The 57,158-nt window shown below is 69.7% G+C and carries 52 protein-coding genes and 2 tRNA genes (1 of these 54 running past the window's edge); 38 read left to right on the top strand and 16 right to left on the bottom strand.

The features are described 5' to 3' along the window. Positions 1-175: 175 nt before the first annotated feature. Positions 176-682 carry a DsbA family protein gene (locus ABZS64_RS29960; protein WP_355836422.1) on the bottom strand — a complete coding sequence of 169 codons (507 nt, stop codon included), beginning with the start codon at positions 680-682 and terminating at the stop codon, positions 176-178. Between the two features lie 166 nt (positions 683-848). Between ABZS64_RS29960 and ABZS64_RS29965 the strand changes: the two genes are divergently transcribed. After that, on the top strand, positions 849-1,295 hold the full coding sequence (locus ABZS64_RS29965; protein ID WP_355836425.1) for a hypothetical protein: 447 nt from the start codon (positions 849-851) through the stop codon (positions 1,293-1,295). Positions 1,296-1,400: 105 nt separating this feature from the next. Beyond that, a complete protein-coding gene (locus ABZS64_RS29970) occupies positions 1,401-1,553 on the top strand; it encodes a hypothetical protein (protein WP_355836428.1) in 153 nt (50 codons plus the stop codon). A gap of 3 nt (positions 1,554-1,556) precedes the next feature. On the opposite strand, the gene ABZS64_RS29975 is transcribed toward ABZS64_RS29970, so the two are convergent. Together ABZS64_RS29975 and ABZS64_RS29980 are read right to left on the bottom strand one after the other, a co-directional pair. Next, positions 1,557-2,114 carry a CGNR zinc finger domain-containing protein gene (locus ABZS64_RS29975; protein WP_355836431.1) on the bottom strand — a complete coding sequence of 186 codons (558 nt, stop codon included), beginning with the start codon at positions 2,112-2,114 and terminating at the stop codon, positions 1,557-1,559. Between the two features lie 190 nt (positions 2,115-2,304). Beyond that, on the bottom strand, positions 2,305-2,718 hold the full coding sequence (locus ABZS64_RS29980; protein ID WP_003959770.1) for an SsgA family sporulation/cell division regulator: 414 nt from the start codon (positions 2,716-2,718) through the stop codon (positions 2,305-2,307). Between the two features lie 190 nt (positions 2,719-2,908). Here ABZS64_RS29980 and ABZS64_RS29985 point away from each other — a divergent pair, with 190 nt between their 5' ends. Continuing rightward, a complete protein-coding gene (locus ABZS64_RS29985) occupies positions 2,909-3,367 on the top strand; it encodes a TIGR02611 family protein (RefSeq protein ID WP_355836434.1) in 459 nt (152 codons plus the stop codon). A gap of 56 nt (positions 3,368-3,423) precedes the next feature. Next, positions 3,424-3,495, top strand: a tRNA-Val gene (locus tag ABZS64_RS29990). A gap of 80 nt (positions 3,496-3,575) precedes the next feature. Here the strand turns inward: ABZS64_RS29990 and ABZS64_RS29995 are convergent. Then, positions 3,576-6,197, bottom strand: a complete 2,622-nt coding sequence (locus ABZS64_RS29995) for a hypothetical protein (protein WP_355836436.1) — start codon at positions 6,195-6,197, stop codon at positions 3,576-3,578. A gap of 104 nt (positions 6,198-6,301) precedes the next feature. On the opposite strand from ABZS64_RS29995, the gene ABZS64_RS30000 reads away from it, so the two are divergent. Continuing rightward, the gene (locus ABZS64_RS30000; protein ID WP_355836439.1) at positions 6,302-6,748 is read left to right on the top strand and encodes an SRPBCC family protein; all 447 of its coding nucleotides are present in this window, start codon (positions 6,302-6,304) and stop codon (positions 6,746-6,748) included. Positions 6,749-6,787: 39 nt separating this feature from the next. Further along, positions 6,788-6,859: transfer RNA gene (locus tag ABZS64_RS30005), tRNA-Val, on the top strand. A 52-nt stretch (positions 6,860-6,911) separates the two neighbouring features. Here ABZS64_RS30005 and ABZS64_RS30010 read toward each other — a convergent pair. Then, entirely contained in the window at positions 6,912-9,218 is a 2,307-nt protein-coding gene (locus ABZS64_RS30010) for a glycosyl hydrolase family 18 protein (protein WP_355836442.1), read from the bottom strand. A 349-nt stretch (positions 9,219-9,567) separates the two neighbouring features. Here ABZS64_RS30010 and ABZS64_RS30015 point away from each other — a divergent pair, with 349 nt between their 5' ends. Then, complete coding sequence (locus tag ABZS64_RS30015; protein WP_355836445.1) at positions 9,568-11,238, top strand: carbohydrate binding domain-containing protein; 1,671 nt, start codon at positions 9,568-9,570, stop codon at positions 11,236-11,238. Positions 11,239-11,283: 45 nt separating this feature from the next. Here ABZS64_RS30015 and ABZS64_RS30020 read toward each other — a convergent pair whose 3' ends face one another. After that, positions 11,284-12,009: a 3'-5' exonuclease gene (locus tag ABZS64_RS30020; RefSeq protein WP_355836448.1), complete on the bottom strand. Its 726-nt coding sequence runs from the start codon at positions 12,007-12,009 to the stop codon at positions 11,284-11,286. A 172-nt stretch (positions 12,010-12,181) separates the two neighbouring features. Between ABZS64_RS30020 and ABZS64_RS30025 the strand changes: the two genes are divergently transcribed. From ABZS64_RS30025 to ABZS64_RS30040, 4 genes are all read left to right on the top strand, one after another. Beyond that, a complete protein-coding gene (locus ABZS64_RS30025) occupies positions 12,182-12,748 on the top strand; it encodes a DUF4365 domain-containing protein (RefSeq protein ID WP_355836451.1) in 567 nt (188 codons plus the stop codon). Then, a complete protein-coding gene (locus ABZS64_RS30030) occupies positions 12,748-13,968 on the top strand; it encodes a hypothetical protein (RefSeq protein WP_355836454.1) in 1,221 nt (406 codons plus the stop codon). The genes ABZS64_RS30025 and ABZS64_RS30030 overlap by 1 nt, the downstream gene beginning before the upstream one ends. Before the next feature lie 163 nt (positions 13,969-14,131). Further along, positions 14,132-16,108: a threonine--tRNA ligase gene (gene thrS, locus ABZS64_RS30035; RefSeq protein WP_355836457.1), complete on the top strand. Its 1,977-nt coding sequence runs from the start codon at positions 14,132-14,134 to the stop codon at positions 16,106-16,108. 116 nt (positions 16,109-16,224) lie between these two features. After that, complete coding sequence (locus ABZS64_RS30040; RefSeq protein ID WP_355836459.1) at positions 16,225-16,785, top strand: HIT domain-containing protein; 561 nt, start codon at positions 16,225-16,227, stop codon at positions 16,783-16,785. A 20-nt stretch (positions 16,786-16,805) separates the two neighbouring features. On the opposite strand, the gene ABZS64_RS30045 is transcribed toward ABZS64_RS30040, so the two are convergent. Continuing rightward, the gene (locus tag ABZS64_RS30045; protein WP_355836462.1) at positions 16,806-18,461 is read right to left on the bottom strand and encodes a hypothetical protein; all 1,656 of its coding nucleotides are present in this window, start codon (positions 18,459-18,461) and stop codon (positions 16,806-16,808) included. A gap of 164 nt (positions 18,462-18,625) precedes the next feature. Continuing rightward, on the bottom strand, positions 18,626-20,833 hold the full coding sequence (locus ABZS64_RS30050; protein ID WP_355836465.1) for an elongation factor G-like protein EF-G2: 2,208 nt from the start codon (positions 20,831-20,833) through the stop codon (positions 18,626-18,628). A 266-nt stretch (positions 20,834-21,099) separates the two neighbouring features. On the opposite strand from ABZS64_RS30050, the gene pgsA reads away from it, so the two are divergent. The 15 genes from pgsA to ABZS64_RS30125 all read left to right on the top strand — a co-directional run bounded on the left by pgsA (position 21,100) and on the right by ABZS64_RS30125 (position 36,215). Further along, positions 21,100-21,762 (top strand): phosphatidylinositol phosphate synthase, encoded by a 663-nt coding sequence (gene pgsA, locus ABZS64_RS30055; protein WP_355836575.1) that lies wholly within the window; start codon positions 21,100-21,102, stop codon positions 21,760-21,762. Further along, a complete protein-coding gene (locus tag ABZS64_RS30060; RefSeq protein WP_355836468.1) occupies positions 21,762-22,658 on the top strand; it encodes a phosphatidylinositol mannoside acyltransferase in 897 nt (298 codons plus the stop codon). Before pgsA ends, ABZS64_RS30060 begins: the two co-directional genes overlap by 1 nt. Next, positions 22,655-23,815: a glycosyltransferase family 4 protein gene (locus ABZS64_RS30065; protein WP_355836471.1), complete on the top strand. Its 1,161-nt coding sequence runs from the start codon at positions 22,655-22,657 to the stop codon at positions 23,813-23,815. Before ABZS64_RS30060 ends, ABZS64_RS30065 begins: the two co-directional genes overlap by 4 nt. Before the next feature lie 97 nt (positions 23,816-23,912). After that, entirely contained in the window at positions 23,913-24,458 is a 546-nt protein-coding gene (locus ABZS64_RS30070) for a hypothetical protein (RefSeq protein ID WP_355836474.1), read from the top strand. A gap of 130 nt (positions 24,459-24,588) precedes the next feature. Continuing rightward, positions 24,589-25,503 carry a pyridoxal 5'-phosphate synthase lyase subunit PdxS gene (gene pdxS / locus ABZS64_RS30075; protein ID WP_355836477.1) on the top strand — a complete coding sequence of 305 codons (915 nt, stop codon included), beginning with the start codon at positions 24,589-24,591 and terminating at the stop codon, positions 25,501-25,503. Next, a complete protein-coding gene (gene pdxT, locus ABZS64_RS30080; RefSeq protein ID WP_355836480.1) occupies positions 25,503-26,102 on the top strand; it encodes a pyridoxal 5'-phosphate synthase glutaminase subunit PdxT in 600 nt (199 codons plus the stop codon). Before pdxS ends, pdxT begins: the two co-directional genes overlap by 1 nt. Before the next feature lie 63 nt (positions 26,103-26,165). Continuing rightward, entirely contained in the window at positions 26,166-26,918 is a 753-nt protein-coding gene (locus ABZS64_RS30085; protein WP_355836482.1) for a YebC/PmpR family DNA-binding transcriptional regulator, read from the top strand. A gap of 104 nt (positions 26,919-27,022) precedes the next feature. Further along, positions 27,023-27,553 (top strand): crossover junction endodeoxyribonuclease RuvC, encoded by a 531-nt coding sequence (ruvC, locus tag ABZS64_RS30090; RefSeq protein WP_355836485.1) that lies wholly within the window; start codon positions 27,023-27,025, stop codon positions 27,551-27,553. Next, the gene (ruvA, locus tag ABZS64_RS30095; protein ID WP_355836488.1) at positions 27,550-28,167 is read left to right on the top strand and encodes a Holliday junction branch migration protein RuvA; all 618 of its coding nucleotides are present in this window, start codon (positions 27,550-27,552) and stop codon (positions 28,165-28,167) included. The genes ruvC and ruvA overlap by 4 nt, the downstream gene beginning before the upstream one ends. 32 nt (positions 28,168-28,199) lie before the next feature. Beyond that, a complete protein-coding gene (gene ruvB, locus ABZS64_RS30100) occupies positions 28,200-29,279 on the top strand; it encodes a Holliday junction branch migration DNA helicase RuvB (RefSeq protein WP_355836491.1) in 1,080 nt (359 codons plus the stop codon). A gap of 165 nt (positions 29,280-29,444) precedes the next feature. Further along, positions 29,445-29,987 carry a preprotein translocase subunit YajC gene (gene yajC, locus ABZS64_RS30105; RefSeq protein WP_355836494.1) on the top strand — a complete coding sequence of 181 codons (543 nt, stop codon included), beginning with the start codon at positions 29,445-29,447 and terminating at the stop codon, positions 29,985-29,987. A 146-nt stretch (positions 29,988-30,133) separates the two neighbouring features. After that, positions 30,134-31,888: a protein translocase subunit SecD gene (secD, locus tag ABZS64_RS30110; RefSeq protein ID WP_355836497.1), complete on the top strand. Its 1,755-nt coding sequence runs from the start codon at positions 30,134-30,136 to the stop codon at positions 31,886-31,888. A gap of 1 nt (position 31,889) precedes the next feature. After that, positions 31,890-32,984, top strand: a complete 1,095-nt coding sequence (secF, locus tag ABZS64_RS30115) for a protein translocase subunit SecF (protein ID WP_355836500.1) — start codon at positions 31,890-31,892, stop codon at positions 32,982-32,984. Then, positions 32,981-33,523 carry an adenine phosphoribosyltransferase gene (locus ABZS64_RS30120; protein WP_355836503.1) on the top strand — a complete coding sequence of 181 codons (543 nt, stop codon included), beginning with the start codon at positions 32,981-32,983 and terminating at the stop codon, positions 33,521-33,523. The genes secF and ABZS64_RS30120 overlap by 4 nt, the downstream gene beginning before the upstream one ends. Before the next feature lie 190 nt (positions 33,524-33,713). Beyond that, positions 33,714-36,215 carry a bifunctional (p)ppGpp synthetase/guanosine-3',5'-bis(diphosphate) 3'-pyrophosphohydrolase gene (locus ABZS64_RS30125; protein WP_355836505.1) on the top strand — a complete coding sequence of 834 codons (2,502 nt, stop codon included), beginning with the start codon at positions 33,714-33,716 and terminating at the stop codon, positions 36,213-36,215. A 71-nt stretch (positions 36,216-36,286) separates the two neighbouring features. Here the strand turns inward: ABZS64_RS30125 and ABZS64_RS30130 are convergent, their stop codons facing one another. Continuing rightward, positions 36,287-37,516, bottom strand: a complete 1,230-nt coding sequence (locus tag ABZS64_RS30130; RefSeq protein WP_355836508.1) for a DUF349 domain-containing protein — start codon at positions 37,514-37,516, stop codon at positions 36,287-36,289. A 175-nt stretch (positions 37,517-37,691) separates the two neighbouring features. Continuing rightward, positions 37,692-38,486, bottom strand: a complete 795-nt coding sequence (locus ABZS64_RS30135) for a peptidylprolyl isomerase (RefSeq protein ID WP_355836510.1) — start codon at positions 38,484-38,486, stop codon at positions 37,692-37,694. A gap of 130 nt (positions 38,487-38,616) precedes the next feature. Between ABZS64_RS30135 and ABZS64_RS30140 the strand changes: the two genes are divergently transcribed. Together ABZS64_RS30140 and hisS are read left to right on the top strand one after the other, a co-directional pair. Then, complete coding sequence (locus ABZS64_RS30140) at positions 38,617-39,324, top strand: MBL fold metallo-hydrolase (protein WP_355836512.1); 708 nt, start codon at positions 38,617-38,619, stop codon at positions 39,322-39,324. Positions 39,325-39,335: 11 nt separating this feature from the next. After that, the gene (gene hisS / locus ABZS64_RS30145; RefSeq protein ID WP_355836515.1) at positions 39,336-40,598 is read left to right on the top strand and encodes a histidine--tRNA ligase; all 1,263 of its coding nucleotides are present in this window, start codon (positions 39,336-39,338) and stop codon (positions 40,596-40,598) included. 73 nt (positions 40,599-40,671) lie between these two features. Here hisS and ABZS64_RS30150 read toward each other — a convergent pair whose 3' ends face one another. From ABZS64_RS30150 to ABZS64_RS30165, 4 genes are read right to left on the bottom strand one after another with little or no spacing between them, the layout of a single operon-like run. Continuing rightward, entirely contained in the window at positions 40,672-41,292 is a 621-nt protein-coding gene (locus tag ABZS64_RS30150; protein WP_355836518.1) for a response regulator transcription factor, read from the bottom strand. Next, positions 41,289-42,530, bottom strand: a complete 1,242-nt coding sequence (locus tag ABZS64_RS30155; RefSeq protein WP_355836520.1) for a sensor histidine kinase — start codon at positions 42,528-42,530, stop codon at positions 41,289-41,291. Before ABZS64_RS30155 ends, ABZS64_RS30150 begins: the two co-directional genes overlap by 4 nt. Further along, on the bottom strand, positions 42,488-43,336 hold the full coding sequence (locus ABZS64_RS30160; RefSeq protein WP_355836523.1) for an ABC transporter permease: 849 nt from the start codon (positions 43,334-43,336) through the stop codon (positions 42,488-42,490). Before ABZS64_RS30160 ends, ABZS64_RS30155 begins: the two co-directional genes overlap by 43 nt. After that, positions 43,333-44,187, bottom strand: a complete 855-nt coding sequence (locus tag ABZS64_RS30165) for an ABC transporter ATP-binding protein (protein WP_355836526.1) — start codon at positions 44,185-44,187, stop codon at positions 43,333-43,335. Before ABZS64_RS30165 ends, ABZS64_RS30160 begins: the two co-directional genes overlap by 4 nt. Positions 44,188-44,323: 136 nt before the next feature. Here ABZS64_RS30165 and ABZS64_RS30170 point away from each other — a divergent pair, with 136 nt between their 5' ends. After that, the gene (locus ABZS64_RS30170; protein ID WP_355836528.1) at positions 44,324-44,956 is read left to right on the top strand and encodes a vitamin K epoxide reductase family protein; all 633 of its coding nucleotides are present in this window, start codon (positions 44,324-44,326) and stop codon (positions 44,954-44,956) included. Between the two features lie 45 nt (positions 44,957-45,001). Next, complete coding sequence (locus ABZS64_RS30175) at positions 45,002-46,351, top strand: replication-associated recombination protein A (RefSeq protein WP_355836531.1); 1,350 nt, start codon at positions 45,002-45,004, stop codon at positions 46,349-46,351. Between the two features lie 15 nt (positions 46,352-46,366). Here ABZS64_RS30175 and ABZS64_RS30180 read toward each other — a convergent pair whose 3' ends face one another. Continuing rightward, positions 46,367-47,089, bottom strand: coding sequence for a DUF2470 domain-containing protein (locus ABZS64_RS30180; protein ID WP_355836578.1), 723 nt, complete (start codon positions 47,087-47,089; stop codon positions 46,367-46,369). A gap of 188 nt (positions 47,090-47,277) precedes the next feature. Between ABZS64_RS30180 and rpsD the strand changes: the two genes are divergently transcribed. Then, entirely contained in the window at positions 47,278-47,892 is a 615-nt protein-coding gene (rpsD, locus tag ABZS64_RS30185; protein ID WP_355836534.1) for a 30S ribosomal protein S4, read from the top strand. Positions 47,893-47,914: 22 nt separating this feature from the next. On the opposite strand, the gene ABZS64_RS30190 is transcribed toward rpsD, so the two are convergent. Beyond that, positions 47,915-50,104, bottom strand: a complete 2,190-nt coding sequence (locus ABZS64_RS30190; RefSeq protein WP_355836535.1) for a regulator — start codon at positions 50,102-50,104, stop codon at positions 47,915-47,917. A gap of 158 nt (positions 50,105-50,262) precedes the next feature. Between ABZS64_RS30190 and ABZS64_RS30195 the strand changes: the two genes are divergently transcribed. The 7 genes from ABZS64_RS30195 to aroC form a co-directional block, all read left to right on the top strand. After that, complete coding sequence (locus tag ABZS64_RS30195; protein WP_355836537.1) at positions 50,263-50,691, top strand: DUF948 domain-containing protein; 429 nt, start codon at positions 50,263-50,265, stop codon at positions 50,689-50,691. 6 nt (positions 50,692-50,697) lie between these two features. Continuing rightward, on the top strand, positions 50,698-51,033 hold the full coding sequence (locus tag ABZS64_RS30200) for a DUF6167 family protein (RefSeq protein WP_355836540.1): 336 nt from the start codon (positions 50,698-50,700) through the stop codon (positions 51,031-51,033). Next, entirely contained in the window at positions 51,033-53,717 is a 2,685-nt protein-coding gene (alaS, locus tag ABZS64_RS30205) for an alanine--tRNA ligase (protein WP_355836543.1), read from the top strand. Before ABZS64_RS30200 ends, alaS begins: the two co-directional genes overlap by 1 nt. Beyond that, positions 53,717-54,181: a Holliday junction resolvase RuvX gene (gene ruvX, locus ABZS64_RS30210; protein ID WP_355836546.1), complete on the top strand. Its 465-nt coding sequence runs from the start codon at positions 53,717-53,719 to the stop codon at positions 54,179-54,181. Before alaS ends, ruvX begins: the two co-directional genes overlap by 1 nt. 105 nt (positions 54,182-54,286) lie before the next feature. Next, positions 54,287-55,996 carry an endolytic transglycosylase MltG gene (mltG, locus tag ABZS64_RS30215; RefSeq protein WP_355836549.1) on the top strand — a complete coding sequence of 570 codons (1,710 nt, stop codon included), beginning with the start codon at positions 54,287-54,289 and terminating at the stop codon, positions 55,994-55,996. After that, positions 55,993-56,829: a shikimate dehydrogenase gene (locus ABZS64_RS30220; RefSeq protein WP_355836551.1), complete on the top strand. Its 837-nt coding sequence runs from the start codon at positions 55,993-55,995 to the stop codon at positions 56,827-56,829. Before mltG ends, ABZS64_RS30220 begins: the two co-directional genes overlap by 4 nt. 143 nt (positions 56,830-56,972) lie before the next feature. After that, positions 56,973-57,158 carry the start of a chorismate synthase gene (aroC, locus tag ABZS64_RS30225; protein ID WP_355836554.1) on the top strand. Its footprint extends 999 nt past the window's final position, so only the first 186 of its 1,185 coding nucleotides appear in the window; the start codon lies at positions 56,973-56,975; its stop codon lies beyond the right edge, outside the window.

Below are 57,158 nucleotides of genomic sequence, written 5' to 3' on the forward strand. Positions count from 1 at the left end.
CGGGCACGGGAGGTGCCCCCACGCTGCGTTGTCGTCAGTCGCCGACGCTCCGCGTCGGCTCTCCCCCTGCCTTCGGCGGGGGGACCCCCATCCTCACGCCTGCGCCCTTCGGGCACGGGAGGTGCCCCCATCGCCAGAGCCGCTCACTGATCCAGCCTGATCAACCGGACAGGCCCTAGGCGAGCAGCCGGTCCGCGATCTCCTCGATGCGCTCCCGCAGACCCTCCTGGCTCTTGCCGCCGTCGAGCCGCTCGCCGTCGATGACGTACGTCGGAGTGCCCGTCACGCCGATCGCCTTGCCCTCGGCCTGGTCGGCGTCGACGATCAGGATGTGCCGCCCGTCGATCAGGGCGGTGTCGAACTCCTCGGCGTCCAGGCCCAGTTCACGCGCGACCTCCAGCAGGAACGGCTCGCCCTTCGAGGCCAGCTCCCCGACGCGTCCGAGCACCGCCTCGATGTACGGCCAGCCCTTGCCCTGATCGGCAGCCTCCTCCGCGGCCTGGGCCGCCGTGAAGGCGTGTTTGTGCTTGTCGAGGGGGAAGTGCCGCAGCCGCAGCTCGAGCCGGTCGCCGTAGCGCTCGCGCAGGGCCCGCAGATCCTGCAGGGCGCTGCGGCAGTCGGGGCACTGGAGCTCGCACCAGACGTCGAGCACGACGGGGCGGGCGGTGGTGGAGTCGCTCATGGGTCCAGTCTCCCAGCCCGCTGCCCGGCGCACCGACCGGGACCTGGGGAGGAGGCTGTCCCGGAGATCTCCCTGAGGTCGTACGGGAACGTGGCCCCTGGGCGGCCGGACGGTGCACGATGGAGGGGACGTACCCCCTCATGCCCGACTGCGCCTGGAGGACCGGATGCTTGCCGAGACCATTTGTTCCGCGGTGTCTGCGGCGGGCCTGGGCATCGCCGCCGTCACGGCGTACCGCAAGCGTTTCCTTGCCGCGACCCGTATCGCCGCCTACTCCCTGGTCCCCATCGGCCTGGTGCTGACCGGCGCGGTCGAATGGGCCGTGGACACGGCCTTCAGCCCGTCCGCCTGGCTCGGATTCGGCCTGCTCGGCGGCGCCTGGCTGCTCTTCATGACCACCCGGGCCGTGGAGCGGCGTGGCGGCGGGACCCGCAAGGAACGCAAGGCCGCTGCCAGGGCGGCGGAGCAGGGGGTCGTCGCCCCGGCTGCGTCCGCGCCCTCTCTCGGGCCGGGCAGCCGTCCCGCGACGCAGCCCAAGGCGAAGCCGAAGGCCGCCGGTTCCGGCGAGGACTTCAGCGACATCGAGGCGATCCTCAAGAAGCACGGCATCTGACGTTCGCCGGCCCATGGCCGGAAACACAGGATGTGATGAACTCCCGCAGTCGCGGGGCGTGTTGATCAATCACGGCGGGGCGAGCTGCGCCATCATCACCCCGAGATGCTCGATACCTCACGGGGCCAGGCCCCCGCACCGACCGAAGAGCCGCGTGGCTGCCTCTTCGCGCTCTCCCAGCCACCCCTGATGATCTTCCTCGCGGTGATCGGCTGTCTGCTGCTCATGGCCGCGGTACACGATCTGTTCCTGCTGTGAGCCTCAGCCCGCCGCTTCCTTGCGGCGCGCGCGGTACGCGGCGACATGCAGGCGGTTGCCGCAGGTGCGGCTGTCGCAGTAGCGGCGCGAGCGGTTGCGCGAGAGATCGACGAACGCGCGCCCGCAGTCCGGCGCCTCGCAGCGCCGCAGGCGCTCCTGCTCGCCCGCGACGACGATGAAGGCCAGCGCCATCCCGCAGTCCGCCGCGAGATGGTCGGCGACCGATGCGCCCGGCGCGAAGTAGTGCACGTGCCAGTCGTACCCGTCGTGGTCGGTGAGCTGCGGAGTGGTCCCCGCGGCCGCCACCAGTTCATTGACCAGCTCGGCCGCGAGGCGGCTGTCGGGCGCCGCGAAGATCTCCGCGAACTGCGTCCGTACGCTCTGGACGGCCTTCAGGTCCCGCTGGCTCAGCTCGCTGACGCCGCTGACGTCGTGGCTTCGTACGAAGTCGTACAGCTCGGCTACGTCCGCGAGTGCGTCGCCCTGCCCGCTGTCCGGGGCGGTGTTCACCAGATCGACGACGGTGTCGAGGGCGATGCGGGTGTCGTGGGGGATCAGCACGATTCGCTCCCTGGCTGCTGCGGGCCGGTGCCCGCCGAATTGCGCTGACTCTAGCGGTTCGCGCCGAGAGCGCACCGGCGCCGTCACCGCGGTGGAATCCGCGGTGACGGCGCCAGTGTCTGCCGTATGTGGTTGTCCGCGCGGCACCGTCGCCCCGAGTCGGACGGTGCCGTGCAGCTCTCCGCCTGGCTCAGCTTTCGGCCAGGATGTGCGAGAGCTCCGTGTCGAGATCGAAGTGACGATGCTCGGTGCCGGGTGGCACAGCGGCGTCGGTCCGCTTCAGGAACGACTCCAGGGCCCGCGCCGGGGCCTCGAGCAGGGCTTCGCCCTCCGGGGAGCTCAACGCGATGCAGACGACGCCCTGGCCATGACTGCGGGACGGCCAGACTCTGACGTCGCCCGTGCCGGTGGGCCGGTGCAGACCCTCGGCGAGAAGATCGCGGGCGAAGACCCACTCGACCGTCTCTTCGGCTCCGGTGTGGAAGGTGGCGTGCACGGCATAGGGATCGGCCGTGTCATACCGCAGGCCCGCGGGTACAGGCAGTGAAGACTCGCTCGATACAACGAGGCGCAGGTGCAGCTCGCAGCTGACCGTGGTGTTCATAAGCGCCAGGGCCTTTCGCTCAGTGTGCGCTCGGGGATTCGCACGTCGGCGAAATCGACATGCCACCTACGGTGCCGTTGTAAACCCCTCTGACCGTTTTGTGATCCTTCATGTCGCTCGTATAGCGGTGCGTCACTTTGTGTTATAGAGCCATTCCGGTGACCGGGCCGAATCCGGTAGGTTTGGCTTTATGAATGCGGAGAGTGACGAGTGGGGCGAGGTCGTCGCCAAGACGACCGAGGCACCCGCGACGGGGGACGTGACGGCGGCGAAGGAGCCGGCACTCGGCTCGAGGGCGCCCCACTTCATCAAGCGGTCCAGGACGCTGCACGTGAGCTGGCAGGTCGGCGTTTTCATCGTCGGCCTCGCGGTGGTCGGCGCCGGCATCGTGATGCTGCCGCTGCCGGGACCCGGCTGGCTGGTGATCTTCGGCGGCATGGCGATCTGGGCGACCGAGTTCGTCTGGGCGCAGCTCGTGCTGCGCTGGACCAAGCGCAAGGTGACCGAGGCGGCGCAGCGCGCGCTCGATCCGGCGGTCCGACGGAGGAACATCATCCTCACCACGGTCGGCCTCGTGATCATCGCTGTACTGGTCGGAATCTACGTCTGGAAGTTCGGCATCGTGATGCCGTGGAAGATCCACGAGTGACCCGGAAAATGGTCAGGGGGACCCGCTGACATGGGGTAATGTTTGCGGTGTTGCCCGGGCGATTAGCTCAGTGGGAGAGCGCTTCGTTCACACCGAAGAGGTCACTGGTTCGAACCCAGTATCGCCCACCCGGACCGTAGGCCCGGAGACTTGAAGTCTCCGGGCCTACGGCTTTTTCACGTCCGGCGTCCCCCGTCCCGCGTCGCGCTCAGCGCATCCGGCCGAGGGTGTCCCGCAGCTTGCGGGCGTCGCGCAGTCGCTGCTCGTAGGTCGCGCCGACGGCGAGGAGCAGCAGTCCGGCGAGCGCGGGCGGCAGCCAGCGGGGGAGTGCGCCGACGACCTGGACGACGTACGGTGCGAGCTCGTGCAGCGCGTCGAGTGCGAGGACCGTGCCGCCGAGCACGAGCAGCGCCTGGAGGCGCAGCCGGGCGCCGGTGAGCGTGATGGCCAGGGCCGCGAGGCCGAGCAGCAGCGGGCGCAGCCAGTGGTCGTCGCCCCAGGCCGCGACGAGGCTCGGCAGCAGCGTCGCTCCGAGACCGGGGCCGTACGCCGTCCAGGACGAGGCCTCCGGGTCGCGGCGCCGGCGCAGCAGACCGACGGCGAGCGCGGGGACGGTCACGGGCAGGGTGTACGCCTCGGGGGTGGCGACACCTGACGCGGACAGCCGTACCCAGGTGGCCAGTACGAACAGCACCGCCGCGAGATGTCCGGCCGCGAGGCGGCGCTCGGCCCGTACCGCGGTGCCCGCCGCGATCACGCCGCCGAGCGCGAGCACCAGGGCGAGGGTCGGCCTGTCCCCCGAGGCGAGGCCGACCGCGAGAAGGCCCGCGGCCGCGCCGGTGAGTTCGATGGGGAGAGCGACGGGGTGCCGGCCCAGCCGGGCGGCGAGCAGTGCCACGGCGGCAGGGACGGCGAGGATCACCAACGCGGCCCGGTGGGGCGGGAGTTCGGCGTTCGCGGTGACGGCACCCAGGAGGGCGGTTGCGAACCCGGTGGCGGTGCAGGCGAGGACGGCCTGCACCGCGCGCGGGCCACGGGATGCGAACGCGGCCACGGCGAGCGCGGCGGTCAGGGTGCCGAGCACCGTGAACGTCGCCGGGCGCGTGGCCAGCGACAGCACGGCGACGCTCCCGGCGCCCGCGAGAGCGCAGGCGAGAGCGACGGGGGCGGGGGCGGTCTGCTCGGGGCGTCGCACGGCGAGGGCCAGGGCGGCGGCGGTGAGGAGCAGGTGCAGCGTCACGGTGGCGGCGTATCCGAGGTCCAGCGCGGGCGGCACGATGAACAGCCCCGCCCACGCGAGGCCAAGGCCCGCGGCGGCGGTTGCGGCACGCCGGTCGAGCCGGTGCGCCGACGTGGTGCCCCAGGTGGGCCACGGCGTACCGGCGGGGTGCGGGCCCGCCTGCTCGGGGTGGCCCGCCGCTGCGGGCTGTGGGGCGTCGGCGCGGTCGTGCTGGGTGGTCACGTCCGAGTCGTCGCCGTGCGTGCTTCCGGAGTGCGGGGCGCCCGGTGTGCCGGACGAGCGAGTCGCCGGTGCGGCACCCTGCTCCGACGTCGGCAACGGCCACCAGCGCGATGCCGTCGCCAGCGTCGCCGCCACGATCAGCAGGACCAGCGGGGACGCCGTCAGGCCCGCCTCCGGGAGGGGGACGCCCAGGGCGCCGCGGGCGCCCGGCGGGGTGGGCGACCAGATGGTGTCCGTGGTCGACAGCGGGCCCGTCAGGGTGAGGGCCACCAGCGGGAGCATCAGGAGCGCCGCGAGGATGTGGACCGCTCCCGCCGCTACGGTCAGGCCCGGACGCAGTCGCTGCGGCGTACCCGTCCGTATGAGAGCCAACAGCGCGACCGCGCACAGCAGATAGCCCAGCACCGACCATCCCTCGGGGACGCCCGCGCGGGCCACGCCTCCGACCGCGGCGATGGTCGCGAGACCGGCCACCGCGGAGCACGGAGCAGCGGCCGACGGCGAGCGCCAGGCGGCGAAGAGCGCCACGCCCGCCGCCGCGAGAAGCAGCACGGCCGGGGCGAGCGCGTCGAGCGGCGTGTCCGCGGTCACCGACTGCGTGCCGCCGATGAGCAGCGCCCAGCCGCCCGTCACGGCGGCACCGGTCGCGGCGACGGCCCGCAGCCCCGGCTTCGCCCATAGTGCGACCGCGACATCGAGTGCGCAGGTCGCCAGCAGGGCCCACTCCATCGGCGGCGCGCCCGCGCCCGCGGTCAGCGCCCAGAGCGGCAGCGGGAGTTGTGCGGTCAGCAGGGCCACCGGCAGCGGAATCCGCAGCCGGTCCAGCGACAGCCCGTACGCCGACCAGAGCGCGGCGAGCGCGGCCGATGCGAAGGCCGCGTAGGCCAGGCCGTCCGTGTCCGCCAGCGCCACCCGGTGCAGGGCGTAGGCGTCCAGCACCATCAGCACGAGCCCGAGACCGGCCAGGGCTTCCGCGGTCGAGGCGAGCCGCCGGCGCAGCAGCGCGACCGGCGATGCGAGCGCCGCGACCGTCGCCGCGCCGAGCACCGCGGAGCGCCCGGCGATACCCAAGTGACCCCAGCTGACCAGGGTGAACGCGATCGCGGCGATCGTCAGCAGAATGCCGCCGAGGGTGAGCAGCAGATTCTGCACACTGCGCGGCGCGGCCTCCGGCACGCTGGGGGCCGCGCCGGAGGCCTCAGGCGCGGCGAAGGGCCGCGCCACCGGAGGCGGCGGCGCGACGTGCTGCTGTACGACGGTGAGCAGCCAGGCTCTGCGGGCCAGCAACTGGGCCCTGCGAGTGTCCAGTTGGACCAGCTCGCGGTCGAGGATCGCCAGTTCCTCGGCGGGTGGCGGAACGTTCTCCATAGTCCGGAAGTGTGGCCGCCGCCACACCTCGCAGCATGGGCGCGGATACTCAGTTCGCGTGTGAGTACCCCCGCTGTACACCTTCTGGGGCGCAGACTTGGAGCATGGACTGGTGTCGCTACCGCTTCCGCAGCATCTGGGACCTGCCCGCCCGGCCCGCCGCCGTGTACTCGGTGCTCGAGCGGGCCGAGGAGTACCCCCGCTGGTGGCCGCAGGTGCGCGAGGTGACCCCGCTCGACGAGCTGACCGGGACCGCGCGCTTCCGCTCCTTCCTCCCGTACGAACTGCTCGTCACCGCCCGCGCCCAGCGGTACGACCCGGCGGCAGGCGTGCTCGAAGTGGGCATGGAGGGAGACCTGGAGGGCTGGGCGCGGTGGACGCTGTCGGCCCGCGGCACCGGCACACGGGCGCTGTACGAGCAGGAGGTGGAGGTGTGCAAGCCGCTGATGAGGCGGCTGGCGCTGCCGTGCCGCCCGGTCTTCCGGGCCAACCACGCGGTGATGATGCGCGGGGGCCGGCGTGGGCTGGCTGCGTACCTGGACGGAGTTTGAAGGAAACCCGCGGGGGCCTGTATGGTTCAGTGCGTTCCCGGGCGATTAGCTCAGTGGGAGAGCGCTTCGTTCACACCGAAGAGGTCACTGGTTCGAACCCAGTATCGCCCACCGGGAGAGGCCGGTCCGTCAGTCGACGGACCGGCCTCACTGTGTTTTCCGGTCACTGGAGCCCGTCGTGCAGGGCACCGAGCAGGGTGCCGCCCGGGGTGTCACCGGACATCTCCCAGATCATCGCGCCCAGCAGGCCCTTGGACTTGATGTACGCGGCCTTCTGGCCGATGGACCAGGTGTCGTCGAAGGACCACCACTGGCCGCCCGCGCCCTGGTATCCGTAGGTGGCCACCGACTGGGTGTCGTGGTGGACCGTGAGGTTCGGGACGCCTGTGACGAGATTCTGGTAGCCGCGCGTGCCGGCCTCCTCGGCGAACTGGCCGGGAGCCGCGCCGTTGGCGGTCTGCCATTCCCCGTCGACACCGCCCGCGGCGACTTCCTTCCAGCCGCGACCGTAGAAGGGGAAGCCGATCGTCAGCTTCCGCGGGTTCACTCCGGCGTTGGTGTACGCCTTCACCGCGCCGTCGATGCTGAAGTCATTGGCGTACGGCGACTGGGCGTCGGGGTAGAGGTTGGCCTGGTGGCCGGTGCGGTTCGGCTCCCAGGAGTTGTCGCTGCCCGCGCCGTGGAAGTCGTAGCCCTGGACATTGGCGATGTCCAGGTCGCCGAAGATCTTCGAGACGTCCCAGCCCGCGTCGATCTTCTTCGGGTCGGCCGGGGTGAAGGCGGTGAGCAGCTTGTGCTCGCCGCCGAGTGCGTCGAGCTGCTTGCGGAACTCCGCGATCAGAGCGGTGTTGTTGGCCTTGTCCGCGGTGCTCCAGTGGTTGCCGGGATGGCCGTCGGGGGAGCCGGGCCACTCCCAGTCCAGATCGATGCCGTCGAAGATTCCGGCGGCGACGCCGGTTCCGCCCGCGCCGTTGTAGGCGGGCAGGTCGCCCTTGATGTACAGGTCGATGCAGGACTTCACGAACTTCTTCCGGGAGGTGTCGGTCGCGGCGACGTCGGAGAAGTACTTGGAGTAGGTCCAGCCGCCGAGCGAGATGACGACCTTGAGGTGCGGGTGCTTGGCCTTGAGCTTCTTGAGCTGGTTGAAGTTGCCGCGCAGCTTGCCCCAGCCGTCGTCGGCCACACCGTCCACGGACTGCGACGCGGCGAAGGCCCGGCCGTAGTCGGCCTCGGCGTCACCGGCGCCGTCGCCCTCGTTGGGGTCCTGCGGGTTGCCCGAGACGCCCTTGGTGACGCCGTTCAGGCAGGTGAGATTGACCGGATCGACGTTGCCGAAGGCGTAGTTGACGACATCGAGCTTCGCGGCAGCTCCGGACGTGTCGAGGTTCTTGACGAAGTACTGGCGGCCGTAGATGCCCCATTGAACGAAGTAGCCGACGGCCGCGTGGCCGCCGTCGCCGACCGGGTCCGCGGTGGTGACGGTGAGGGTGTTGCTCGCCGGGGACGCGTTGTCGGCGGCGTCCCGGGCCCTGACGGTGAAGTCGTACCGGGTGGCCGGGGCCAGGCCCGTGATCGTCGTGCTGAGCGAGGCCGCCGGGACGCCCGCGACCAGGGTCGTGCCCCGGTAGACGTCGTAGGCGGCGACCCGGTTGTTGTCGGTGGCCGCGTTCCACGCCAGCGCGACGGTGCTGGAAGTCACCGCTGTGCTGCGTAGGTTGGCGGGAGCGGTCGGCGGGACGGTGTCGCTCGCCGGGTCGACGGTGGTCGCGGTGACGGCGGCGCCGACCGGCCCGAGGTTGCCCCGGGTGTCCTTGGCGCGGACGGTGAAGCTGTAGGCGGTGGCCGGGGTCAGGTCCCGGACGGTGGCCGACGTGGTGGCGGTGGCGGCGACCACGGTGGTGCCGCGCAGCACCTCGTAGGAGGCGACGGGGAAGTCGCCGGGAGCGGCGGCGTTCCACTTGAGGCTCACCGTGCGGGCCGTGGTGTCGGTGACGCTCAGGCCGTCGGGTGCGGACGGCGGTCTGGCGGGGCTGCCGTCGCACTTGTCGCCGTTGACCAGGCAGCCTGCCGGTTGGGTGATCGGTCCGGATGCGACGAACCAGTAGCTGTACGGCTCGGTGCTGCCGTTCGCCGGGACGGTGGTGTTGTAGTACGCGGGCGTCACCGTGACGTGCGATCCGCTGACCGCCGCCGTGCCGTTGTAGTGCTGGCTGATCGTCACCCCGGGCGGCAGGTCGAATTCGAGGGTCCACCCGGTGACCGGGGCGCCGGAGCTGTTCTTGACGACGTAAGTGCCCTTCCACCAGGAGCCGTTGTCGGCACTGGTGAACGAGGCCGTGAGCGGCCCTGCGGCCTGGGCCGGGGTGGCGGCGAGACCGGTGAGCCCGGCGAGCGCGAGCACGATCGCGGTGAGTACGGCGAGGAGCCGGCGGCGGGGCGGCGGCAGGCTGGATCCGATGGCAGTGGACACGGCTCTCCTAGGTGTGGGGTGGGGAGGGACGTCCCGTGTCTCTGCTTCTCAAGAAACTTAAGTGTCGCGACCGCGTCAACGGCGTCGGTTGGCTGGAGCGCTGTACCAATGACCTGGCCTGAAGGGATCCGCCGCGCTCCGGCCCTCGGAAAGGCATAGACCAATCTCCGGCGATTTTGCCTCTCCTTTACTCGAGGGGGCCAACTCCCCGGCGGGTGGCGGTGGTTGCCCCCGCGTTCTCTCTTGACGGGAGTGCGGCGCTCCGCTCTAATCCGCCTCGCAGGTCCAGACCAATCGTGGCGCCGCGTCCGGTCCGCCGACCCGCACCCACCCCTCACTGGGAGGTCACGTGCGTATCCGAAATCGCCTACTGGCCGGACTCGGTGCGGCTCTCCTCGCCGCAGCAGCATCGCTCGCCGTGCCCGGCACGGCCCAGGCCGCCAACCTGCTCAGCAATCCAGGCTTCGAAACCGGCTCCCTGTCCGGCTGGTCCTGCACCGGCGGACTCGGCTCGGTCGTGAGCAGCCCCGTACACAGTGGTACGAAAGCGCTCGCCGGAGCCGTGAGCGCGAGCGACAACGCCAAGTGCACCCAGACCGTCGCCGTGCAGCCCAACACCGCGTACACACTCTCGGGCTGGGTGCGCGGCAGCTATGTGTACCTCGGTGTGACCGGCGGGACGTCCACCTGGACTCCGTCCGCGACCGCGTACACCCAGCTGTCCGTCTCGTTCACCACCGGCGCGTCGCAGACCACCGCGGAGATCTACGTCAACGGCTGGTACGCGCAGGGCACTTACTACGCCGACGACATCAGCCTCGACGGTCCGGGCGGCGGAGGCGGCGGCGACACCCAGGCGCCCACCACACCCACGAATCTGCACTCCACCGGCAAGACGTCCTCAAGCGTCTCGCTGGCCTGGAACGCGTCGACCGACAACGTCGGTGTCACCGGCTACGACGTCTACCAGGGCTCGACGAGAGCGACCACGGCGACCGGCACCAGCGCAACCGTCAGCGGCCTGGCGGCGAGCACCTCGTACAGCTTCACGGTCCGTGCCCGTGACGCTGCGGGCAATCTCTCACCGGCCTCGTCCGCCGTCAGCGTCACGACCGATGCGGGCGGCGGCGGTGGCACCGGCTTCAAGCAGGCGGCCCCGTACCTCTACCTGGGCTGGGGCGACCCGCCCAGTGCCACATCGGTGATGAGCGCAACCGGCATCAAGTGGTTCACGATGGCCTTCATCCTCTCCTCCGGCGGCTGCAACCCCGCCTGGGACGGCAATCGCGCGCTCACCGGCGGCACCGACCAGTCCACGATCAACGCGATCCGCGGCGCGGGCGGTGACATCGTCCCGTCCATCGGCGGCTGGAGCGGCAACAAGCTCGGCCCGAACTGCTCAACGCCCGAGGCGCTGGCCGGCGCCTACCAGAAGGTGATCAGTGCCTATGGGCTGAAGGCGATCGACGTCGACATCGAGAACAGCGACGAGTTCGAGAACGAGGTCGTCCAGGACCGGATCCTCGGCGCCCTGAAGATCGTCAAGCAGAACAACCCCGGCCTGAAGACGATCCTCACCTTCGGCACCAGCACCACCGGTCCGACCTGGTGGGGCAGCCGGCTCATCGAGCGCGCGAACGCGCTCCAGGCGGACATCGACGTCTTCACCATCATGCCGTTCGACTTCGGCGGCGGCGCCGACATGTACGGCAACACCGTCAACGCCACCGAGGGCCTGAAGGCCAAGCTGACGAGCACCTTCGGCTGGTCGGACGCCACCGCCTATGCCCATATCGGCATCTCGGGCATGAACGGCCTCAGCGACCAGCAGGAGCTGACCAGCCCGGCGATCTGGACCCAGATCAAGGACTGGGCCAACTCCCACCACATCGCCCGCCTCGCGTACTGGTCGGTCAACCGTGACCGCCCCTGCCCCGGCGGCGGCGTGGTGAGCAACTGCTCCGGCATCAGCCAGAGCACCTGGCAATTCACCTCCATCACCGCGGGATTCACCGGCTGAGTCGATCCGAGCCGGGTGGCGCTCCCATCGGGGCGCCACCCGGACTCAGGCCGCGGCGGGAAGATCCGTACGCAGCGGCCAGTGCGGGTCCACCTCCTCCGGCGTACCGCTGCGGGCGAACCACGCCTGCAGCCCCCGTGCCTGCGCCGCGTGCCACACCGCCTGCAGCGTGTGCAGCTCCGACGGCGAAAGACGCTCCAGGCGCGAGGCGAAACGCTGCCCCACCGCCCGGGTGACCTCGAGCGCGGCCATCGCGTCGGCGGCAGCGTCATGGGCGCCGTCCAGCACCACCTCGTACTGGTTGCACAGATCGGTGAGGGTGCGGCGGCCCTTGCGGTAGCGGTCCAGATGCTTGTCCAGGACCCTCGGGTCCAGCACGCACAGCGGCACGTTCTCCAGATACTGGGCGAGCGACGCAGCGCGGTGACGCCGCAACTCGCGGTCGAGGATGGTCAGATCGAAGGGTGCGTTCATCACGACGAGCGGGCGGGCCGCGCCGCACTGCTCGGCCAGCACCCTGGCTATCTCCTCCATGACTGGCCCCGGCCAGCGGCCGTTGCGCTGGAGATGGTCGTCCGTCAGCCCGTGCACCTCGGTGGCGCCCGGCGGCACGGGCACCCCCGGATTGATCAGCCAGCGTGTGACGCGCGGGCGGCCGCCCGTCATGTCCTGGACGACGATCGCAGCCGAAACGATGCGGTCCTCCTCGACGTCGACTCCGGTGGTTTCAGTGTCAAATGCGGCCAGGGGGCCGTCATACCAGCGCGTCATCCCCGAACTCCTCGCACTTGCCTGGCAGATGGCGTGATCCCCCTGCCCGAATCGGTGATACCCGGGCTGTTTGCGCCGTACTCAGGGCGGTGACAACACAGATGACGGGTACGCGAGTTGACGTCCCGTCCAGGGGACATCGATCGGCACAGCCCGGAAGGCACGAAGAGCCATGGCGCTCGCGCAGCCTGAGTCGGGCGGGCTGCTGCCCCAGCGGACAGCACCGCTGCGCGGAGCACTCGCCACCACCGCCTGCATGGAGACACTCCAGGTGGGCTATCTGCACGCCGTTGCCGCGGCGGCCGGCTGTTCGCTGTCGCAGCCGTTTCCGGACAACGGCATCGACTGGCATGTCAGCCACAGCTCGGCCGGTCACACCGTCGACGACGAGGTGACCATCAAGGTGCAGCTCAAGTGCACGTACCAGATCCCACCGCACCCACCGGGACCGGCGTTCTCCTTCACCCTCGACAACGACCATCTGGTGAAGCTGGCCCGCACCCCGGTGTCCGTGCACAAGATCCTCGTCGTGATGCTCGTCCCCCGGACCCAGGGCGAGTGGCTTCGCGCCAGTCACGACCGGCTCGATCTGCGGCACTGCTGTTACTGGACCAACCTGGCAGGCCACCCGGTGACGGGCAGGCGCAGGACCACTGTGCGGATCCCGACCTCACGGATCTTCGACGACCGGGCGCTCTGCGAGATCATGACCAGGGTCGGGGTGGGAGGGAGACCCTGATGCAGCGGCCTTTCGACGAGTCAGTACGGCCCCATCCGACGGGCGAACTGCCGGGCCCCTGGTACGGGGGCGGCGCGCCGGACCCCGCCCAGGTCGACCCGGTCGTCCTCGGCGCGCTCCTGGACCGGCACGGCTGGCGGCGGCGCGGGGGAGCGGCGGGGCGCTATGCGCGCTGGACGCCGCCCGGGCCTGCCGCGGGCGGTACGAGTCTGCTGGTGCCCGAGAGCAGGTCGTTCCCGGACTGCGAGGACCTGCTGAGCGAGGCGCTGACCGCGCTCTCGCGCAGCGCCGCGCCCTCGGCACGTGAAGTGCTCGTCGGACTGACCGTGCCGAGCGACGAGATCCGGTGGTGGCGCGATGTGCCGCAGGGGCCGTCGGGCGCGGTGTCGTGGACCGTACAGGAGCAACTGCGGGGAGCAGCCCGGCAGATGATGATGGCCGGGGCGCTGGCGGCGCGCGGCCGCGCGGGGTACTACGGCGCGCGGCACCGGCGGCAGGCGCAGGCCTCGCTGGAAGGGGTCCTGGTGGGGCCCGCTCCCGGCGGGCGCAGCCTCACCGCGTTCGTTCCGGTGCAGAGCGGGCGGGCGGTCGTGGTCCGGCTCTACCACGCCTTGCAGGCTGCCCGGGAGGCCGCGGACTACCAGCGGGCGACGGGCGGGATGGAAGCGTTCGACGCGGCCGTCGAGGCGGGGGTGAGCCGCGAGCTGACCGAAGCGGTCATCGCGCTGGTGAGGGGTTCGGAGGGGGCGCGGATAGCGCTGGAGTGGTCGCCGGCGGCGGGAGTGCCGCAAGGGTGCGCGCCGCGGAACGAACCGGTCGAGTTCTCGCCCGGCGACCTGCCCGCGCTGCGCGAGGCGAGCGCCCGCTATCTCCAGGACGAGCCGTCCGTGCCGGTCCGGATCACGGGCACGGTGGTCCGGATGCGCCGCACGGGGCCGCGGGGGGCGGGGACGGTACGGATGCGGGTACTGGCGGGAGCGGAGGTACCGCACGTCCGGGTGGCCCTGGACGAGGACTCGTACCGCACGGCGGGCCATGCGCACCTGGTGGGCCTGCCGATCCGGGTGGTGGGGAGGCTGGAGAGCCGCGGGGGGTTCAGGCGGCTGACGGACGCGTCGAATGTGGTTCCGGTGCAGGTGGACGAGGCGGAGCGGGACCGGCTGATGAAGTCGCTCCAGGAGAATCTGGACTTCTTCGAGGAGGCGTGCCAGGGGGAGTGAGGCCGGGGCTCCGCCCCGGACCCGCGCCTCAAACGCCGACGGGCTCCAATGGGCCCCACCGGGGCGGGCGAATCAACCGTTTCGCTCGGCACCCCATCGGCTCGGTACGATTCGAAGCGCGCCCAGTACCAATGCGGCGTACCCCTTCAGTCAGGAGAGACCGGTGTCAGACGTCCGTGTGATCATCCAACGCGATTCCGAGCGGGAAGAGCGCGTGGTGACCACGGGCACCACGGCAGCCGAGCTCTTCCCCGGCGAGCGCACCGTCGTCGCCGCCCGCGTCGCCGGTGAGCTCAAGGACCTCGCGTACGAGGTCAGGGACGGCGAGGAGGTCGAGCCCGTCGAGATCTCCTCCGAGGACGGTCTCAACATCCTGCGCCACTCCACCGCGCACGTCATGGCGCAGGCCGTTCAGGAGCTCTTCCCCGAGGCCAAGCTCGGCATCGGCCCGCCGGTCAAGGACGGGTTCTACTACGACTTCGAGGTCGAGAAGCCCTTCCACCCCGATGACCTCAAGGCCATCGAGAAGAAGATGCAGGAGATCCAGAAGCGCGGCCAGCGTTTCTCGCGGCGCGTCGTCACCGACGAGGCCGCTCGCGCAGAGCTCGCCGACGAGCCGTACAAGCTGGAGCTCATCGGGCTCAAGGGATCCGCCTCGCACGACGACGGTGCGGACGTCGAGGTCGGCGCGGGTGAGCTGACGATCTACGACAACCTCGACGCCAAGACCGGCGAGCTGTGCTGGAAGGACCTCTGCCGCGGTCCGCACCTGCCCACCACCCGCAACATCCCGGCGTTCAAGCTGATGCGCAACGCCGCCGCGTACTGGCGCGGCAGCGAGAAGAACCCGATGCTGCAGCGCATCTACGGCACCGCCTGGCCCTCCAAGGAAGAGCTCAAGGCCCACCTGGAGTTCCTCGCCGAGGCCGAGAAGCGCGATCACCGCAAGCTGGGCAGCGAGCTGGACCTGTTCTCCATCCCGGACCAGATCGGTTCCGGCCTCGCCGTCTTCCACCCCAAGGGCGGCGTCGTCCGCCGGGTCATGGAGGACTACTCCCGCAAGCGGCACGAGGAGGAGGGGTACGAGTTCGTCTACACCCCCCACGCCACCAAGGGGAAGCTCTTCGAGACCTCGGGCCACCTGGACTGGTACGCCGACGGCATGTACCCGCCCATGCAGCTCGACGAGGGCACGGACTACTACCTCAAGCCCATGAACTGCCCGATGCACAACCTGATCTTCGATGCGCGCGGCCGCTCCTACCGTGAACTGCCGCTGCGTCTCTTCGAGTTCGGCACCGTGTACCGGTACGAGAAGTCGGGCGTCGTGCACGGCCTGACCCGCGCCCGCGGCTTCACCCAGGACGACGCGCACATCTACTGCACCAAGGAGCAGATGGCGGACGAGCTCGACTCGACGCTGACCTTCGTGCTGAACCTGCTGCGCGACTACGGCCTCACCGACTTCTACCTGGAGCTGTCCACCAAGGACCCGGAGAAGTTCGTCGGCTCCGACGAGGTCTGGGAGGAGGCGACCGAGACGCTGCGCAAGGTCGCCGAGAAGCAGGGCCTCCCGCTGGTCCCCGACCCGGGCGGCGCCGCGTTCTACGGGCCGAAGATCTCCGTGCAGACCAAGGACGCCATCGGCCGTACCTGGCAGATGTCCACCGTCCAGCTCGACTTCAACCTGCCGGAGCGCTTCGACCTGGAGTACACCGGTCCCGACGGCACCAAGCACCGCCCGGTCATGATCCACCGCGCGCTGTTCGGCTCGATCGAGCGCTTCTTCGCGGTGCTCCTCGAGCACTACGCGGGTGCGTTCCCGGCCTGGCTCGCGCCGGTACAGGCGCTCGGCATCCCGATCGGCGACGCCCACGTGCCGTACCTGGAGGAGTTCGCCAAGAAGGCGAAGCGGCAGGGCCTGCGCGTCGAGGTCGACAGCTCCTCGGACCGGATGCAGAAGAAGATCCGTAACGCCCAGAAGCAGAAGGTGCCCTTCATGGTCATCGCGGGCGACGAGGACATGGCCGCCGGCGCGGTCTCCTTCCGCTACCGCGACGGCTCGCAGGAGAACGGCATCCCCGTCGACGAGGCCATCGCGAAGATCGCGAAGGTCGTCGAGGAGCGCGTCCAGCTCTGACACCCGGCACCTGAGACCCGACGCCCACGCGGCACCGGGCACACATGCCGTACGAGACCCCCGCAGCGCGTTCAGTGCTGCGGGGGTCTCTGGTCTGCGCGGCAGGGCGAAGTCATATGCTGCACAACATGACGCTTGAGCCGGAGCAGCAGATCGGAGTCGGGACGCAGGATGCGTTCCAGCGCCTGTGGACACCCCACCGCATGGCGTACATCCAGGGCGAGAACAAGCCGACCGGGCCGGGGGCCGACGACGGCTGTCCCTTCTGCTCCATCCCCTCCAAGTCGGACGAGGACGGGCTCGTCATCGCCCGCGGCTCGCACGTCTACGCGGTGCTCAACCTCTACCCGTACAACGGCGGGCATCTGATGGTCGTGCCCTACCGCCATGTCGCCGACTACACCGAACTGGACGACGCGGAGACCGCCGAGCTCGCGCTGTTCACCAAGCAGGCGATGACCGCGCTGCGCAAGGCGTCGGGCGCACACGGCTTCAACATCGGAATGAACCAGGGCACGGTCGCCGGGGCCGGGATCGCCGCGCATCTGCACCAGCACGTCGTGCCGAGGTGGGGCGGGGACACCAACTTCATGCCGGTCGTCGCCCACACGAAGGTGCTGCCCCAGCTGCTCGCCGACACCCGCAAGATGCTGGCCGAGGCCTGGCCCGCCTCGTAACAGCGGGCCAGGCGTCACGCCTATGCGTCGTAGACGTCTGCCTTCCGCGGCGCCGGGTCCTGGACGAAGCCGCTCACGATCATGGATCGGTTGCCGAAGCGCTCGGTGTCCACGCCGTTCTCCTCCAGCACCCTCATGGCGGCCGCGTGCGTCACGCGCAGCACGGGTGTGGCAGCGCGCATCGCGTCGTCCGCCATGAAACGGTGCCGCCAGGGCTTCTCGGCCCAGGCGTGCCGCAGCCCGAAGGGCTCGGGCAGAACCAGCTTGCCGCCGAGGAAGTCCAGCAGCGGCGGGTACCAGGTGAACGGCGCGCGCACCGCGAGCCGTACCACCTCCGGCGTCTCCACCAGCGGCAGCACCCGGTCGACGGTCTCCCAGAAACGGACCGTCTTGGCGACCGTGACGGTCTTGGGCTTGGGCTTGGTGGTGAACAGCGAGTGCACCGGGCCCAGCGCGTGCCCGGTCACCTCGACGCGCAGCGTCTCGTGGAGCACGGTGACGGTGATCATCATGGTGATCACCAACTGGCCGTCCCAGAGCGTGAACTGCACGCCCAGATAGTGACGGTTCCCGCCGCCGAACTGCTGGTGGTTGCAGATCCGCTGTATCTCGTGGCCCTTGACCTGGAAGGTCTCCACGTCCTGGCCCTCCGGCCGGGACACCTCTCCGGCGTTCTCACCGACCGGCGCCACGATCCAGTGTTTGACCGAGGGGGTGGGGAAGCCGCCGGAGTTCAGCGGGCCGCGCTCCAGCATCTTCAGCTTGTCGTGGACTGCCCGTATGACGTCCCAGCTGCGGAACTGGTTGATGTCCTTGCCCGGCTCCTTGGAGACCAGCTCCTCGGCCATCTGCCAGCTGCCCCACCGGGTTCCCATCCCGAGTATCCCCTTGGGGCCCGCGTAGAAGACCGCGTTGGACTGCTGCTCGGCGGTGAGCTTCTCGAGGCCCTGGCGCAGCTGCTCGCGCGCGGTCTCGTTGGGGTGCCCCGGGACGGCCTCGGGGACCTTGGCGCCGATACCGCCGCCCGAGAGCAGGTTGTCCCAGCGGGCGCGCAGGTCCTTCGCCGAGGACTCGCAGATCCGCTTGGCCAGCAGCCAGCCGACGACCGGGGCCACGATCATGCCGCGGATGTAGTACCCCAGAAGCCCGCCGAACGGCAGCCGGACCAGGAGGATCACGGCCAGGCCGCCGATGGCGACCAGCAACAGCGTGCCGAGCGCCCCGGCGCGTTTGTTGGACGCCCCCGCTATCGTCCGGCGGAGCTGGAAGACGGCCAGCCAGAGCAGCAGTCCGGGCAGGAAGAGCAGCCCGAAGACCGCCATCACACCGGTGAGCCGGGCGTCCCGCTCCTTGCGGATCCGGGTGGCGGCCAGACAGTGCTCGACCACCGCCTGCGGCTCGGTGCCGAAGGACTGGATCAGCGCCTTGCGCGCGCCACCGAGCATCCGCAGCTGAACAGCACGCGAGAACGCCTCACCCAGATTCGGCTCGAACAGCGAGAACTTGCCCGGTTTCACCTCGGACTTGTGCCACTCGCTGTTGGCCTTGAGAAGGTCGGTGACCGGGCCGTCGCGGTACGCGGCGGAGGCGAGCGCATGCGTCGCCGCCGTCTGTCCGGCCGAGCCCAGGAGCGGGACCTGTGCCCCGGGAGTGAAATCGAAACTGTTGTTCGCCACTACCGCCCCCATCGCCGCAAGCATCCGCACTGCGGCCTGTTCCCAACTACCGTGCCCCGCACACCTTCTGAGCTGGGGCACCACAGCGTATCGGGGGCGCACGGCCCACGTCACAGGATTGAAGTGCCGCCCGCCGCAGAGCGGTCGGCGGGCGGCACTCTCAACTACGAGCCGCTCTCGGTCTGTTGGCGGATCTTGTCGGCATGCTGCGGCGGCATCGCCTCATGGCGGGCGTACGAGCGGCTGAACTGCCCGGTCCCGTGCGAGATCGACCGCAGATCCACCGCGTACCGCCCGATCTCGATTTCCGGCACCTCGGCCCGTACGAGCGTGCGCGAGCCGCCCGCCTGCTCGGTGCCGACCACCCGGCCGCGCCGCCCCGACAGATCGCTCATGACCGGACCCACATACTCGTCCGAGACCAGTACTCGCACCTCCGCCACCGGCTCGAGCAGATGGATGTGCGCATCGCCCGCCGCCTCGCGCAGCGCGAGCGCGCCCGCCGTCTGGAAGGCCGCGTCGGAGGAGTCCACCGAGTGCGCCTTGCCGTCCAGCAGCGTGATCCGTACGTCGACGAGCGGATACCCGGCCGCGACGCCGCGCGCCGCCTGCGCGCGTACGCCCTTCTCCACGGACGGGATGAACTGCCGCGGCACCGCGCCGCCCACGACCTTGTCGACGAACTCGATCCCGGAGCCCGCCGGCAGCGGATCGACCTCGATCTCGCAGATCGCGTACTGCCCGTGCCCGCCGGACTGCTTCACATGCCGTCCGCGCCCCGCCGACCGTTCGCCGAAGGTCTCCCGCAGCGACACCTTGTGGGGTACGACGTCGACCTGGACGCCGTACCGGTTGCGCAGCCGCTCCAGGGCGACATCCGCGTGCGCCTCACCGAGGCACCACAGCACCACCTGGTGTGTCGCCTGGTTCTGTTCGAGACGCATCGTCGGATCCTCGGCGACCAGCCGCGAAAGCCCCTGGGAGAGTTTGTCCTCGTCCGCCTTGCTGTGTGCCTGGATCGCCAGGGGCAGCAGCGGATCGGGCATCGTCCAGGGCTCCATCAGCAGCGGGTCGTCCTTCGCCGAGAGCGTGTCCCCGGTCTCGGCCCTGGCCAGCTTGGCCACACAGCCCAGATCTCCGGCGATGACATGTCCGAGCGGGCGCTGCTGCTTGCCGAAGGGCATGGAGAGCGCGCCGACGCGCTCGTCGACGTCATGGTCCTCATGGCCGCGGTCGGACAGACCGTGCCCGGAGACATGCACCGTCTCGTCGGGGCGGAGCGTGCCGGAGAAGACCCGTACGAGAGAGATCCGGCCGACATACGGGTCGGACGCGGTCTTGACCACCTCGGCCACCAGCGGACCGTCCGGGTCGCAGCTGATCTGCGGGCGCTGCGCGCCCTGCGGAGTGGTGACGGCGGGGGCCGTGGTCTCCAGCGGGGTCGGGAAGCCGCCGGTGATCAGTTCGAGCAGCTCGACCGTGCCGAGCCCCTGCTTGGCGCCCTCCGGCGCGGGAGCCGCGGCCAGCACCGGGTGGAAGATGCCGCGTGCGACGGCCTTCTCCAGGTCCCCGATCAGCGTCTTGAGGTCGATCTCCCCGCCGCCGAGATAGTGGTCCATGAGGGTCTCGTCCTCGCTCTCGGCGATGATCCCTTCGATCAGCCGGTTGCGGGCCTCCTCGATCAGCGCCGTCTGCTCGGGATCGGGCGGAGTCTCCTTACGCTCGCCGGAGGAGTAGTCGAAGATCTTCTGGGAGAGCAGTCCGACGAGGCCGGTGACCGGGGCGTGGCCGTCGGGGTTCTGTGCTCCGTACTGCGGCAGATACAGCGGCAGTACGGCGTCGGGGTCGTCGCCGCCGAAGATGTTCCCGCAGACCCGGGTCAGCTCCTCGAAGTCGGTCCGCGCGGTCTCCAGGTGCGTGACGACGATCGCGCGCGGCATTCCGACCGCCGCGCACTCCTCCCACACCATCCGGGTCGCGCCCGCGATCGCGTCGGCCTCCTGCGCCGCCGACACAACGAAAAGGGCCGCGTCCGCGGCTCGCAGACCGGCCCTGAGTTCCCCGACGAAGTCGGCATATCCGGGGGTGTCCAGCAGATTGATTTTGTACCCGCCCCATTCGAGGGGGACCAGGGACAGCTGGACGGAACGTTGCTGACGGTGCTCGATCTCGTCGTAGTCCGAGACCGTCCCGCCGTCCTCGACCCGGCCCGCCCGGTTGACCGCTCCGGCGGTCAGCGCGAGGGCCTCGATCAAAGTTGTCTTTCCCGATCCGCTGTGGCCGACCAGCACCACGTTCCGTACGGATGAGGGCTGGTCGGCCGTAGCTGCCCTGCCGGCGGCTCCGGGGTGTGCATTCGCCTTGTCGCCCATGATCTTGCCTCCCGATCGATTGCCCGGTGAGGAGAGTGGGGCCGCGGGCGCGGGGAGCCATGAGGGAGGATCCCGGACAGCGTCCGGGGGCAGCTCCGGCGATGCCCGCGGTCGTCTTTCGAGCTTTCCACTCACGTCACGGTGCGTCCATACGTCGTACGCGACCACGGGAGGCGGGTGTGCCTCCGTGGAGCGCTTCGGTCCTGGCTACGATGGGCCAGCCGGTGGCCATTGGGGCCTTCGGCCCACCGACCCTCGGGAAGGCCATGCTGAACAAGTACGCGCGTGCATTCTTCACGCGTGTCCTCACACCGTTCGCCGCGTTTCTGCTCCGTCGAGGGGTGAGCCCCGACGCGGTCACCCTCATCGGCACGGCCGGAGTGATGGCGGGTGCGCTGGTCTTCTTCCCCCGGGGAGAGTTCTTCTGGGGCACGATCGTCATCACGCTGTTCGTCTTCTCCGACCTCGTCGACGGCAATATGGCCCGGCAGGCGGGGGTTTCGAGCCGCTGGGGGGCCTTCCTCGACTCGACGCTCGACCGGGTCGCCGACGGCGCGATCTTCGCAGGCTTCGCGCTCTGGTACGCGGGCACGGGGGACGACAATGTGATGTGTGCCGTCGCCATCTTCTGTCTGGCGAGCGGCCAGGTCGTCTCGTACACCAAGGCACGGGGTGAATCGATCGGCCTGCCGGTCGCCGTCAACGGACTGATCGAGCGGGCGGAGCGGCTGGTGATCTCGCTGGTCGCCGCCGGGCTCGCCGGTCTGCACAACTTCGGGGTGCCTGGGATCGACATCCTGCTGCCGATCGCGCTGTGGATCGTCGCCGTCGGCAGCCTGGTGACACTCGGGCAGCGGGTTGTGACGGTACGACGGGAGTCCGCGGAGGCCGACGCCGCGGCGCAGGGGAACGAGGCTGAGGCGACGTGATGCGGGAGCGGCTGACCGACGGGCTGTACGGCCTGGGCTGGAGCACGGTCAAGAAGCTGCCCGAGCCGGCGGCCGCCGCGCTCGGCCGCACCATCGCGGACATCGCGTGGAAGCGGCGCGGCAAGAGCGTGCTGCGGCTGGAGTCCAACCTCGCCCGGGTGGTGCCCGACGCGGGCCCCGAGCGCCTGGCCGAGCTCTCGAAGGCCGGCATGCGCTCGTACATGCGGTACTGGATGGAGTCCTTCCGGCTGCCCACCTGGAGCGCCGAGCGCGTCACCGACAACGTGCAGATCAAGGACTCGCACCATCTGACGGACGGCCTCGCCTCCGGGCGCGGAGTGATACTCGCGCTGCCGCACCTGGCGAACTGGGACCTTGCGGGCGTGTGGGTCACCCGGACTCTGGGTGTCCCTTTCACCACGGTCGCCGAGCGGCTCAAGCCCGAGACGCTGTACGACCGGTTCGTCGCCTACCGCGAGAGCCTCGGCATGGAGGTCTTGCCGCACACCGGCGGCTCCGCCTTCGGCACACTCGCCCGGCGGCTGCGCTCCGGCGGCCTGGTCTGTCTGGTCGCCGACCGTGATCTGTCGGCATCGGGCGTCGAGGTGAAGTACTTCGGCGAGACAGCCAGGATGCCCGCCGGACCGTCGATGCTGGCGCAGCAGACCGGTGCGCTGCTGCTGCCGGTGACGCTGTGGTACGACGAAGCGCCGCTCATGCGGGGCCGGATCCACCCGCCCGTCGAGGTGCCCGAGACAGGCACCAAGGCCGAGAAGACGTCCTCCATGACACAGGCGCTGGCCGATGCCTACGCCACGGGAATCACCGAGCACCCGGAGGACTGGCACATGCTGCAGCGGCTGTGGCTCGCGGACCTTGAGGAGAGGCCGCTGTGAAGATCGGCATCGTTTGCCCGTACTCCTGGGATGTGCCGGGCGGCGTCCAATTCCATATCAGGGACCTGGCGGAGCACCTGATCAGGCTCGGCCACGAGGTGTCGGTGCTGGCCCCGGCGGACGACGAGACGCCGCTGCCGCCGTACGTGGTCTCGGCGGGGCGGGCGGTTCCCGTTCCGTACAACGGCTCGGTGGCCCGGCTGAACTTCGGCTTCCTGTCGGCCGCGCGGGTGCGGCGCTGGCTGCACGACGGCACCTTCGACGTGATCCACATCCATGAGCCGACCTCACCGTCGCTGGGCCTGCTCAGCTGCTGGGCGGCGCAGGGCCCGATCGTGGCCACCTTCCACACCTCGAACCCGCGCTCGCGCGCCATGATCGCGGCGTATCCGATCCTCCAGCCCGCGCTCGAGAAGATCAGCGCCCGGATCGCGGTCAGCGAGTATGCCCGCCGGACCCTGGTCGAGCATCTGGGCGGCGACGCGGTCGTCATCCCGAACGGCGTCGACGTCGGCTTCTTCGACAAGGCCGAGCCGAAGGCGGAGTGGCAGGGCGACACGATCGGCTTCATAGGGCGCATCGACGAGCCCCGCAAGGGCCTGCCGGTGCTGATGAAGGCACTGCCCAAGATCCTCGCGGAGCGCCCCGGGACACGGCTGCTGGTGGCGGGCCGCGGCGACGAGGAAGAGGCCGTCGCCTCGCTGCCCGTCGAGATGCGGCAGCGGGTGGAGTTCCTCGGCATGGTCAGCGACGAGGACAAGGCGCGGCTGCTGCGGAGCGTCGATGTGTACGTCGCGCCCAACACCGGCGGGGAGAGCTTCGGCATCATCCTCGTCGAGGCGATGTCGGCGGGAGCGCCGGTGCTGGCGTCGGACCTGGACGCGTTCACGCAGGTCCTGGACCAGGGCGCGGCGGGCGAACTCTTCGCGAACGAGGACGCGGACGCGCTGGCCTCGGCGGCGGTACGGCTCCTGGGCGACCCGGAGCGACGGGCGGAGCTGCGGGCGCGGGGCAGCGCGCACGTACGCCGCTTCGACTGGTCGACGGTCGCGGCGGACATCCTGGCGGTCTACGAGACGGTGACGGACGGCGCGGCGTCGGTGGCGGCGGACGAGAGGTCGGGGTTCAGGGCGCGGTTCGGGCTGGCGCGGGACTGATTTTCGACGCGACCGGGGCGGTGGCCGGCCCTCCGGCGATTGAGGCGCGGGGTCCGGGGCGGAGTCCCGGTTCGGGCCACCGGTAGCCTTGCCGCCCGTGACCGTAACCCTCATCTGGATCGCCGTCGCCCTCGTCGCGATCGGCCTGTATCTGAGCTGGACCGCCGGCCGACTCGACCGGCTGCACTCCCGTATCGACGCCGCCCGCGCCGCCCTCGACGCACAGCTTCTGCGCCGCGCCTCGGTCACCCAGGAGCTCGCCACATCCGGCGTGCTCGATCCGGCCGCGTCGATCGTGCTGTACGAGGCCGCGCACGCCGCACGCCAGGCGGAGGAGGAGCAGCGCGAGGTCGCCGAGAGCGAACTCAGCACCGCGCTGCGGGCCGTGTTCGGCGAGGCGGCGCAGGTCGAGGCCGTACGCCAGGTCCCGGGCGGCGAGGATGCCGCGGGCGAGCTCGCGCAGGCCGTACGCCGCGTCCCGATGGCGCGCCGCTTCCACAACGACGCGGTACGTGCGGCCCGCGCCCTGCGCCGCCACCGCAAGGTCCGCTGGTTCCGGCTGGCCGGCCATGCACCGTTCCCGCTGGCCTTCGAGATGGATGACGAGCCGCCGGTCGCGCTGGCCGACCGCCCCGGCACCTGACGCGCCACCCGACGCGGCACCTGACCTTCGAAAACGATCCACCGGCTGTTCATTGGCCCTTGCAGTGGACTGGTCCGTGCATGTTCCATCGGTGAGGCACAACAACGTCGTCACCGAGTGAGGTCCATCCGTGTCCAGCACGCTTCCCACCACCCCGCAGGCCCCCGAGACCGGCACCGCGCGCGTCAAGCGCGGCATGGCCGAGCAGCTCAAGGGCGGTGTGATCATGGATGTGGTCAACGCCGAGCAGGCGAAGATAGCCGAGGACGCGGGCGCCGTTGCGGTCATGGCTCTGGAGCGGGTCCCCGCCGACATCCGCAAGGACGGCGGCGTGGCCCGGATGTCCGACCCCAACATGATCGAAGAGATCATCGAGGCCGTCTCCATCCCCGTCATGGCCAAGTCGCGGATCGGCCACTTCGTCGAGGCCCAGGTGCTGCAGTCCCTCGGTGTCGACTACATCGACGAGTCCGAGGTGCTGACCCCGGCCGACGAGGTCAACCACTCCGACAAGTGGGCCTTCACCACCCCCTTCGTCTGTGGCGCCACCAACCTGGGTGAGGCCCTGCGCCGTATCGCCGAGGGCGCGGCCATGATCCGCTCCAAGGGCGAGGCCGGCACCGGCAACGTCGTCGAGGCCGTCCGCCACCTGCGCCAGATCAAGAACGAGATCGCCAAGCTGCGCGGCTTCGACAACAACGAGCTGTACGCCGCCGCCAAGGAGCTGCGCGCCCCGTACGAGCTGGTCAAGGAAGTCTCCGAGCTCGGCAAGCTCCCGGTCGTGCTGTTCTCCGCCGGTGGCGTCGCCACCCCCGCCGACGCCGCGCTGATGCGCCAGCTCGGCGCCGAGGGCGTCTTCGTCGGCTCCGGCATCTTCAAGTCGGGCGACCCCGCCAAGCGCGCCGCGGCCATCGTGAAGGCCACCACCTTCTACGACGACCCCAAGATCATCGCGGACGCCTCCCGCAACCTCGGTGAGGCCATGGTCGGCATCAACTGCGACACCCTGCCCGAGACCGAGCGCTACGCGAACCGAGGCTGGTAATGACCACTCCCGGCTCCCCTGTGATCGGAGTTCTCGCTCTGCAGGGCGACGTACGGGAGCACCTGATCGCCCTGGCCGCGGCTGACGCCGTGGCCAGGCCGGTGAGGCGCCCCGAGGAGCTCGCCGAGGTCGACGGCCTCGTCATCCCCGGCGGCGAGTCCACCACCATGTCCAAGCTCGCGGTGCTCTTCGGCATGATGGAGCCGCTGCGCGAGCGGATCGCGGCGGGCATGCCCGTCTACGGCACCTGTGCGGGCCTGATCATGGTCGCCGACAAGATCCTCGACCCGCGCTCGGGCCAGGAGACGCTCGGCGGCATCGACATGATCGTCCGCCGCAATGCCTTCGGCCGGCAGAACGAGTCCTTCGAGGCGTCCGTCGAGGTCGCCGGAGTGGACGGCGGACCGGTCGACGGTGTCTTCATCCGCGCCCCCTGGGTGGAATCGGTCGGCGCCGAGGTCGAGGTGCTCGCCGAGCACGGCGGCCACATCGTCGCGGTGCGACAGGGCAATGTCCTGGCCACTTCGTTCCACCCGGAACTCACCGGCGATCACCGGGTTCACGGTCTGTTTGTGGACATGGTGCGCGCGGCTCGGTGACGCGATCCCGGTAGGATCTCTGCCGAACGCAGCAGGAATGGGTTACGCGAAGGAGACAGGCAGATGTCCGGCCACTCTAAATGGGCTACGACGAAGCACAAGAAGGCCGTGATCGACGCCAAGCGCGGCAAGCTCTTCGCGAAGATGATCAAGAACATCGAGGTCGCTGCCCGCACCGGCGGCGCCGACGTGTCCGGCAACCCGACCCTCTTCGACGCCATCCAGAAGGCCAAGAAGAGCTCGGTCCCGAACAAGAACATCGACTCCGCGGTCAAGCGCGGAGCCGGTCTCGAGGCCGGTGGCGCCGACTACGAGACGATCATGTACGAGGGTTACGGCCCCAACGGTGTCGCGGTGCTCATCGAGTGCCTCACCGACAACCGCAACCGCGCGGCCTCCGACGTGCGCGTCGCGATGACCCGCAACGGCGGCTCGATGGCCGACCCGGGCTCGGTCTCGTACCTCTTCAACCGCAAGGGCGTCGTGATCGTCCCCAAGGGCGAGCTGTCCGAGGACGACGTGCTCGGTGCCGTGCTCGACGCGGGCGCCGAAGAGGTCAACGACCTCGGTGAGTCCTTCGAGGTCCTGAGCGAGGCCACCGACCTGGTCGCGGTGCGCACCGCGCTCCAGGAGGCCGGTATCGACTACGACTCGGCCGAGGCCAACTTCGTCCCGACCATGCAGGTCGAGCTGGACGAGGAGGGCGCACGCAAGATCTTCAAGCTGATCGACGCGCTCGAGGACAGCGACGATGTCCAGAACGTCTTCGCCAACTTCGATGTCTCGGACGAGGTCATGGAGAAGGTCGACGCCTGACAGGCAGTCATACGACGGGCCGACGGGACACACCCCGTCGGCCCGTCGCTTTGTCAGTGGCACCGGATAGCCTGCACAAACAGGCGATCGAAGGAGGGGGCGGGGTGCGGGTACTGGGCGTGGACCCGGGGCTGACGCGGTGCGGCGTCGGCGTGGTCGAGGGCGTCGCGGGCCGTCCCCTGACGATGCTCGGCGTCGGTGTCGTACGGACCCCGGCGGACGCGGAGTTGGGCCTCAGGCTCGTCGCCATCGAGCAGGGCATCGAGCAGTGGCTGGATGAGCACCGGCCCGAATTCGTCGCGGTGGAGCGGGTGTTCAGCCAGCACAATGTGCGTACGGTCATGGGCACCGCGCAGGCCAGCGCGATCGCCATGCTCTGCGCGTCCCGCCGCGGCATCCCCGTCGCCCTGCACACCCCCAGCGAGGTCAAGGCCGCCGTCACCGGCAGCGGCCGGGCCGACAAAGCACAGGTCGGGGCGATGGTGACCCGGCTGCTGCGGCTCGACGCGCCGCCCAAGCCCGCCGACGCCGCTGACGCTCTCGCCCTCGCCATCTGTCACATCTGGCGGGCGCCCGCGCACAATCGCCTCCAGCAAGCCGTCGCGCTGCACGCATCGAAAGGCCGTACCGCATGATCGCCTTTGTGAGCGGCCCGGTCGCCGCCCTTGCCCCCACCACCGCGGTCATCGAGGTCGGCGGGGTCGGCATGGCCCTCCAGTGCACTCCGAACACGCTGTCCGAGCTCCGTATCGGCAAGGAGGCCAAGCTCGCCACCTCCCTTGTCGTACGGGAGGACTCGCTCACGCTGTACGGCTTCGCGGACGACGACGAGCGCCAGACCTTCGAGCTGCTGCAGACCGCGAGCGGCGTCGGACCGCGCCTCGCCCAGGCGATGCTCGCCGCGCACACCCCGGACGCCCTGCGGGTCGCCGTCGCCACCGGTGACGAGAAGGCGCTGACCGCGGTACCGGGCATCGGCAAGAAGGGCGCGCAGAAGCTGCTCCTCGAACTGAAGGACCGGCTCGGGGAGCCGGTCGGGGCGCACATCGGCAGGCAGGGCATCGGCACCGCCGTCTCGGCGTCCTGGCGCGACCAGCTGCACGCCGCGCTGATCGGCCTCGGCTATGCCACCCGCGAGGCGGACGAGGCGGTCGCCGCCGTCGCCCCGCAGGCTGAAGCCGCCGAGGGCGCACCGCAGGTCGGCCCGCTCCTCAAGGCCGCCCTGCAGACCCTGAACCGCACCCGCTGACCCAACCAGCCGACCCCGCGAGGCAATCCACTGTGAACTGGGACGACACCGCACCGACGACCGACGACATTGCCGCCGAGCGGCTCGTCGGCGCGTCCGCCGACGGCGAGGACCAGGCCGTCGAGGCGGCACTGCGGCCGAAGTCTCTGGACGAGTTCGTCGGCCAGGAACGGGTCAGGGAGCAGCTGGACCTCGTTCTGAAGGCGGCCCTCGCCCGCGGCGCCACCGCCGACCATGTCCTGCTCTCCGGCGCCCCCGGCCTCGGCAAGACCACGCTCTCCATGATCATCGCGGCGGAGATGAACGCCCCGATCCGGATCACCTCCGGCCCCGCCATCCAGCACGCCGGCGATCTGGCCGCGATCCTCTCCTCGCTCCACGAGGGCGAGGTCCTCTTCCTCGACGAGATCCACCGGATGTCCCGGCCCGCCGAGGAAATGCTCTACATGGCCATGGAGGACTTCCGCGTCGACGTGATCGTCGGCAAGGGCCCGGGAGCCACCGCCATTCCGCTGGAGCTGCCTCCGTTCACCCTGGTCGGGGCCACCACCCGGGCCGGGCTGCTGCCGCCGCCACTGCGCGACCGCTTCGGCTTCACCGCGCACATGGAGTTCTACGAGCCCGCGGAGCTGGAGCGCGTCATCCACCGCTCTGCCCAGCTTCTGGACGTCGACATAGAGGCCGACGGCGCCGCCGAGATCGCCGGCCGCTCCCGCGGCACACCCCGTATCGCCAACCGGCTCCTGCGCCGCGTCCGTGACTACGCCCAGGTCAAGGTGGACGGCCTGATCACCCGCGAGGTGGCCGCCGCGGCCCTGAAGGTGTACGAGGTCGACGCCCGCGGACTCGACCGCCTCGACCGTGCTGTGCTCCAGGCGCTGCTGAAGCTCTTCGGCGGCGGCCCGGTGGGCCTCTCGACGCTCGCGGTGGCCGTGGGGGAGGAGCGCGAGACGGTGGAGGAGGTGGCTGAGCCCTTCCTCGTACGGGAGGGACTGCTGGCCCGGACCCCGCGCGGCCGGGTCGCCACCCCTGCCGCCTGGGCACACCTTGGGCTCGTACCACCGCAGCAGGCCCCCGGCGCAAGCGGACAACAGGGGCTGTTCGGGACGTGACGGCGCGGATACTCGCCGGGCCAGGAACCACGGTGGGATGCTGGGCGTTGTTCCATCGATGCGGACTCGCTTAGACTCCGCCGATGCCGCCCTTCAAGGTCGGCTGCCCACCCCCGTAGATAAGGCCGCCTCACCAGCGCGGTCGTGCGAAGGAAGTTCCGTCCCGTGAGTCTCGTGACCCTCCTCCCCTTCATCGTGCTCATCGGGGCCATGTTCCTGATGACCCGGTCCGCCAAGAAGAAGCAGCAGGCGGCTGCGCAGATGCGCAATCAGATGCAGCCCGGCACGGGCGTCCGGACGATCGGGGGCATGTACGCCACCGTCAAGGAGATTCACGACGACAGCGTCCTCCTCGAGGTGGCCCCCGGCGTCCACGCCGTCTACGCCAAGAACTCCATCGGTGCGGTGCTCGACGACGACGAGTACAACCGCATCGTGCACGGCGACGGCGACCTCAAGGCCGACGGCACCATCGTGCCGGACGACGCTTCCTCGCTGACCGAGGCCACCGACTCCGACTCCTCGGACGACGCCAAGATCGACCTCGGCAAGAAGCCCGAGGCTGACGACGTCAAGGCTGACGACGTCAAGGCTGACGACGTCAAGGCTGACGACGCAGAGGCCGACGAGGCTGACGCCGCAGACGCTGAGCCCAAGGACGCCGAGGCCAAGGACGGCAAGGCCGACGGCGAGACCGACGCGAAGTAGCCATGATCGGGGACCGCACAGGCGCCTACCGGTGCCCGGCGGTCCCCCGGTCGTGTTGAATTCTGCGGGGGCAGGTCCCCACAACACTTCGTGGCCGCCTCGGCGCACACCCGGCGCGGGACGGTTGGACAGGGAGAAACGAGAAGGTGGCAGCACCGAATAGGGGCCGAAGGCCCACGGGGGCTCAGGGCAAGCCGGGGCGCGCCCTGGCTCTGATCCTGATCGCCATGGTCGCGCTCACGGGCGGCATGTTCTGGGCGGGTCAGCTCACGCCGCGTCTGGGTATCGACCTGGCGGGCGGTACGACCATCACGCTCAAGGCCAAGAGCGAACCTGGCAAGAAGGACGCCGTCAACGAGACCAACATGAACACCGCGGTCGGCATCATCGAGCGCCGTGTCAATGGTCTGGGTGTCTCCGAGTCCGAGGTTCAGACTCAGGGCCGAGAGAACATCATCGTCAACATCCCCAAGGGGACGAACTCTCAGCAGGCCCGTGAGCAGGTCGGCACCACCGCCCAGCTCTACTTCCGGCCCGTGCTGACCGTCGCAGCAGGCGGCCCCACCACCCCGCAGCCCACCCCGAGCGCCTCGGCGTCAGGCAAGGCCAAGGACAAGGCGAAGGACGGCAAGCAGACGGCCAGCCCGTCGTCGTCCGGCACCCCCTCGGCCACGCCGACCACGCAGGGCCGCGCGGTGACCGACGCCCTCAAGGCGCCGAAGCCGACCCCGACCCCCTCCGGCTCGGGCAAGCCCTCCTCGACGCCGAAGCCGACCCCGCCCGGGGACACCGCGGGCGCCGACAAGCTGCAGAAGCAGTTCCTGGCGCTCGACTGCACCAACAAGACGGCCCGCGCCGCCGCCGGTGACAACGTCAAGCCCACCGACCCGACGGTCGCCTGTGGCAAGAACTCCGCCGGCGAGTGGGAGAAGTACGTTCTCGGCCCGGCCGAGGTGGACGGCAAGGACGTCAGCGACGCCAAGGGTGTGCTGGATCAGCAGCGTGCTCAGTGGATCGTCACCATGGAGTTCACCGACAAGGGCTCCAAGAAGTTCCAGAAGATCACCGGCCGGCTGTCGCAGCAGCAGCCGCCGATGAACCAGTTCGCCATCGTTCTCGACGGTGAGGTCGTTTCCGCCCCCTCGGTGCGGACGACGCTGAGCGCCAACGCCGAGATCTCCGGCAGCTTCGACCAGCAGTCCGCGCAGGATCTGGGCAACATCCTGTCGTACGGCGCGCTCCCGCTCTCCTTCGAGGAGCAGAGCGTCCAGACCGTCAGCGCCGCCCTCGGCGGGGAGCAGCTCAAGGCGGGTCTGATCGCCGGTGCGATCGGTCTCGCGCTGGTGATCATCTACCTGGTGGCGTACTACCGCGGCCTGGCCCTGATCGCGATCCTCAGCCTCATCGTCTCCGCGATCCTGACGTACACGATCATGACCCTGCTCGGCCCCGGCATCGGCTTCGCCCTGAACCTGCCCGCGGTGTGTGGTGCGATCGTTGCGATCGGTATCACCGCGGACTCGTTCATCGTGTACTTCGAACGTATCCGGGACGAGATCCGCGAGGGCCGTACGCTGCGGCCGGCCGTCGAGCGTGCCTGGCCGCGTGCCCGGCGCACCATCCTGGTCTCCGACTTCGTGTCGTTCCTCGCCGCCGCGGTGCTGTTCCTCGTCACAGTCGGCAAGGTCCAGGGCTTCGCGTTCACCCTCGGTCTGACCACCGTGCTCGACGTGGTCGTGGTGTTCCTGTTCACCAAGCCCGTCATGACGCTGCTCGCCCGCAAGAAGTTCTTCGCGGACGGCCACCCGTGGTCGGGCCTCGACCCGAAGCGGCTCGGTGCCAAGCCTCCGCTGCGCCGCTCGCGTCGCGCCTCCGCCCCCACCGACCCGAAGGAGGCGTGAGATGTCGCGACTCGGCACTCTCGGCGCCCGGCTCTATCGCGGCGAGGTCGGCTATGACTTCGTCGCCAAGCGGAAGATCTGGTACGGCGTTTCGATCCTGATCACCATCACGGCCATCCTCGGCCTGGCGGTGCAGGGTCTCAACCTGGGTATCGAGTTCAAGGGCGGTGCCGTCTTCACCACCCCGAAGACGAGCGTCTCGGTCAGCCAGGCCCAGTCGTACGCGGAAGAGGCCTCCGGCCACCCCGCCATCGTCCAGAAGCTCGGCAACGGCGGCCTGCGGATCCAGGTCAGTGAGCTCAACCAGACTCAGGCGAACAAGGTCAGCAAGACCCTCTCCGAGGACCTGAAGGTCCCCATGGAGAACGCCGAGATCGTCGGCCCCAGCTGGGGTGAGCAGATCGCCAACAAGGCGTGGACCGGTCTCGCGGTCTTCATGCTCCTGGTGGTGATCTATCTCGCGATCGCCTTCGAGTGGCGCATGGCCATCGCCGCCCTGATCGCACTGATTCACGACCTCACGATCACCATCGGTGTGTACGCACTCGTGGGCTTCGAGGTCACACCGGGCACCGTGATCGGTCTGCTGACCATCCTCGGTTACTCCCTCTACGACACCGTCGTCGTCTTCGACGGTCTCAAGGAGGGCTCGAAGGACATCACCAAGCAGACCCGCTACACGTACAGCGAGATCGCCAACCGCAGCCTCAACGGCACGCTGGTGCGTTCCATCAACACCACCGTTGTCGCGCTGCTGCCGGTCGCCGGTCTGCTCTTCATCGGTGGCGGCGTCCTCGGCGCGGGCATGCTCAACGACATTTCGCTGTCGCTGTTCGTCGGCCTCGCCGCCGGTGCGTACTCCTCGATCTTCATCGCCACGCCGCTCGTCGCCGACCTCAAGGAGCGCGAGCCGCAGATGAAGGCCCTGAAGAAGCGGGTGCTCGCCAAGCGTGCGAAGGCAGCAGCCGAGGGCGTGTCGGCGGAGGATTCCGGTGAGCCGCAGGACGAGGCGCCGGGTGACGCCGCGACGGCCGGTGCCGTCGTGGGCCCGCGGGGCAACCGCGGCCGGGGCCGTCCTTCGGGCAAGCGCCGATGACGGCCAGTACGTCGGAGCTGCTGCTCAGCCGCATTCGTGACGTCCCCGACTATCCGAAGCCGGGGGTGATGTTCAAGGACATCACGCCCCTGCTCGCGGACCCGAAGGCCTTCACGGCCCTCACCGACGCGCTCGCCGAGCTGTGTGCGCGCCACGAGGCCACGAAGATCGTCGGGTTGGAGGCGCGCGGCTTCATCCTGGGCGCGCCGGTCGCCGTCCGGGCAGGGCTCGGCTTCATTCCCGTACGCAAGGCGGGCAAGCTCCCCGGAGCGACGCTCTCGCAGGCGTACGAGCTGGAGTACGGCACCGCCGAGATCGAGGTGCACGCCGAGGACCTGCAGGCGGGCGACCGCGTCATGGTCATCGACGATGTGCTCGCCACCGGTGGCACCGCCGAGGCCTCGCTGGAGCTGATCCGGCGGGCCGGAGCCGATGTCGCGGGCGTCGCGGTACTGATGGAGCTCGGCTTCCTCGGTGGCCGTGCCCGTCTGGAGCCCGCCTTGCGAGGGGCTCCGCTGGAGGCTCTGATCACGCTCTGACCGGTCCGCCGGTCCGTTCCTCACCGCCCTCGCACGGCGGCGCGCAGTGACGAGAGGGCACCCGAAGCGATTCGGGTGCCCTCTCCTGTCATGTCCGGAGCTGCCGCCTCGTGAGCACCGGAACCGCGAGGTCGATACCATGGCTTCTCCGGGCCTGACCGGGGGACCCGGAACCGCACGAGGAGCGCTCTTGCCAGACGAGGCCCAGCCCGCCGCCGCGCAGCCCGACCAGCAGGCCGAAAAGGCCGCGGCAGCCCCTGTCACGCCCGAGAACAAGCCAGCCGAGAAGCCGAAGCCGGCGGCGCCCGAGCGTACGAATGGTGCGGCCCCCGTCCCCACCCCCGTGCCGGCGGCTCCGAGGCCCACGCCCGCCGCCGTCCCCCGCACCGGCGGCTCGTCGAACCGCGTGCGCGCCCGCCTGGCCCGCCTGGGCGTCCAGCGCTCGTCGCCGTACAACCCCGTCCTGGAGCCGCTGCTGCGGATAGTGCGCAGCAACGACCCCAAGATCGAGACGTCCACGCTGCGCCAGGTCGAGCGCGCCTACCAGGTCGCCGAGCGCTGGCACCGCGGCCAGAAGCGCAAGAGCGGCGACCCGTACATCACGCATCCGCTCGCCGTCACCACCATCCTCGCCGAGCTCGGCATGGACCCGGCGACGCTGATGGCGGGGCTGCTCCACGACACCGTCGAGGACACCGAGTACGGCCTGGACACCCTGCGCCGCGACTTCGGCGACCAGGTGGCCCTGCTCGTCGACGGCGTCACCAAGCTGGACAAGGTCAAGTTCGGCGAGGCCGCGCAGGCCGAGACCGTACGCAAGATGGTCGTCGCCATGGCCAAGGACCCGCGCGTCCTGGTCATCAAGCTCGCCGACCGGCTGCACAACATGCGCACGATGCGCTACCTCAAGCGGGAGAAGCAGGAGAAGAAGGCCCGCGAGACGCTTGAGATCTATGCGCCCCTGGCCCACCGGCTGGGCATGAACACCATCAAGTGGGAGCTGGAGGACCTCGCCTTCGCGATCCTCTACCCCAAGATGTACGACGAGATCGTGCGGCTCGTCGCCGAGCGGGCGCCCAAGCGCGACGAGTACCTCGCCATAGTGACCGACGAGGTCCAGTCCGATCTGCGCGCGGCCCGTATCAAGGCCACGGTCACCGGCCGGCCGAAGCACTACTACAGCGTCTACCAGAAGATGATCGTCCGCGGCCGGGACTTCGCGGAGATCTACGACCTGGTGGGCATCCGCGTCCTCGTCGACACCGTCCGCGACTGCTACGCGGCGCTCGGCACGGTCCATGCGCGATGGAATCCGGTCCCCGGCCGGTTCAAGGACTACATCGCGATGCCCAAGTTCAACATGTACCAGTCGCTGCACACGACGGTGATCGGTCCCAACGGCAAGCCCGTCGAGCTGCAGATCCGCACCTTCGACATGCACCGCCGCGCGGAGTACGGCATCGCCGCGCACTGGAAGTACAAGCAGGAGACCGTCGCGGGCACCTCCAAGGTGCGTACGGACGTGCCCAAGGCGGGCAAGGGCACCGCCGGCCAGGACACCGTCAACGACATGGCGTGGCTGCGCCAGCTCCTCGACTGGCAGAAGGAGACCGAGGACCCCAGCGAGTTCCTGGAGTCGCTGCGCTTCGACCTCTCGCGCAACGAGGTCTTCGTCTTCACGCCGAAGGGCGACGTCATAGCGCTGCCGGCGGGCGCCACTCCCGTCGACTTCGCCTACGCCGTCCATACGGAGGTAGGCCACCGGACCATAGGAGCGCGGGTCAACGGGCGGCTGGTACCGCTCGAATCGACCCTCGACAACGGCGACCTGGTCGAGGTCTTCACCTCCAAGGCCGAGGGCGCCGGCCCCTCGCGCGACTGGCTCGGCTTCGTCAAATCGCCCCGGGCACGCAACAAGATCCGTGCCTGGTTCTCCAAGGAGCGCCGCGAAGAGGCGATCGAACAGGGCAAGGACGCCATCGCGCGGGCCATGCGCAAGCAGAACCTGCCGATCCAGCGCATCCTCACCGGCGACTCGCTCGTCACGCTGGCGCACGAGATGCGCTACCCCGACATCTCGTCCCTGTACGCGGCGATCGGCGAGGGCCATGTGGCCGCGCAGGGCGTCGTACAGAAACTGGTGCAGGCCCTCGGCGGCGAAGAGGCCGCCAATGAGGACATCGCGGAGAGCACACCGCCCTCGCGCAGCCGCTCCAAGCGACGCGCCAACGCCGACCCCGGCGTGGTCGTCAAGGGCGTCGAAGACGTCTGGGTCAAACTGGCCCGCTGTTGTACGCCCGTCCCCGGCGACCCCATCATCGGCTTCGTCACGCGCGGCAGCGGCGTATCGGTGCACCGCGCGGACTGCGTCAACGTCGACTCGCTCTCGCAACAGCCCGAGCGCATCCTCGACGTCGAGTGGGCCCCGACCCAGTCCTCGGTCTTCCTGGTCGCCATCCAGGTCGAGGCACTCGACCGGTCCAGACTCCTCTCGGACGTCACGCGGGTCCTGTCCGACCAGCACGTGAACATCCTGTCCGCCGCCGTCCAGACCTCCCGCGACCGGGTGGCCACCTCGCGCTTCACCTTCGAGATGGGCGACCCGAAGCACCTCGGGCACGTGCTCAAGGCGGTACGGGGCGTGGAGGGCGTCTACGACGTCTACCGCGTGACCTCGGCCCGCCGCCCGTAGCCCGGCTGCCCGTAGCGCATACGAAGGGCCCCCTGTACGTCACGTACAGGGGGCCCTTCGTACAGCCGGCTTCAGCCGCCGAACTCCTCCAGGCCCTTCAGCGCCTGGTCCAGCAGCGCCTGCCGGCCCTCAAGCTCCTTGGCGAGCTTGTCGGCCTTGGCGTTGTTGCCCGCCGCGCGCGCCGCGTCGATCTGGCCGCGCAGCTTGTCCACGGCCGCCTGCAGCTGACCGGTCAGACCCGCGGCACGCGCACGAGCCTCCGGGTTCGTCCGGCGCCACTCGGTCTCCTCGGACTCCTGCAGCGCCCGCTCCACGGCATGCATCCGGCCCTCGACCTTGGGACGGGCGTCCCGCGGCACATGGCCGATGGCCTCCCAGCGCTCGTTGATGGCCCGGAAGGCAGCCCGCGCGGCCTTCAGGTCCGTCACCGGCATCAGCTTCTCGGCCTCGCCGGCGAGCTCCTCCTTGAGCTTGAGGTTCTCGCCCTGCTCGGCGTCGCGCTCGGCGAAGACCTCGCTGCGGGCTGCGAAGAAGACGTCCTGGGCGCCGCGGAAACGGTTCCACAGATCGTCCTCGGACTCGCGCTGCGCGCGGCCCGCGGCCTTCCACTCCGCCATCAGCTCGCGGTAGCGGGCGGCCGTGGTGCCCCAGTCGGTGGAGCCGGACAGCGACTCGGCCTCGGCGACCAGCTTCTCCTTGGCCTTACGGGCCTCCTCGCGCTGCGCGTCCAGCGAGGCGAAGTGCGCCTTGCGGCGCTTGGAGAACGCCGAGCGGGCGTGCGAGAAGCGGTGCCACAGCTCGTCGTCGGACTTCCGGTCGAGCCGGGGCAGGCCCTTCCAGGTGTCCACCAGGGCGCGCAGCCGCTCGCCGGCCGCCCGCCACTGCTCGCTCTGCGCCAGCTCCTCGGCCTCGGTGACCAGGGCCTCCTTGGCGTGCCGCGCCTCGTCGTTCTGCTTCGCCTTCTGGACCTTGCGTTCCTCGCGGCGCTTCTCGACCGTCGCGACCAGACCGTCGAGGCGCTTGCTCAGCGCGTCGAGGTCGCCCACGGCGTGATGCTCGTCCACCTGCTGGCGCAGATGATCGATGGCGGTCTGCGCGTCCTTGGCGGAGAGATCGGTGGTCTTCACCCGCCGTTCGAGGAGGCCGATCTCGACCACCAAGCCCTCGTACTTGCGCTCGAAGTAGGCCAGGGCCTCCTCTGGAGTCCCCGCCTGCCACGATCCGACGACCTTCTCGCCATCGGCTGTACGCACGTACACGGTGCCCGTCTCATCGACACGGCCCCACGGGTCGCTGCTCACAGCGCCTCCTCCACCTGATGCCTGCGAGGGGGTTCGCCCCCGGGCATCGTCCACAGTTGCCTGGACGGGCCGCGCCCGCCCTCCACAACGCCGATCCAGCCAGCGCTGCACACCGCCCAATCTAGGCGACCGGCCGCCCGGCTGTCCGCACTCAGCGCGGCCGAAATTCCCCGGCTCACGCCTTCGGGACCGCCGCCTTCTCCATGGTGACGGCCTTCTTGGGGGCCCCGTCCTTGGCTCCGCCCGCCACTCCGTCCTTCGCCACGTCCTGCACGGCCTTCAGGCCCACGGCGTCCATGGTTCCGAACGGTGTGTAGCTCGGCGGCAGCTTGGAATCCTTGTAGACGAGGAAGAACTGGCTGCCGCCGGAGTGCGGCTGGCCGGTGTTGGCCATCGCCACGGTCCCGGCCGGGTAGGTGACGGTGCCGTCGGCGCCCGCCTTGCCCAGCGCGGTCAGATTCTCGTCCGGGATCGTGTAGCCCGGCCCGCCCATGCCGTCGCCCTGGGGGTCGCCGCACTGCAGCACGAAGATCCCCTCCGTGGTCAGCCGGTGACACTTCGTGCCGTTGAAGTAGCCCTTGTCCGCCAGGGACTTGAACGAGTTCACGGTGTGCGGGGTCTTGGTTGCGTCCATCGCGATCTTGATGGTGCCCTGGTTCGTCGTGAGATCCAGGGAGTACTTCGCCTTCTTGTCGATCGACATGGCGGGCTCGGGGGCGGCGCTCTTGCTCGGGGACGGGGTGGCGCTGGGGGACTGGCTGTCGCCCGCCGACGAGCCGTCCGCCTTGGTGTCCCCGTCGGACAGCCCGATCGAGGCATAGGCCGCGGCGCCCGCGGCGAGCACCACGGCGAGCGCCGCCGCGATGATGGTGTACCGCTGCTTCTTCTTGCGGGACTGGGTCCGACGCTGCTGCTGGCGCTCGAACTTCTCCCTGGCGAGCTGCCGCCGCCGCTGATCGCTGGTGACCACCGGGTCTTCTCCTTGTACGTCGCGTGATGCCGACCGGTCGAGTGTGCGTACCGTATACGGGTTGGCTGTGTGAGTAGCAGCGCCGGTAGGCTCTGATCTGCTGCTCTCCACCACCACACCGAGGACGATCGTGCTTATTGCCGGGTTCCCCGCCGGGGCCTGGGGGACCAACTGTTACCTGGTCGCCCCGGCCGCAGGCGAGGAGTGCGTGATCATCGACCCAGGCCACCAGGCCACCGAAGGCGTCGAGGAAGCACTCAAGAAGCATCGGCTCAAGCCCGTCGCCGTCGTCCTCACCCATGGCCACATCGACCATGTCGCCTCCGTCGTCCCTGTGTGCGGAGCCCATGACGTACCTGCGTGGATCCACCCCGCGGACCGGTACATGATGAGCGACCCGGAGAAGGCGCTGGGCCTTTCGATCGGGATGCCGCTCATGGGCGAGCTGACCGTGGGAGAGCCGGACGACGTCAAGGAACTGACGGACGGCGCCGAACTGCGCCTCGCCGGCCTCGGCTTCTCGGTCGCGCATGCGCCCGGCCATACCAAGGGGTCGGTGACGTTCCGGATGCCCGAGGCCGATGACATCCCGTCGGTCTTCTTCTCGGGCGATCTGCTGTTCGCCGGCTCCGTCGGACGCACGGACCTGCCCGGCGGCGACCACGCCGAGATGCTCGAGTCGCTGGCGCGTGTGTGCCTGCCGCTCGACGACTCGACCGTGGTGCTGTCCGGCCACGGCCCCCAGACGACCATCGGCCGCGAGCGTGCCGCCAACCCGTACCTTCGGGAAGTGGCCGTCGGCCTGGGAGCGGAACCCGCTCCTCGACGAGGAATGTGACGAGAGTTTCCGTGAGCACCTTTCAGGCCCCCAAGGGCACGTACGACCTGATCCCGCCGGACTCCGCGAAGTACCTCGCGGTGCGTGAGGCCATCGCCGCGCCGCTGAGGAACTCCGGCTACGGCTACATCGAGACGCCCGGCTTCGAGAATGTCGAGCTGTTCTCGCGCGGCGTCGGCGAATCGACCGACATCGTCTCCAAGGAGATGTACGTCTTCGAGACCAAGGGCGGCGACAAGCTGGCGCTGCGCCCCGAAGGCACCGCGTCCGTGCTGCGCGCGGCCCTGGAGGCCAACCTCCACAAGCTCGGCAATCTGCCGGTCAAGCTCTGGTACTCGGGCTCGTACTACCGCTACGAGCGCCCGCAGAAGGGCCGCTACAGGCACTTCTCGCAGGTCGGCGCCGAGGCGATCGGCGTGGAGGACCCGGCGCTCGACGCCGAGCTGATCATCCTGGCCGACCAGGCGTACCGCTCGCTCGGTCTGAGCCAGTTCCGGATCCTGCTCAACTCCCTGGGCGACAAGGAGTGCCGTCCCGTCTACCGGGACGCGCTGCAGGGCTTCCTGCGCGGGCTCGAGCTGGACGAGGACACCCGGCGGCGGATCGAGATCAACCCGCTGCGGGTTCTCGACGACAAGCGCGACGCCGTGCAGAAGCAGCTGGTGGGCGCGCCGATGCTGCGCGACTACCTGTGCGACGCGTGCAAGGCGTACCACGAGGAGGTGCGCGAGCTGCTGACCGCGGCGGGTGTCGCGTACGAGGACGACGAGAAGCTGGTGCGCGGCCTCGACTACTACACGCGCACGACCTTCGAGTTCGTCCACGACGGTCTCGGCTCGCAGTCCGCGGTGGGCGGCGGCGGCCGCTACGACGGCCTCTCCGAGATGATCGGCGGCCCGGCGCTGCCGTCGGTCGGCTGGGCACTCGGCGTGGACCGTACGGTCCTGGCGCTGGAGGCGGAGGGCATCGAGCTCGAACTCCCCGCCACCACAGGTGTGTTCGCGGTCCCGCTGGGCGAGGAGGCGCGGCGCGTGCTGTTCGGCCTCGTCACCGAGCTGCGCAAGGCGGGTGTCGCGACGGACTTCTCGTACGGCGGGAAGGGCCTCAAGGGCGCGATGAAGAGCGCGAACCGGTCGGGCGCGCGGTTCACGATCGTGGCCGGTGAGCGTGACCTCGCGGAGGGGGTCGTCCAGCTCAAGGACATGGAGAGCGGCGAGCAGGCGCCGGTGCCGCTGGCGGACGCGGTGACCGTGATCCGTGAACGCCTGGCCTGACGGGCGTGTCCTCAAACGCCGGAGGGGCTGAATTCAGCCCCTCCGGCGTTCCCGTCGCAGGCACCCCGCGCGGTCACAGCAACCCGTGCCGCATCGCGTTCGTCACCGCCGCCGTGCGGTCGTCCACGCCCAGCTTGCCGAAGATCCGCAGCAGATGCGTCTTCACCGTCGACTCCCCGATGTACAGCCGACGCCCGATCTCCGCGTTCGTGCACCCCTCCGCCACCAGCCTCAGCACCGCCGTCTCGCGCTCCGACAGCCTCGGCCGCTCCGGCTGTGTGCGCAGCTGGTCGACCAGGCGCGCAGCCACCGACGGGGCCAGCACCGTCTCGCCGCGGGCCGCCGCCCGTACCGCGTCGGCCAGTTCGCCGCGGGCGAGGTCCTTGAGCAGATAGCCCGCCGCGCCCGCCTCCACGGCGCGCAGGATGTCCGTGTCGGTCTCGTACGTCGTCAGCACGATCACCCGGCACGGCAGCCCGGCCGCCCGCATCCGGTTGATCGACTCGACGCCCCCGCCGCCCGGCATCCGCAGGTCCATCAGCACGATGTCCGGCTGGAGTTCGGCGCTCAGTGCCTCCGCCTGGGGTCCGCTCGAGGCCTCGCCGACGACCGTCAGATCGGGCTCGGCGCCGAGCATCCCGCGCAGGCCCTCCCGTACGACGGGATGGTCGTCGGCGAGCAGAATGCGGATCACGTACCGCTCCTATCGGGTAGTGGCAGTCGTACGGTGACAGTGGTGCCCCGGCCCGGCGTGCTGCGCACTTCCGCGTGGCCGCCGACCTCCGCGGCGCGGGCCCGCAGTCCGTTCAGCCCGTACCCCCGCAGCGGCACCGAATCGTCGAAACCGCAGCCGGTGTCCCGGACCGACACGGACAGCGAGGCATCGGAGTACGTGAGCGCGATGGCCACCGCCGAGTCGGGGCCCGCGTGCTTGGCGGCGTTGGCGAGGGCCTCCTGGCAGGTGCGCAGCGCCACCACCTCCAGCGCCATCGCCAACGGCTGCGAAACCCCCTTAACTTCGACGGATGCCGCCACGTCCTGGCGCGCGGCCAGCCTGCGCAGCGCGTCCGGCAGCGAACTGCCGTCCAGGTCCGCCGGTGCGCCACCCGCGACCAGGGCGCGTGCCTCGGCGAGGTTCTGCCGCGCGGTGTCCGCCATCAGCTCCAGATGGCGGCGCGCCTGCGGCAGATCCCGCTCCAGCTCCGAGTCCACCGCCTGCAGCAGCATCAGCACACTGGTGAAGCCCTGGGCGAGCGTGTCATGGATCTCGCGGGACATCCGCTCCCGCTCGGCCAGCGCGCCGCGGTCCGCCGAGAGGCGCGCGACCTCCTCGCGGCTGGCCTCCAACTCGCCGATCAGCGCGGCCCGTTCCTTGCTCTGGTCGATGATCCTGATGATCCAGCTGCCGAGGACCGCCGAGAAGACCAGGGTGACCACGGCGAACAGCGACTGGAAGAAGAGGGTCCGGCCGTCGGGCCGCCACAGCGCGGCCCACCCCACGACGGGGGCGATGTTGATGACTGCCACGATGATCAGGGCGAGCCGCATCCGCAGCAGCATGAAGCACTGCGGGACCAGCGCGAACGTGGCGATGCGTGTCTCGCCCACCAGGATCGCGGAAGCCAGGAAGAGCACCACAGCCCCGGCGATATAACGCACCGAATACCGCTCGTCCTCGCCCTGGGCCATCAACTCGGGCCGCCCGACCCACACGTACCAGGGAGCGAGCAGCACGAACAGCGCGGCCGAGACCACACGTACCGGCCAGGTGGAACTCGGTGCGCCGAGCGTGAAGATCAGCGTCGCCGCCCACACGACCGCGAAGTACACGTCCCAGGGCAGGAAGCTGCGGTCCCATACGTCGGAGTCGCGCGCCCCGGCCGGCTCGCTCAGCCGTCGCGCCGGCTCTTCCAGCGGAAGGTCAGCAGACACAGCACCAGTCCTCCGATGCACCAGGCGCCCAGTACCAGGGCGATACGGCCGTACTCCCAGCTGCCCGCCTGTTCCAGCACGGCGGCCGACTCGGGCAGAAACACCCCGCGCAGACCCTGGCACATCCATTTCAGCGGGAAGAGCGCGCCGACGTTCAGCATCCAGTCCGGGATGGTGTTGATGGCGATGTACACCCCGGAGATGAACTGCAGCACCAGGAAGGGGAGTACGACCACGGAGGTGGCACTCTGCCCGGACTTCGGCACACTGCTGATCGCGATACCGAGCAGCGCACACCCGGTCAGACCGAGGACGAATATCCAGCCGAAGGTGAGCCATTTGCCCACGCTGGTGGGCAGATCGACATCGTAGAACACGGTGCCGACCACCAGCAGCGCCGCCGTCTCGAGCAGCCCGGTGACCAGGACCAGCCACACCTTGCCCAGGAAGTACGCGGCGGGCGGCATCGGCGTCCCGCGCAGCCGCCGCAACTGCTTCTCGTCCCGCTCGATCGCGATGGAGATGCCCAGCGACTGGAAGCTGGTCGACATGATGCCTGCCGCGATCATCGCCGGCACATAGAGCTGCGACGCGGTGATGCCCGCGCCCTTCACGTCGTCGCTGAAGATCGACGCGAAGAGGAAGAGAAAGACGATCGGGAACGCGAAGGTGAAGATGGCCTGTTCGCGCTGGCGGAAGAACGCCCGAACCTCGAGCCCCCCGCGCAGCAGCCCCAGCCGCCACGCCCCGGGAAGCTGGGGGGATGTGCTGCGTACGCCGCTCTTCAGGTCCGTGACCGTGGTCATCGCGCCGCCTCCTGTCCGGTGAGCCGCAGATAGACGTCTTCGAGGGTCGGCCGGCTGATCAGCAGGCCCGGGATCTCGCCGTCGAAACGGTGCATGAGCTCGGCGACGGTACGGGTCGGGGTCTCCGTGTGCTCGGAGCGCGGCGCGCCGTCCGGCTCCGTCCAGGCGACCGTGGCGTGTGTGCCGTACTCCTCGCGCAGGCCGGACGGAGTGCCCTCGGCCACCACCTTGCCCGCGGCGATCACCGCGAGCCGGTCGGAGAGGACCTCGGCCTCCTCCAGATAGTGCGTGGTCAGGACGATGGTCGTGCCCTCGTCCGCCAGCCGCCGGATCAGCTCCCAGAATCGGCGGCGCGCACCGGGGTCGAAGCCGGTCGTGGGCTCGTCGAGCAGCAGCAGTTCGGGACCGCCGATGACGCCCAGCGCCACATCCAGCCGGCGCCGCTGCCCGCCGGAGAGCGCCTTGATCCGGCTCGACGCCTTCTCATCCAGGCCCACCAGCGAGATGACCTCTTCGGGGTCGCGCGGTTTCGGGTAGTAGCGGGCGAAATGGGACACGGTCTCCCGGACCGTCAACTCTGCGGGTGCGGATTCGTCCTGCCAGACGATGCCGATCCTGGACCGCCATTGGCGGTTTCCGGTCGCCGGATCCGAGCCGAGTACGGTCACCTCGCCCGCGTCCCTTGAGCGGTGTCCCTGGAGGATCTCCACCGTGGTGCTCTTGCCCGCGCCGTTGGGGCCGAGAATGCCGAAGACCTCGCCCCGGTTGATGCCCAGGTCGAGATCGTCCACCGCTGTCACATCGCCGTACCGCTTGCGCAGTCCGCGTACGTTCACCGCGAGTTCTGTCATGGCTATGAGCTTGCTCGCAGGGTGAGTCCTGCGGGACGACCGTCCGTACATCCTTATGTCCATCGAACGGTGGACACGGGTGCGGGTGCGGCAGAATGACCGTGCCCCAGCAGGCTACTGAGCGATGGAACGGGATATGACGACTGCAGCGGTTGACGACGTGTCCGCCGAGCAAGGGAACGGCTCCAAGGGCACGATCGGCGGCGGTCGTCCCTTCGCGTGGCTGCTGGTGATCACGGGTGCGGCGGGTCTGCTGGCGTCGTGGGTGATCACGATCGACAAGTTCAAGCTGCTGGAGGACCCGAGTTTCACGCCGGGGTGCAGCCTGAATCCGGTGGTGTCCTGCGGGAACATCATGAAGAGCGGGCAGGCGTCGGCGTTCGGGTTCCCCAATCCGATGATGGGGCTTGTGGCGTACTCGGTGGTGATCGCGATCGGGGTGGCGCTGCTGGCGGGGGCGCGCTACCGGCGCTGGTACTGGCTGGGGCTCAATGCCGGGTGCCTGTTCGGGGTCGGCTTCTGCACCTGGCTGCAGTACCAGTCGCTGTACGAGATCAATGCGCTGTGCCTGTGGTGCTCGCTGGCCTGGGTCGCCACCATCGTGATGTTCTGCTACGTCACGTTGCACAACATCGAACACCGGATCATCAAGGTCCCCGACGGACTGCGCAAGGGACTGCTGGAGTTCCACTGGATGCCGCCGGTGCTGTGGATCGGCATCATCGGCATGCTCATCCTGACCCGCTGGTGGGACTTCTGGACCAGCTGACGGGGTCAAGGGGGACTGTCAGTGGCCTGACATAGGCTTCACAGCGTGGAGCCCGACCTCTTTACCGCCGCAGCCGAAGAACGCCAGGAGAAGGATCCGTCCAGCAGCCCCCTGGCCGTCCGGATGCGCCCGCGCACCCTCGACGAAGTCGTCGGCCAGCAGCATCTGTTGAAGCCCGGATCGCCGCTGCGCCGGCTCGTCGGCGAGGGCGGCGGCGGTCCCGCGGGACCCTCGTCGGTGATCCTCTGGGGCCCGCCGGGCATCGGCAAGACCACCCTTGCATATGTCGTCTCCAAGGCGACCAACAAGCGCTTCGTCGAGCTCTCCGCGATCACTGCCGGAGTCAAGGAAGTGCGGGCCGTCATCGACGGCGCCCGCCGGGCCGCGGGCGGCTTCGGCAAGGAGACCGTCCTCTTCCTCGACGAGATCCACCGCTTCTCCAAGGCCCAGCAGGACTCCCTGCTGCCCGCCGTGGAGAACCGCTGGGTGACGCTGATCGCCGCCACCACCGAGAATCCGTACTTCTCGATCATCTCCCCACTGCTCTCCCGCTCCCTGCTGCTCACGCTGGAGTCGCTCACCGACGAGGACCTGAGCGGACTGCTGCGCAGGGCGCTCACGGAGGAGCGCGGCCTGGGCGGTGCCGTCGGCCTGCCCGCGGACGCCGAGGCCCATCTGCTGCGGATCGCGGGCGGCGACGCCCGCCGGGCGCTGACCGCGCTCGAAGCGGCCGCGGGCGCGGCGATCGACAAGGGCGAGCAGGAGATCAGCCTCCAGACCCTTGAGGAGACCGTCGACCGCGCGGCGGTGAAGTACGACCGCGACGGCGATCAGCACTACGACGTGGCCAGCGCCCTGATCAAGTCCATCCGGGGCTCCGACGTCGACGCCGCGCTGCACTATCTGGCCCGCATGATCGAGGCGGGGGAGGACCCCCGCTTCATCGCGCGCCGTCTGATGATCTCGGCGAGCGAGGACATCGGCCTCGCCGACCCGACGGCCCTGCCCACCGCGGTCGCCGCCGCCCAGGCCGTGGCCATGATCGGCTTCCCGGAGGCCGCGCTCACCCTCAGCCACGCCACGATCGCGCTGGCGCTCGCCCCCAAGTCGAACGCGGCCACGACGGCCATCGGCGCGGCCCTCGCGGATGTGCGGGCGGGGCTGGCCGGAACGGTCCCGCCGCATCTGCGCGACGGCCACTACAAGGGCGCGGCCAAGCTCGGCCATGCCCAGGGCTATGTGTATCCGCACGATGTCCAGGGCGGGATCGCGTCGCAGCAGTACGCCCCGGACGAGATCCACGGCAAGCGCTACTACGAGCCGACGCGGTACGGAGCGGAGGCTCGGTACGCCGACGTGGTCGAAAAGGTCCGCGAGCGCCTGCGCGGCGAGTAGCCGGGGATCTGGACGTCAGTGCGACGCGGCCTCGAAGAGTGTGTGCATGGCCCGGCGCAGCTCCACCACGTCGCGCACCGGCGTGGGGAAGTCGAAGCGCGCGTCGAAGCTCTGTCCGCCGACGAAGCGCACCCGCAGCCCGAACCGGTCGAGCGCCAGCGGTACCGCCCGCTGAGCGTTCGCGCCCGCGTCCCCCCAGCCTTCGGTCGGGGGGACCCCCATCGCCCTTCGCTCGCCCAGTAGCCCGCAGAGCGCCTGCACCTGCTCGCTGTGCGCGGAGTGCAGATGCTGCAGCAGCTCCGTCTCGTGCGCGACGAGAGGATCGACGGACGCCTGCGCGAAGTCCTCCGGCTCGACGCTCGAAGCTCCCCACAGATCGTCCACGCACGCCTCTCCCACTTCGAGGCGCAGCATCATGCCGCCGGGCTCGGCCACACCCGGTGCGCAGGTGAGCCGGCCGGAGACCCAGGCGCGGCCGCGGATACGATGGGGCACCGAGACCGGTGCGACATCGGTGATCTCCAGCACAGCGGCGAGCTCGTCGTCCTGCGCGTGCGTGGCGGCGCGTACGGCCGGTGAGTCCGCGGGAAACAGCAGGAACACCTCGCCGTCCTGACCCACGACCCGTGCCTGCGGGGTCAGCTGCTCGGAGCGTGCGGCGTCCACCCCCGGGATGAGCAGCACCGCGGAGCATGTACTCTGTACGAGAGTTCGTGTGCGCTCGGCTGCTGACGGCATCCGCGCGATTTCAAGCCCGCTGGGACGCGGCTGACCATGAGCTGATCGGACCTCCGTCGCCTCGACGCCATTGGATGCGTCGACGTTCTTCGTGCTGTCCGTGATGCGCTTGGTGTTCCCAGGGCGAGACATGCGATCTCCTTGAGTAAGGTGAGCCTAACCTAACCTACAACGGAGGTCTGGAGAACGTGCCTAACCAGTCGCGTCCCAAGGTCAAGAAGTCTCGCGCGCTCGGTATCGCGCTGACGCCGAAGGCTGTCAAGTACTTCGAAGCCCGCCCCTACCCGCCGGGCGAGCACGGCCGTGGCCGCAAGCAGAACTCGGACTACAAGGTCCGTCTGCTCGAGAAGCAGCGTCTGCGCGCCCAGTACGACATCAGCGAGAAGCAGATGGCGCGCGCCTACGACCGCGCCAAGAAGGCCGAGGGTAAGACGGGCGAGGCGCTGGTCGTCGAGCTCGAGCGTCGCCTCGACGCCCTCATCCTGCGTTCGGGCATCGCCCGCACCATCTACCAGGCCCGTCAGATGGTCGTCCACGGCCACATCGAGGTCAACGGTGGCAAGGTCGACAAGCCGTCATTCCGCGTCCGTCCCGACGACGTCGTGATGGTCCGCGAGCGCAGCCGCGAGAAGACCCTCTTCCAGGTCGCGCGTGAGGGTGGCTTCGCCGCCGACGGCGAGACCCCGCGCTACCTGCAGGTCAACCTGAAGGCCCTGGCGTTCCGCCTGGACCGTGACCCGAACCGCAAGGAAGTTCCGGTCATCTGCGACGAGCAGCTGGTCGTCGAGTACTACGCCCGCTGATCACGGCGTAGCTCACAGCGCTTCAGCCCGCCGCTTCCCCGCCCTTTCCGGTGGGGGAGCCGGCGGGCTCTCGCGTTTCCAGGGCCGACGGACGGACCGAGCGCTGCCGGCCCAGCTGCGGACGCGGCCGCTCCGGTGCGGAAAGCGCGCGTTTCACCGCCGCCTCCAGGCAGAGCCCGCGGCCCTCCCGAACACACGCCGCGTAGCGCTCGGCACCCAGCACCTCGCCCGCCTGCTGCTCGCACAGGGCACGCGGGGCGCTGAAGTAGCCCGAGCCGAAGAGCGGCATACCGACCGCGTCCCACAGCGGAGCGGCCGCACCCTGGAGCACGGCGGCCTCGGCCGGATCGCCCTCGCTCGCCGTCACCAGGGCCAGCAGCTCGATCGCCAGCACCAGACCGACCAGGTCGTTGAACCGGTGGTCGATGGTGATGCACTCCGACAGCAGCTCCCGTGCCCGGGAGTGCTCACCCCCGGTCCACGCCGCGTAGGCCAGGACGTACAGCGCATAGGCGCGGGTCCACAGCTCGCCGCGCTCCTCGCAGATCTCGTGGACCTCCTCGCACAGCGCGACCGCGGCGTCCAGACGGTTCTGGAAGACCAGAGCCATCGCGAGCTCGACCTGTCCCATCAGCACATTGCTGTTGAGCTCGCCGATGTCCCGGTACGAGGCGAGGGCGGCGCCCAGCAGTTCCTCGGCGCGGGGCATGTCGTCGGACAGCAGCGCCAGACAGCCCCTGCGATGCAGGGCGTACGCCGCTGCCACGGGGTTGTCCGTCAGAGCGGCCTCCTCGGCGCACTCGTGCAGCGCGCCCGCGGCCGCCGCACTGTCGCCCTGCAGGATCGCCACATAGCCGAGCACCCACAGCGCCTTCAGCCGCGATTCCACATGCTCGCCCTCCAGCGCGAGCGCCCGGGCCAGCCAGTGCCTGCCCTCGGCGAGACGGCCGCAGCCGACCCAGTAGAACCACAGCGTCCCCGCCAGATACTGGCCGAGATGTGCCTCCTCCGGGCTGTCCAGGCAGAGCTCCAGCGCGGCCCGCAGATCCGGCAGTGCGCTCTCGGCGCAGGCCGCGACCTCCGGCTGGCGGGGACTGAACCAGTCCAGCTCGCACCAGGTGGCCAGGCCCATGTACCAGTCGCGGTGCCGCTTGCGCATCCGCTCGGCGTCCCCGAGCGCCTCCAGCCAGTCGGCGCCGTACGCACGCACCGTGTCCAGCATGCGGTAGCGCACACCCACCGCCGTCTCCTCGCGGGAGATCACCGACTGGGCGAGCAGCTCGCCGACCACATCGAGTACGTCGTCGGCGGGCAGATCGGGCCCGGTGCAGATGTACTCGACCGCCTCCAGGTCGAAATGTCCGGCGAAGACCGAGAGACGTGCCCACAGCAGCCGCTCCTGCGGCGTGCACAGCTCATGGCTCCAGCCGATCGCCGTACGCAGCGTCTGGTGGCGTGCCAGCGCACCCCTGGTGCCACCGGTCAGCAACCTGAACCGGTCGCCGAGGCGGTGCAGCAGCTGATCGAGACCGAGCGCGGGCAGCCGCCCCGCGGCCAGTTCCAGTGCGAGCGGGATCCCGTCGAGGCGGCGGCAGACCTCTAACACCTGGGCGCGGTTGGTGTCGGTCAGCCGGAAGTCCGGCAGTGCGGACGCGGCGCGATCGGAGAACAGCCGTACGGCGTCGGAGTCGCTGAGCGGAGCCAGCGGGAAGACGGTCTCGCCGTCCAGCCGCAGGGGTCTGCGGCTCACGGCGAGCACGGTCAGGCGGGGTGCCTGGCGCAGAAGGTCGCGTACGAGTTCGGCGCAGTCGTCGACGAGCTGCTCGAAACCGTCCAGGACGAGCAGGAGTTGGCGTCCCGCGAGGTGGTCGGAGAGGACATCGCGTGACGGCCGGCTGGTCTGGTCGGTGATGCCGAGCGCCTCGACGAGAGTGTGCGGCACCAGTTCGGGATCGCGAAGGGTGGAGAGCTCGGCGAGCCTGACGCCGTCGACGTACCGATTCTGCAGTGCGGTGGCACCGTGGGCCGCGAACCGTGTTTTCCCGACGCCGCCCGCCCCGGTCACCGTGACCAGACGGGAGTCGCCGAGGAGGCGGCGCAGGCCGGCCAGTTCTTCGTCCCGACCCACGAACCGGTTCAGTTCTGCCGGGAGATTGCCCCGAACAGGAGGGTGGTCGCCGGGGGATGAGCAGGAGCGATGGTCAGGTCGCATGAGACACGCAGCGTACCCGCGTGTTTGCACTCCGTACAATCGCGATGCGCAACTCCCCTCCTCCCCGGCGGTAATGCGGTATGGGGTGCGACCCTGGGCGCGATAGGGTCGGAGGACGATTTCCGAGGTGTCCATCGACGAGCAGAGAGCGGTGCAGCGTGACCGGTGGAGAGGTTGCCGGGATCCTGGTGGCCGTCTTCTGGGCGATCTTGGTCTCCTTCCTCGCCGTGGTGCTGGTGAGGCTGGCCCAGACGCTCAGGGCGACCACCAAGCTCGTGGCGGACGTGACCGAGCAGGCGGTTCCTCTGCTGGCCGACGCCTCCGCGACGGTGCGCTCCGCACAGACCCAGCTCGACCGGGTCGACGCCATCGCGACGGACGTCCAGGAAGTCACATCGAATGCATCGGCGCTCTCCACGACGGTCGCATCGACATTCGGCGGGCCGCTGGTCAAGGTCGCCGCGTTCGGCTACGGCGTGCGCCGGGCCATGAGCCGCAAGGGCGACGACGTACCGGCCGCCCAGTCGCGTCGTACCGTGATCGTCGGCCGTACCGTGCCGTCGGCCCGGCGTAAGCGGAAAGGCTGACGCACCATGTTCCGCCGCACGTTCTGGTTCACCGCCGGCGCCGCAGCCGGCATCTGGGCCACAACCAAGGTCAATCGCAAGCTCAAGCAGCTGACCCCCGAGAGCCTCGCGGCGCAGGCCGCGAACAAGGCGATCGACGCGGGCCACAAGCTCAAGGACTTCGCACTCGACGTCCGGGCGGGCATGGTCCAGCGCGAGGCCGAACTGGGCGAAGCGCTCGGCATCGAGGCACCGGTCGACCCCGAACTGCCCGAGCAGCGCCGCTACGCCGCGATCGACCGGCCGGGTCCTTCCAACGACAAGCACTCCTACAACTCGTACAACCGGAATGAGGACCACTGATGGAGTCGGCTGAAATCCGCCGCCGCTGGCTGAGCTTCTTCGAGGAGCGCGGGCACACCGTCGTGCCTTCGGCGTCGCTCATCGCGGACGACCCGACTCTGCTGCTGGTCAACGCGGGCATGGTTCCCTTCAAGCCGTACTTCCTCGGCGAGACGAAGCCGCCCGCCCCGCGCGCCACCAGCGTGCAGAAGTGCGTCCGTACGCCGGACATCGAAGAGGTCGGCAAGACCACCCGGCACGGCACCTTCTTCCAGATGTGCGGCAACTTCTCCTTCGGCGACTACTTCAAGGAAGGCGCCATCAAGTACGCCTGGGAGCTGCTCACCAGCTCCGTGGCGGACGGCGGCTTCGGCCTGGAGCCCGAGAAGCTCTGGATCACCGTCTACCTCGACGACGACGAGGCCGAGCAGATCTGGCGCGAGCAGATCGGCGTACCGGCCGAGCGCATCCAGCGCCTGGGCAAGAAGGACAACTTCTGGTCCATGGGCGTCCCCGGCCCCTGCGGCCCGTGTTCGGAGATCAACTACGACCGCGGTCCCGAGTTCGGTGTCGAGGGCGGCCCGGCCGTCAACGACGAGCGCTACGTGGAGATCTGGAACCTGGTCTTCATGCAGTACGAGCGCGGCGCCGGTGAGGGCAAGGAGGACTTCCCGATCCTCGGCGACCTGCCGTCGAAGAACATCGACACCGGTCTGGGTCTCGAGCGTCTCGCCATGATCCTGCAGGGCGTACAGAACATGTACGAGACCGACACCCTGCGCGTGGTCATGGGCAAGGCCACCGAACTGACGGGCGTGCGCTACGGCGACAAGCACGACACCGACGTCTCGATGCGCGTGGTCGCCGACCACATCCGTACGTCCGTGATGCTCATCGGTGACGGCGTCACCCCCGGCAACGAGGGCCGCGGTTACGTCCTGCGCCGCATCATGCGCCGCGCCATCCGCAATATGCGGCTCATGGGTGCCACCGAGCCGGTCGTCCAGGACCTGGTCGACGTCGTGATCAAGACGATGGGCCAGCAGTACCCGGAGCTCATCACCGACCGCAAGCGCATCGAGACGGTGGCCGGCGCCGAGGAGGCCGCCTTCCTCAAGGCCCTCAAGGGCGGCACGAACATCCTCGACACCGCCGTCACCGAGACCAAGGCCTCCGGCGGCACTGTCCTTCCCGGCGACAAGGCCTTCCTGCTCCATGACACCTGGGGCTTCCCGATCGACCTCACGCTGGAGATGGCCTCCGAGCAGGGCCTCTCGGTGGACGAGGACGGCTTCCGCCGTCTCATGAAGGAGCAGCGGGAGCGCGCCAAGGCCGACGCCAAGGCCAAGAAGACCGGCCACGCCGACCTCTCCGCCTACCGCTCGGTCGCTGACACGTCCGGCTCCACGGAGTTCACCGGCTACACCTCCACCGAGAGCGAGTCGACCATCGTCGGCCTGCTCGTCGACGGTGTCCCCTCGCCCGCCGCCACCGAGGGCGACGAGGTCGAGGTCGTCCTCGACCGCACCCCCTTCTACGCCGAGGGCGGCGGCCAGCTCGCCGACCAGGGCCGCATCAAGCTCGACACCGGCGCCGTCATCGAGGTCCGCGACGTCCAGCAGCCGGTCCCGGGTGTCTCCGTGCACAAGGGCTCGGTGCAGGTCGGCGAGGTCACGGTCGGCGCCTCCGCCTACGCCGCCATCGACACCAAGCGCCGCCGTGCCATCGCCCGTGCCCACAGCGCCACGCACCTCACCCACCAGGCGCTGCGCGACGCCCTCGGCCCGACGGCCGCCCAGGCCGGTTCGGAGAACTCCCCGGGCCGCTTCCGCTTCGACTTCGGTTCGCCCGCCGCCGTCCCCGGCACGGTCCTCACCGACGTCGAGCAGAAGATCAACGAAGTGCTCGCCCGTGAACTCGACGTCCAGGCCGAGGTCATGAGCATCGACGAGGCCAAGAAGCAGGGCGCCATCGCCGAGTTCGGCGAGAAGTACGGCGAGCGGGTGCGCGTCGTCACCATCGGCGACTTCTCCAAGGAGCTGTGCGGTGGCACGCATGTGCACAACACCGCCCAGCTCGGCCTGGTGAAGCTGCTCGGCGAGTCCTCGATCGGCTCCGGTGTGCGCCGTATCGAAGCCCTCGTCGGCGTCGACGCCTACAACTTCCTCGCCAGGGAGCACACGGTGGTCGCCCAGCTCCAGGAGCTGGTCAAGGGCCGTCCCGAGGAGCTTCCCGAGAAGATCTCCGGCATGCTCGCCAAGCTCAAGGACGCCGAGAAGGAGATCGAGAAGTTCCGCGCGGAGAAGGTGCTCGCCGCCGCCGCCGGTCTCGCCTCGGGTGCCAAGGACGTACACGGCGTGGCTGTGGTCACCGGACAGGTGCCGGACGGCACCTCCGCCGACGACCTGCGCAAGCTGGTACTCGACGTCCGCGGCCGGCTGAATCAATCGTCGGGGGCGGGTGACCGCCCGGCCGTCGTGGCCCTGTTCACCGTCGCCAACGGCCGCCCTCTGACCGTCATCGCCACCAATGAGGCCGCCCGCGAGCGCGGTCTCAAGGCCGGCGATCTGGTCCGTACGGCCGCCAAGACCCTCGGCGGCGGCGGTGGCGGCAAGCCGGACGTCGCCCAGGGCGGCGGCCAGAACCCGGACGCCATCGGCGACGCCGTGGCCGCCGTCGAGCGCCTCGTCACAGAGACCGCCTGATGCGCAGAGGCCGTCGCCTCGCGCTCGATGTCGGGGACGCCCGTATCGGGGTCGCTTCGTGCGACCCCGACGGGGTCCTCGCGACCCCGGTGGAGACCGTGCCGGGGCGCGATGTCCCGGCCGCCCACCGGCGCATCAGGCAGCTCGTCGACGAGTACGAACCGATCGAGGTCATCGTCGGCCTTCCCCGCTCCCTCAGCGGCGGGGAAGGCCCGGCCGCGGTCAAGATCCGCGGCTTCGCACAGGAACTCGCGAACGGCATCGCTCCCGTTCCGGTCCGACTGGTCGACGAGAGGATGACCACAGTGACGGCCAGTCAGGGGCTGCGCGCTTCGGGCGTGAAGTCCAAAAAAGGCCGTTCCGTCATCGACCAGGCTGCCGCTGTGGTGATCCTTCAGAACGCTCTGGAGTCCGAACGGGCGTCGGGGGCTGCGCCCGGCGAGGGCGTCGAAGTGGTTGTCTGATCGCGATACGGTAACGTTCCGCGCGATGCGGCGGTGTTTCGAACAGCTGCCGCACAGCAAAGAGGCCGGCCCGTTCCGCGTCTGCCTCGCGGCCCTAGGGGATCGATGACTGAGTATGGCCGGGGCTCTGGCTCCGAACCGTGGCATCCCGAGGACCCCTTGTACGGGGACCAGGGATGGGGAGGACAGCAGGCCGCAGCCGGCCAGACTCCGCACGGCGGCCAGCCGCAGCAGCAGTACCCGCAGCAGCCGCAGCAGCCGCAGCAGCCGCAGCAGTACGGCAACCAGCAGGACCCGTACCAGCAGCAGTACAACCAGCAGCAACAGCAGCAGCAGCAACAGCAGTACAACCAGCAGCAACAGCAGCAGTACAACCAGCAGCAACAGCAGCAGTACAACCAGCAGCAGTACAACGGCGGCTGGGACACCGGCCAGCACCCCGCCATGCCGTACGGAGCGGGCCCTGCCGACACCTACGGCGGCCGGCAGCCCGGCTACGGCAGCCAGCAGGAAGCCGACTACTACGCCACTCCCGAGGCCTACCCGCCGCCGCAGCCCCCCGGCCGCCGCCAGGCCGAGCCGCAGCCCGCTCCCACCGACTGGGACGCCGAGGCGCAGCAGGAGGAGACCCACCCCTTCTTCACCGGCGACGACGGCCGTGACGACGACAGCGAGTACGACGACGACCCGAGCGAGTCGCGCCGGGGCGGCGGCCGTGAGCGCCGTGGCAAGACGAAGAAGAAGAGCCGCAACGGCTGTGCGTGCCTCGTGGTCGCGCTGGTTCTCGCGGGCGGCCTCGGCGGTGTCGGTTACTTCGGCTACCAGTTCTGGCAGGGCCAGTTCGGCGCGGCCGAGGACTACGCGGGTGCCGGAAGCGGGCAGACGCAGGTCGAGATCCCCAAGGGCGCGGGCCTGCTGGAGATCGGCAACATCCTCAAGACGGCCGGAGTCGTCAAGAGCTCGGGCGCCTTCGTCGCCGCCGCCGACGGAAAGAGCATCGAGGCCGGCGTCTACCTGCTCGCCAAGGGCATGTCCGGCAAGAACGCCGTGGACCTCATGCTCGACCCGAAAAGCCGCAACAACCTGATCGTCACTCCCGGCAAGCGCAACTCCTGGGTCTACGAGCAGATCGACACGCGTCTCGGTATCAAGGCGGGCACCACCAAGAGCGTCGCGCTTGCGAAGGCGAAGACCCTTGGCCTGCCCGAGTGGGCCGACGACAACAAGGACATCAAGGACCCGCTGGAAGGATTCCTCTACCCCGCGACCTATCCCGTCGCCAAGGGCATGAAGCCGGAAGCCGTCCTGCAGAAGATGGTCGCCCAGGCGACCCAGGAGTTCGGCAAGAAGGACCTCAAGGCCGAGGCTGCGCGGCTGGGCCTGAAGACGCCGCTCCAGGTGATCACGGTCGCGAGCCTCGTCCAGGCCGAAGGCAAGTACAAGCACGACTTCGACAAGGTCTCGCGGGTCGTCTACAACCGCCTCAAGCCGAACAACGCGGAGACGGTCGGACGCCTCGAGTTCGACTCGACGGTCAACTACATCAAGAGCGAGAGCAAGCTCGACACCGGCGCCGTCAACGATCTGCGGAAGATCAAGGATCCGTACAACACGTACGACATCAAGGGGCTGCCCCCGGGGCCGATCGGTAACCCGGGTCTGGACGCCTTCGGCTCGGCCCTCAGCCCGACCCCCGGGCCCTGGTACTACTTCGTGTCGATCACCGAGGACAAGACGCTCTTCGCGGTCACCAACGCGGAGCACGAGCGGAACCGGAAGAAGTACGAACAGCAGCAGGAGAAGAACAGCCAGTGAGCACGACGAAGCGGCGCGCGGCGGTCCTCGGATCGCCGATCGCCCACTCGCTCTCCCCGGTGCTGCACCGCGCGGCCTATGCCGAACTCGGCCTCGACGACTGGTCGTACGACCGCTTCGAGGTCGACGAGGCCGGGCTGCCGGCCTTCGTGGAGGAGCTCGACGACTCCTGGGCCGGTCTTTCGCTGACCATGCCGCTCAAGCGCGCGATCCTGCCGCTGCTCGACGGCATCAGCGACACCGCCGCCTCGGTCGAAGCCGTCAATACGGTGGTCTTCAGGGAGGACGGCCGCCGTCTCGGTGACAACACCGACATCCCCGGCATGATCGCCGCGCTGCGTGAGCGAGGTGTCGACAAGGTCGATTCGGCCGCCGTGCTCGGCGCGGGTGCGACGGCGTCGTCCGCGCTCGCGGCGCTCGCGCGGATCTGTACGGGACCGGTCGTCGCCTGCGTACGCAGTGCCGCCCGGGCCGACGAGATGCGCGGCTGGGGCGAGCGGCTCGGCGTCGATGTCGTCATCGCCGACTGGGCCGAGGCCGCGACGGTGCTGGAGGCACCGCTGGTCATCGCCACCACTCCGGCGGGCGCGACCGACGCACTCGCGGCCGAGGTGCCCGAGCGGCCGGGAACGCTGTTCGACGTGCTCTACGAGCCCTGGCCGACGGCCCTGGCCGCCGCGTGGTCGCAGCACGGCGGAGACGTGGTCGGCGGCCTCGACCTCCTGGTCCACCAGGCGGTTCTCCAGGTCGAACAGATGACGGGCCGGACCCCCGCACCGCTCGCCGCCATGCGGGCCGCCGGGGAGCGGGCGCTGAGCAGCGGAGCCGCGTGAAATGCTGAGGCGCGTTCGGGCGTCCGGGTGATGGACCGGAGACCGGGTCAAGGGCGTGGACGTGGGAGGATCGGGGGAGGCGGGCCAGGGCCGCGCACCCGGTCGCGCCGTCGCAGTTCCAGGCGCGAGCAGGAGGAGCACCGTTGAGCAGGTTGCGTTGGCTGACGGCGGGGGAGTCGCACGGACCCGCACTGGTGGCGACGCTGGAGGGTCTTCCCGCCGGTGTGCCGATCACCACCGAGATGGTGGCGGACCACCTCGCGCGGCGTCGCCTCGGTTACGGCCGCGGTGCCCGGATGAAGTTCGAGCGCGACGAGGTCACCTTCCTC

The sequence above is a fragment of the Streptomyces sp. NPDC005408 genome, assembly GCF_040606445.1.
In the GTDB taxonomy this organism is placed as follows: domain Bacteria; phylum Actinomycetota; class Actinomycetes; order Streptomycetales; family Streptomycetaceae; genus Streptomyces.

Excerpts from the sequence above, each read along its gene's own strand:
- ABZS64_RS29960 (WP_355836422.1), bottom strand. The coding sequence starts at position 682 with ATGAGCGACTCCACCACCGCCCGCCCCGTCGTGCTCGACGTCTGGTGC.
- ABZS64_RS29965 (WP_355836425.1), top strand. The coding sequence starts at position 849 with ATGCTTGCCGAGACCATTTGTTCCGCGGTGTCTGCGGCGGGCCTGGGC.
- ABZS64_RS29970 (WP_355836428.1), top strand. The coding sequence starts at position 1,401 with ATGCTCGATACCTCACGGGGCCAGGCCCCCGCACCGACCGAAGAGCCG.
- ABZS64_RS29980 (WP_003959770.1), bottom strand. The coding sequence starts at position 2,718 with ATGAACACCACGGTCAGCTGCGAGCTGCACCTGCGCCTCGTTGTATCG.
- ABZS64_RS29985 (WP_355836434.1), top strand. The coding sequence starts at position 2,909 with ATGAATGCGGAGAGTGACGAGTGGGGCGAGGTCGTCGCCAAGACGACC.
- ABZS64_RS29995 (WP_355836436.1), bottom strand. The coding sequence starts at position 6,197 with ATGGAGAACGTTCCGCCACCCGCCGAGGAACTGGCGATCCTCGACCGC.
- ABZS64_RS30000 (WP_355836439.1), top strand. The coding sequence starts at position 6,302 with ATGGACTGGTGTCGCTACCGCTTCCGCAGCATCTGGGACCTGCCCGCC.
- ABZS64_RS30020 (WP_355836448.1), bottom strand. The coding sequence starts at position 12,009 with ATGACGCGCTGGTATGACGGCCCCCTGGCCGCATTTGACACTGAAACC.
- ABZS64_RS30025 (WP_355836451.1), top strand. The coding sequence starts at position 12,182 with ATGGCGCTCGCGCAGCCTGAGTCGGGCGGGCTGCTGCCCCAGCGGACA.
- ABZS64_RS30030 (WP_355836454.1), top strand. The coding sequence starts at position 12,748 with ATGCAGCGGCCTTTCGACGAGTCAGTACGGCCCCATCCGACGGGCGAA.
- ABZS64_RS30040 (WP_355836459.1), top strand. The coding sequence starts at position 16,225 with ATGCTGCACAACATGACGCTTGAGCCGGAGCAGCAGATCGGAGTCGGG.
- ABZS64_RS30050 (WP_355836465.1), bottom strand. The coding sequence starts at position 20,833 with ATGGGCGACAAGGCGAATGCACACCCCGGAGCCGCCGGCAGGGCAGCT.
- pgsA (WP_355836575.1), top strand. The coding sequence starts at position 21,100 with ATGCTGAACAAGTACGCGCGTGCATTCTTCACGCGTGTCCTCACACCG.
- ABZS64_RS30060 (WP_355836468.1), top strand. The coding sequence starts at position 21,762 with ATGCGGGAGCGGCTGACCGACGGGCTGTACGGCCTGGGCTGGAGCACG.
- pdxT (WP_355836480.1), top strand. The coding sequence starts at position 25,503 with ATGACCACTCCCGGCTCCCCTGTGATCGGAGTTCTCGCTCTGCAGGGC.
- ABZS64_RS30085 (WP_355836482.1), top strand. The coding sequence starts at position 26,166 with ATGTCCGGCCACTCTAAATGGGCTACGACGAAGCACAAGAAGGCCGTG.
- ruvA (WP_355836488.1), top strand. The coding sequence starts at position 27,550 with ATGATCGCCTTTGTGAGCGGCCCGGTCGCCGCCCTTGCCCCCACCACC.
- secF (WP_355836500.1), top strand. The coding sequence starts at position 31,890 with ATGTCGCGACTCGGCACTCTCGGCGCCCGGCTCTATCGCGGCGAGGTC.
- ABZS64_RS30120 (WP_355836503.1), top strand. The coding sequence starts at position 32,981 with ATGACGGCCAGTACGTCGGAGCTGCTGCTCAGCCGCATTCGTGACGTC.
- ABZS64_RS30160 (WP_355836523.1), bottom strand. The coding sequence starts at position 43,336 with ATGACCACGGTCACGGACCTGAAGAGCGGCGTACGCAGCACATCCCCC.
- ABZS64_RS30165 (WP_355836526.1), bottom strand. The coding sequence starts at position 44,187 with ATGACAGAACTCGCGGTGAACGTACGCGGACTGCGCAAGCGGTACGGC.
- ABZS64_RS30170 (WP_355836528.1), top strand. The coding sequence starts at position 44,324 with ATGACGACTGCAGCGGTTGACGACGTGTCCGCCGAGCAAGGGAACGGC.
- ABZS64_RS30180 (WP_355836578.1), bottom strand. The coding sequence starts at position 47,089 with ATGCCGTCAGCAGCCGAGCGCACACGAACTCTCGTACAGAGTACATGC.
- ABZS64_RS30190 (WP_355836535.1), bottom strand. The coding sequence starts at position 50,104 with ATGCGACCTGACCATCGCTCCTGCTCATCCCCCGGCGACCACCCTCCT.
- ABZS64_RS30200 (WP_355836540.1), top strand. The coding sequence starts at position 50,698 with ATGTTCCGCCGCACGTTCTGGTTCACCGCCGGCGCCGCAGCCGGCATC.
- alaS (WP_355836543.1), top strand. The coding sequence starts at position 51,033 with ATGGAGTCGGCTGAAATCCGCCGCCGCTGGCTGAGCTTCTTCGAGGAG.
- ruvX (WP_355836546.1), top strand. The coding sequence starts at position 53,717 with ATGCGCAGAGGCCGTCGCCTCGCGCTCGATGTCGGGGACGCCCGTATC.
- mltG (WP_355836549.1), top strand. The coding sequence starts at position 54,287 with ATGACTGAGTATGGCCGGGGCTCTGGCTCCGAACCGTGGCATCCCGAG.